Consider the following 56,122-nt stretch of genomic DNA (forward strand, 5'->3'; position numbering starts at 1 on the left):
TAAATGCACGCACGAGCACATCCCGCCCGCCTGTCTCAACGCGCGGAAACAAAATTTTCTTTCCTTCGACCGAGACTGGAAAATTGATCACCATCGAATCCGCCACAAAATCCGGCGGGATAAAATCTGGCTGCAATCCGCGTTGTCTCAATCGCTGAGCCGTTTTCTCGCCCACAACGGCAATCTTAATGCCCGACAGTCCCCGGACATCCTGAAGTTGAGAACCCAATCGCTCAAAGAAATAATCGACTGCATTCGTCGAAGTCAGAATTAGCCAATCGAATTCGTTTATTTTTGCGATCGCTTGATCTAATCCCGCCCAACTCGACGGAGGCACAATCTCGATCGTCGGCATTTCCAGCACACTTGCGCCATAGTTTTGCAGCGAGTAAGCGAACTGACTCGACTGTCCTGCGGCGCGGGTGACGATGATAGTTTTGTTAAAAAGAGGCAAATTCATAAAAACGATCGCAGTCGAACGACTTCCCCAATCACGATCACACAAGGCGATAATCGCTGGGGTGTCACCTGCGACAGGATTTCATCGAGTGTACTACTCCAGATTTCTTGTTCAGGATGTCCAGCCCACCGAATAATTGCGATCGGGGTCTGTTCTGATTTTCCCTGACGACGTAGCTCTTCGACAATTCGTGGTAAATGTTTACCTCCCATTAAGATCACGAGCGTGTCAATTTGAGCCAAGACTTGCCAGTTTAATCGCTCAGGTTCATGCGCTGTAATCACCGTAAATCCACGGCTTAAGACCGGATCAGTCAAGGGGATATGGGCGAACAGCGGAGCGGCTAAAGCTGAGGAAAGACCGGGAACAACTTCATAGTCACAATTTGCCGCTTTGAGCGTTTGAATTTCCGAAGTGGTTCGTCCAAAGATGAACGGATCGCCACTTTTGAGCCGAACGACTTTTTTGCCCTGTTGACAGTGCTCAACGAGTAAGCGATCGATATCTTCCTGCTTCATGCTAGGTTGTCCCCCTCGCTTCCCAACATTCAGCTTCAAACAGGTGTCCGCCACCAACTCTAAAAACTGCGAATCGACCAACGCATCGTAAACGAGAACTTCAGCCTGAGTGAGCAACTGATACGCTCGCATCGTCAAATTTCCAATATCTCCGGGTCCTGATCCCACTAAAAAAACTTTGCCTGACATCGCTTAACCCAGAAAACAAGCGGCTGGAAAAATCAAATATTCTAAGAAAAACAGCTTCCAAATGACTTGATAAAAGCGAGCGACTTCTACTTTGTCGTGTAGATCGATTTTGTAGCTGCGAAACCACAAGGTTGCTAATACTATCAGATGGCTCACCATCAAAAAAGGCGCATTGACACCCGGTAAAAAAGGCGCGATCGCCACAATCGATAGATAACACCCGGTCAAAACTGCCCGCGATAAATTGAACACCGGGCGCTGTCCCAGTCTCAAGGTCAATGTGCGAATGTTGTATCGTCGATCGCCTTCTGTATCTGGCATATCTTTGAAAATTGCGATCGCAAACGTAAACACCAAAATAAAGATGGTCAACGCCCAAACTTTCGCGGGAATGGGAAAGCCCTGATTGAAATGCAAGAACAATCCCAAATTCACGATCATGCCTCTAACCGTAAAGATGCACAGCGATGCCCAAAACGGAAATCGCTTCAATCGCACAGGCGGCAAAGAGTAGAGTGTGCCGATCGCTAAACTCAGCCCAACCATTCCGAACAAATAAGGACTCTGGGACGCGGCAACTGTGATCGCGATGATTCCTGTCAGTACCACCAGCAGTCGCCCTTGCTGAACTGAGAATTCGCCCGAAGCTAAGGGAAGATGCGGCTTATTAATGCGATCGATCTCGATATCTTCAAGTTGGTTCAACCCCACAATGTAGACATTGCCACACAGACAGGCAATCAGAGGCGCGATCAACAAGGTCGGATGCAGCAATAATTCGCGATTGCCAGCAAGCACGATCAGATATAGCCCCAACACACTTAATGACGTTCCAATCACTGTATGAGGGCGCGAGAATTTCCAGAAAGCATAGAGCCAAGGGGCATAGCGTTGAACGAGATTCGATGATTTATTCGATGACTTGTTGGATGATTTGTAAGAAGTTCGACTCATAACTTTCTGGAATCTTGACCCCTAAACCCTACCGTGGTTCTAAACTTTCTTGCCGCAAAGCAAGCCAAATTTAATTAATCCGCGTTTGTACCCTTGCTGCATTGATCCCAGCGAGAGCGCGGCTTGAATGGTTGTCCAGCCCGATGTAAGCAAGCCAAAAATTGCACCAGGTGTAAAAGCGGAATCGATCACAACATTCCAAAATGGAGCCACAGCCGTTGACCAGTCTGCGGTTTGGATGTCTTGCAGTCCAATCTCTTGCGCGATCGCGGTGTATTCCGGCAATGAGATCACATACGGCAAGCAATACACGCGATAAATCTCAGCTAACCGTTTGCGATCGTCGATCGTCAGCGGCACTTGATCCGTCGGACGATGACACCAAGTTGCCATAATAAACGTCCCACCCGGTTTAAGCACTCGATAGCATTCGGCTAAGAATTTCTGCTTATCCGGCATGTGTTCGCCGCTTTCCAGCGACCACACTAAATCAAAGGAATTATCCTCGAAGGGCATATTCAGCGCATCAGCGACTTGAAAATTGGCGGAAATCTGAGCCACTCTCGATCGTTCTTTTGCCCGATTTGCCTGCACTGGACTCAGGGTGATTCCCGTTGCTTCCGCTCCAAATTTTTCAGCCAAATAGAGCGAACTTCCTCCGATGCCGCATCCGACATCCAGGATTTTCTCTGCTTTTGTGATCCCCGCCCACTTCAGTAATTCTTCGATCAGATCAATCTGTGCCTGTCTGCGCTCCTTTTGGGTCTTGCCGTCTGCGCCGTAATAGCCGTGATGCATGTGCTCGCCCCAAACTTGCTCCCATAAGCCAGAGGACGCATCGTAAAACTGCTGGATTTGCTCAGATAAGGTTGAAGTCATAGACAGCCCTAGGAAATGTATTCAATCTATCAAATTGATTGATAAGAATTCGAGCATTTTAATCTTAAGAAAATCTATTGATTATGAGAATTGAAGATAGTAATAAAAAATACGAATTTGCACAGTTGATGCTGTAGCCCTATGTTTATGTCTAAGGATGAATACCAACAGGAGTACTTTTGCTTGGGGGTGAAGAAAAAACTACCCTGTTGGATGCTGTGCGCTGCTTTCGGGGATCGCTTTAATTAAGAATATCTTGAAAGAAAAGAGATAGAAAATCGGATCGAAATCTAATGCATAGGTTGAGAGATTCATACATAGATATGGGTATGTTGAAGCTGAAATAAGCAGAATTGATTCACTGAGTTAATTCATCAACACTTCAACTAACTCTCTTCTGAAGTTCACGGAAATCTAAGACTGCTTGTGTATCTTGTAAGTGAGAAAACACAAGTTCTTCTCTTCTTCTCTCTGTTGATGGCTACTCTCTCTCGTTTGTCTGGAAGGTCAATTATGTCTGAAACCCATTTCGACTCCAACTTGATCGCTCGCCCACCTCAAAAGTTCGATTTCCTACAACCACTCCGCAACTGGTTCGACTCGATTCAAATCCACGATCGTAGAGCTGCTCACTTCGTCTGCAAGCTGATTCCAGCACAATGCCCGTTTGAACGCGATATCAAGCTGTTTGGACGCACGATCGCGCATATCCCTCCCATGTGCAAATTGAATCCCCTGTATGACCAATTTGTCGGTCTAAGATTCCGAGCATTGTGCTATTTAGTCGATGAATGCGGCGAAATGGTCGTCTAACCAAGCTTCGAGATTAATTGAGTCGAATCGAGGTCTTTACCGATAAAGACTAATCGAGTTTGTCTCCGTTCATCAGATCGCCACGGTCGATCGTAGAAATGCTCAAACCTGGAACCCACCCCCTGCATGACGAGCCGCATCGGTTTATTTGGCACTGCCACGAACCCTTTGACTCGATAAATCTCCTGCTCCTGGACGAGTTTTTCTAAACGCGATCGCAACTGTTCCGGATCAAAGGCTTGATCCAAAATTAAATGAGTCGAGTTAATCTCATCGTCATGGTCGTGTTCTTCTTCTGTATCGTGATGACTCGGACGCGCTTCTAAATGATCTTCTACCGCCGCATTGAACCCTAGAAGCAAGTTTGGATCAAGCTCTCCTGCCCGCCCATTTTCCACAATTTTGACAGCTCTTGGAAGCTCCTGCTCGACGAGCGATCGCACATTCTCCTGAGCCTCACGGTCTACGAGATCCGTCTTATTTAAAATCACTAAATCAGCGCAAGCTAGCTGATCTTCAAACAATTCTTGCAGCGGCGTTTCGTGGTCAAGATTGGGATCGGCTTGTCGCTGTGCTTCGACCGCTTGCAAATCCGCCGCAAGCGTTCCGGTTGAAACCGCTTCGCAATCGACAACGGTGATCACACCATCGACTGTAGCTGCATTACGAATCTCATGCCAGCGAAATGCTTTGATCAACGGTTTTGGTAAAGCTAAGCCAGAGGTTTCAATCACGATCGAGTCTAAACTGTCTCTGCGCTTGAGCAATTCCAACATCGTGGGCAAAAACTCTTCTTGCACTGTGCAGCAGAGGCAGCCGTTCGTCAATTCGACAATATTACTCGTCTCATTAGTCGTCTCGTCTTCGGGGCAAACCTGGCAAGATTTCAGAAGTTCGCCATCGATTCCCATTTCCCCGAACTCATTCACCAACACAGCAATTCGCCGTCCCTGATTATTTTGTAACAGGTGACGAATCAGCGTAGTCTTTCCACTTCCTAAAAAGCCAGTAATGACAGTAACCGGAATCTTCGCAGCCATAAATTCAGTCCATTTAGTCTAAAGCTTAGATTCTCAGAAGTTGGATGTTTGCAAAATCCCGACTTCTCGCATCACGCGGAATCTTTCACGATCGCGCTAATCATATCAATTCCAACAACGAATCCTGAAAACTTGATGGGTTTCTTCACCAAGCCTCCAGGATTCAAAAAATGAGAATTTAATCTCAAGACTCGAATTATTCAGCCTATTCAGCCGTTGCCAACTCTGTGCTGCCGCGTGCGCGTCTGCGGGTCAACGCATTGAACAATGCTTGTCCAATTGCTTTGATCAGGTTGCCTTCTAGCTCTTTGAACATGTGCATGTTCATGCCAAACGCATCGTTTGCTTCTTCGACAATTCGATCAGCAGTTGCTTCATCAATATCCATCGAATCCAAACGTGCCCGATACTCTTTCTTGAAGGCTTTCTCATCAGAGATATGTTTGAACTCATAGAAGTTCGTGCCTTCGCCTTCTGTGAGATTCATGCCGTTCTGAGCAATTTTCTTGAGAATTTGACCACCCGACAAGTCGCCAATATAGCGCGTGTAAGAGTGAGCAATCAGCAACTCAGGATTGCTTTGTCCGACTTGATGAATTCGAGCGACATAGGACTGAGTGGCATCCGACGGAGCGACTTGATCGCGCCAGTTCTTACCGAAGTAGTAAGCAAGATCCTGTTCTAGCGTTTCTTTCCGTTCAAGCTCTGGGAAGTAGATTTTCGACAAGATCGGATGATCTTTGTGTCGGCGCATCTCTTCTTCCATTGCCGAATAGACAAAGTAAAAGTTTGCAACGAGCTTGCGATAAGATTCTTTCTCAACCGTTCCTTTCAAAAAGCACGCGATGAATCCGGTGTTTTCCGCCATCGTGTGAGCTTTCTTGGTTCCTTCGCGAAGTTTTGTTGCTAAATTACTGCTCATTCTAAACTTCCCAACACTGTAAATTTAAGTGATCTGCTGACGTGTCATTTTACAGATGATCCCAAGTTTTAGCTTAAGGGCTTGTATCCATTGCTGTGTAAGGCTTTGAATCAAGAACTTAATGGTGACCGTAGAAATCATCATGTTGCGCTATTTGTTAAGGTAATCCGTTTTGATGAGCGTTTTTATTACAAATTCTTACATCGGATGCAAGCTGCTCCTCGATACGAGATTCACGTTACTTTAATTTCAGCACTCTATTTTTTAGTAAATGCTACTTTTTAGTAAATGCTACAAGATGCCCTGACTTGGATTCAAAATCTTGGCGCGACAGGCGCGATCGTGTTTATCCTGCTCTACATGTGCGCTGCTGTTCTCTGGATTCCGGGAACGCTGCTCACGCTAGGGGCAGGGCTTGTCTATGGACTTTTTCTTGGTTCACTTTATGTAGCAATTGGGGCGACTTTAGGCGCGATCGCAGCTTTTCTAGTCGGACGATATGTTGCGAGAGATTGGGTATCTCAACGCATTGAAGCCAATGCGAAGTGGAAAGCGATCGACCAAGCAGTTGCAAAAGAAGGATTGAAAATTGTTATCCTTACCCGATTGTCTCCCGTATTTCCATTCACGTTATTAAATTATGCGTTTGGTGTGACCCAAGTTTCATTAAAAGATTATGCGCTCGGCTGTTTCGGCATGATTCCAGGAATCATCATGTATGTCTACATCGGCTCGCTTGCGGGCAATCTAGCAACTTTAGGCAAAGCACCCTTGAGTTCAGAAGCACAACTAGCGCAATGGGGACTTCGGATAGTTGGGCTAATCGCTACAGTAGTCGTAACAGTCTATGTGACACGAATTGCGCGAAAAGCGTTGCAAGATAGCGGGGTCGAAGATTCATGAGCCTGATTTCTCCTGATGATGTTCACAATCAACTCTTGGTTTCGCGGGTGCATCCGCCGGATTGGGTGAATCCGCAACCGAGCGATCGCTATGATTTGGTGGTTCTAGGCGCAGGAACGGCAGGTTTAGTCGTTGCAGCAGGAGCCGCCGGACTGGGGATCGGACTGAAAGTGGCGCTGATCGAAAAACATTTAATGGGCGGAGATTGCTTGAATGTCGGCTGTGTTCCGTCTAAATGCATGATTCGATCGTCGAGAGTCGTGGCTGAGATGCGAGATGCTCGATCGTTTGGTGTGATTCCTCCGGATACGATTGAAGTCGATTTTCCGGCTGTGATGGAACGAATGCGTCAATTGCGAGCAGGCATCAGTGAAAATGATTCAGCCGATCGATTTAAAAAATTAGGCGTGGATGTCTTTCTGGGTGAAGCGAGCTTTTTGGATCGCGATCGCATTCAAGTGAGCGATCGCATTCTCAACTTCAAAAAAGCCGTGATTGCGACTGGAGCACGGGCGCGTGACCCTGAAATTCCAGGATTAGCAGAAGCAGGATATTTGACGAATGAAACAGTTTTTTCATTAACCGATCGTCCTCGTCGCTTGGCTGTGATTGGCGGCGGTGCAATTGGCTGTGAATTGGCACAGACCTTTCAGCGCTTAGGCTGTGAAGTGATGCTATTTCATAAACATGCTCGGTTACTCGATCGAGAAGATCCTGACGCTGCCGAACTGCTTCAGCAAGTTTTTCTCAAAGAAGGCATTCGCGTGATCTTGAACTGCAACATTGATCAAGTTAGATCTTCTCCTGATGGGAAAGTGATCGATGCAAACGGCGAGAGCTTTGTCGTCGATGAAATTCTTGTGGGTGCAGGTCGCGCTCCGAATGTAGAAGGATTGAATCTGGAAGCGGTGGGGGTGAACTACGATCGCAAAGGTGTCAAAGTCAACGACTATCTGCAAACGACCAATCCGCGCATCTATGCAGCAGGTGACATCTGTATGGATTGGAAATACACACATGCGGCAGATGCTGCGGCGCGGATTGTGATTAAAAACGCTTTGTTTTCACCGTTTGGGTTTGGTCGATCGAAACTCAGCAGTTTGACCATGCCTTGGGTCACTTACACCGATCCCGAAATTGCGCATGTCGGGATCTACGAAAGCGATAACGCTGAACTGATTAAAATCACCTTAGATAAGGTCGATCGTGCGATTGCCGATGGAGAAACCAACGGCTTCATCAAATTACTGCATCGAACAGGATCAGACGAAATTCTTGGAGCCACGATCGTCGCGCGTCATGCCGGAGAAATGATCAGCGAAATCACAACCGCGATCGTCGGGAAACGCGGACTCAACACGTTATCTACGGTCATTCATCCTTATCCCACTCAAGCCGAAATGATCAAAAAAGCCGCAGATGCCTACCGCCGAAAACTGCTCACTCCCACTAGCCGAAAACTCTTAGGACTGCTCACCAAATTTTCTTAAAGCGTTCATGAAGGCTTCACCGCTGACATCGGTTCAGAATTGTTAAGCTAGGAGCGCGCTATAGCCAGATGATATGCAGCCCCTATTCACCCAGTCGCTTAAGGTCGAAACCCTAAATTTCACGATCGACAACCTTCCCCCTCACCTGCATGGGACAACACTCGTTCAACTCTCTGACCTGCACTTTGACGGAGAGCGATTATCTGAAAAAATTCTGAATCAAGCGATCGAGATTACCAATCAAGCCGCAGCCGATTTCATCGTCATCACAGGCGACTTTGTGACTGATGATCCGCAGCCGATTTATGAACTTGTCCATCATTTGAAACAGTTAAAAGCCAGATCAGGAATTTATGGCATTTTGGGCAATCACGACTTATATCGCCGCGATAGTCAGCAAATTATCATTGATGCTCTAGCCAACATTCATATCCAAATTCTCTGGAATGAAATCGTTTATCCGGTTGGATCAGAACTTGCCCTAGTTGGACTCGCAGACTTTTGGTCGCCTGCCTACAAACAATCTAGCGAAGTCATGGATCAACTTCCTGCCGACTTGCCGCGCATTGTGCTCGCTCACAATCCCGACTGCGCCGAATCCCTACAAAAATGGCGAGTCGATCTGCAACTTTCAGGACATAGCCACGGTGGGCAAATCATCATTCCAGGCATTGTCAATATTTCAGCCTTTTGCGCCTATCTCTATCGCATCCTTCCCAAGAAAATCAAGTACAGAATTCCAGTTCTCGCTGCCTGTTACCGAGTTATGAAACATTGGGAATGGGTCAAAGGACTGCATCACATTGGCAAGAATCGACTTTATGTCAATCGTGGATTAGGAACTTACTTTCCAGGTCGATTGTTCTGTCCTCCCGAAGTGACGATCATCACGCTGAATGCTAGCGATTGTGATTCTCCATCCCCACGCTGATCAATTTCCTCGGTTGCGTGACCATACTGGAAAAGGCAATTTAGTTTTGCCTCCTATTGTTCAGTGACTTAGGCGTTTCCCGTGTGAATGACCTAGACTTGGAGCGACCCACCATCTTGGTAGTAGACGATCATCCTTCGAGCCGGATGACCGCTGTAGCTTTGCTTTCTGTAGAAGGCTACGATGTCATTGAAGCAGAAAGCGGCGCGACTGCACTTGCACAACTTCAGCAAACGAATCCTGACCTGATTTTGCTCGATGTGATGATGCCAGGCATGGATGGGTATGAAGTGTGCCGTCGCCTCAAAGAAGATGAACTCACTCGTTTGACGCCAGTCGTCTTTATTACAGCATTAGACGATCGCCGATCGCGGCTCCGCGGCATCGAAGCCGGGGGCGACGACTTCTTGACCAAACCCTTTGATCAATTAGAACTCTCGGCACGAGTCAAATCGCTCGTGCATCAGAAACGCCTGAATGAAGATTTAGATCACGCGGAAAAAGTGTTGTTCTCAATTGCGAGAACCGTTGAAAGTCGCGATCCAAATACTGGAGATCACTGTGAAAGACTGGTGATGCTGGGAAAAGCATTCGGTGAATTTTTGGGATTAACGCGATCGCAAATTCGCGACTTGATGTGGGGTGGATATTTGCACGATATCGGCAAAGTAGGCATCCCCGATGCTGTGCTGCTGAAAACAGGACGACTCACTCCTGAAGAGTTTCAGATTATGAAACAGCATGTCCTGATCGGCGAAAAAATCTGTCAACCGCTGCGAACCATGCGCGGCGTTGTCCCGATCATCCGGCATCATCATGAACGTTGGGATGGGTCTGGCTATCCAGATGCCTTGAAAGGCGATGACATTCCTTTTTTGGCACAAGTGTTTCAAATCCTTGATATTTATGATGCACTGACCAGCGAACGCCCCTATAAAAAAGCATTTTCACCTGAAGAAGCGTTGAGAATCATTGCAGAAGAAACAAGAAAAGGCTGGCGTAATCCAGATTTGATTGCAGAATTCAGCGATTTTATTCAAGCGATCGAACTGCAATTCAAGAGTGAACCGATTTGGTTTGAAAAATATGTCAAAGCAGTGAATCGTATCTGACAGTTAAGCTGTATCAGAATTACCTTACTTTTCAAAAAGCTTGTTCTAAAATAGGCTCAAGGGTCAAGTGTAGAGCGCTTTGAATGCGATCTGAAGATTCATGAAGTGTGTGATTTAATCATTCTTTTGGAGGCGCGATGTTAGTCATCCTAGCGGGCGAACAACTCCTTTCACCCCAGCAAGTTTGCCAGAACTGCTTAATGGCAGATCAAAGTGGACAACCCAGATGGCGGCAGGGTCAACTGCGTTGCGGGCAGGCAATTTTGAAACTGGGGGAAAAGACCCCAGATCAGTTTGAGTGCCAGATGGGATTTCGGGTGGCAAATATTGAATAAGGTGGAAGTGCGCTATTCTGGGCGTATCCCAATTCATCTGAATACGAACGAGGAGAACTGAGTTATGACGTGGCGCGGCTCTACAACGGTGTCTGATCGCATTTTTGCTTGTCTAGTGTATCTCTTACCCTTATTAGATGTAGTGGGCTTCGTTGGGCGGATCTTGCTGGCGACGGACTCGTTTCTCAGTCCACTGGTTGCGATCGTTGCCTTGCCGCTGGCTCCACTCCTCTCGATTTACACCGGATTCATTCCGTTAATTGTGTTCTTTGCGCTGTTCCTATTGGTGGTGCGCAACGAAAATGTGCCGCACTTTATCCGATTCAATACCATGCAAGCGATTCTGTTTGGAATTTTATTGAGTTTGGTCAGCATTATCTGGCAATTTGCGCTATCCCCTATTTTTGGTATGGGCTTGTTGACGCAAACGCTATTCAACGCTGTCTTTTTAGGGATGATTGTGGCAGTCGGGTATTCGATCGTGCAATCTGCATTGGGACGTTATGCAGAAATTCCCACGATCTCAGATGCCGTCTATATGCAGGTGCGCTAATCCTGTAATTGGGCTTGGCGAACGGGTAAGCGTTCGCCAACCGTATTTTCTAAGAAGCCGATGCCTTCGATTTCAACCCGAACTCGATTGCCAATCTGCATGGCTCCCACACCTTCAGGAGTGCCCGTTAAAATCACATCTCCAGGGAGTAGGGTCATCACTTGGCTAATGTAGGAGACTAGGAAATCCGGTGAAAACACCATATTTCCGATCGAATCAGATTGAACGGGGGCTTCATTCAAAAAAGTTTGGATGCGCGCATCGGGATTAATTTCTCTGACAATCCAAGGACCTAAGGGGCAGAACGTATCGAAGCCTTTGGCTCGCGTCCACTGCCCATCTTTTTTTTGTAGATCTCGGGCAGTGACATCGTTTGCGATCGTATATCCCCAAATTTTGCTGTGGGCTTGTTGAGGGGTGCAGTCTTTTGTGCGATCGCCAATCACTAGCGCTAATTCTCCTTCATAATCGACTCGCTCAGATTGCGGTGGATACAAAATCTCAGCGTCCAACGGAATGATGGTGGTGGTGGGTTTGAGGAATAAAAGCGGCTCTTGGGGCACAGGGGTTCCCATTTCAGCGGCATGACTGGCGTAGTTTTTGCCGACTGCAATAATTTTCGAGGGCGCACAGGGGGCAAGCAGCCGATATTCAGCGGCATTTAGTCGATGCTCTGTCAGTTGTCCTCGATGCCAAGGGGGAGCGTCTAAAACTTGAACAGTGCGATCGATTTGCAGTAAGCCGTAATAGATTTTGTCGTCAGGGGTTTGAACGCGGACATAACGCTGTGCCATAAGAAATTAATCGTATTTTGCTAGACCGGGGAATAGAGCGCGACGAATCATTCAGAAACTGGTATAGAATTGTAATTCCTTGCCCTTTCATTATTGGGGTTTCCCAACCTAAATCAAGCGATTTTTGTCTGATTGTTGGGCGATGCTGATCACTCGAAAGAGCCATTTAGACCATAAGGAGTCGATTTCATGAGCCAGTTGTACGAAACGATGTATATTTTGCGTCCTGACATCGGGGATGAAGCAGTCGATCAAGCGATCGAGAAGTATCAATCGATCTTGAAGGAAAACGGTGCGGAGATCATCGAAACTCAGCATCGGGGTAAGCGTCGCTTGGCTTACGAAATTGAAAGACAGCGCGAAGGTGTTTATATCCAAATGAATTTTAAGTCAGATGGAAGCCCGATTGCTCAAATGGAACGAGCAATGCGCTTGAGTAACGAAGTGATTCGCTATTTGACCGTGAAACAAGAAGAACCGAAAGCGGAAGCTGTCGAAGCTTAGGGCTAACCGCTAATTCATCAACATCTGGTGCAGTTGATTCGGTGCCAGATGTTTTGTTTTGAGGGTCTAGACTTCATACAAATCAATGCACCTGATCAGAACCCAAAATCGCTCAACCTGATGGGGACTGATTTTAGTTTTCTCTGAGGAAATGTTAAGTTTTCCATCGATTATGAGCGTTGAGTTGGGAATGCTTGGAGGAGAAAGATTGCAGCCTAAAAGCCCTCTATGATATTCAGTTCCGAATCTTTTTCTCGGTGGAAGTTTGAGCCAATTTCAGCGAATCCTGGTTCGATCTTGCCTCCGATTCTGCCAAGAACGTTAACCTCGTTTGAAACTTTGGGATTCAGTTTAGGGGGAGTGCTGCTTTGGTTAGGAACTGCGCCAGCGATGCATGGAGCGCTTGGGATACAAGCTCTCTCAGTCTGGATCATCAGTACAATTGCAGGAGTGATGTTAAATCTGCAAGTGCGGCATCTGGGGCAAATCTATCCTGATGTTTCAGGTGGAACGCCGAACTATACGACTCGATTATTAAAGGCGTATCCAGCGATCGCTCAATATAGCGCGATCGGTTACTGGCTTGGATGGGTTTCCATTCCTCCGATGAATGCGATGATTTTGACGGATTTGATTCAGACAAATCTCGATCCCATCTCAATTCACATCCCAACGACTTTCTTCAGAGTTCTCTTTACGTTACTGCCCTACATCCTTGCGTTCAGCGGAACGAGAGCTTTGAGTATCCTGCACTCGTTTTTTGTGCTGCCTGCGATCGGACTGATCATTGCTTTTTGTGTGTTTGGATTCAGTTGGCTAACCTTCTTCGCGCACAACTCAACGATCGTGCCGATGCAAAGTGCAAGCTTTTCGCTGGAAGGTTGGATGAAATGGTATTTCATGGCAGTGTATGCCGTCTATGGGGCTGAAACGGGATCTTCATTTGTCGCAGATAGTCAGCGGCCTCGATCGACCTTGAATTTTATTGCAGGTGCTGCTGTTTTATTACCGCTTGTCTACATCGCTGGCTCTTGGATTATCAATCGTCTCAGTCCTACTGATGCCACCTCGACCTTTCTGGTTTTAGTGAATTCGGCGCAACCTTTTTGGGGAGATGCTGCTCCATTGCTGGTGACGATGTTAATTGCAAGTGGCGCTTTGCTGAGTTCTGCAACGGCTGTTTCTAATACGTCTCGAATTCTCTATCAGTTGGCACGCGATCGCTATATTGCTCCAGTTTTTGGGGTCGTTTCGCAGCGAGGAGTATTTGCACCTGCACTGTCTCTAACTCTGCTGTTTAGCTTGATATGCCTGGTCTGGGGAAATGTTGATCGAATCATCATGATCACAGGCACGGGCTATCTGATTGCGATGATCGCGTTCCATCTGGGAATGTGGCATCAGCGTAAGAGTCCAGAGTCTCTTTGGGCAAAAGCATCGCTCTTTTTCTTGTGCATTGAAGTCACGGCACTGATTGTCGGTGGAATGGCTTGGAGTTGGCAAGATTTACTTCTCGGGCTGTCGCTTCCTTTCATCGTTCGATTGCTCAGTTGGGGAATGCAGCAAGTTAAGTTTGCTCCATTTCAGTCTGAATGGTGGTTTCGGCTCTATCAACCCAAATTGCTTTCGGAACAAACAGATTTCCTCTCAACTCAGGTGATTTCGCTCCTGGTCATCATTGCTATGACGACGAGTATTAGCTGGTGGGTGAGATCAACATTAGATAATGTAGCAGCAAGCATTCAGTCTTCTCTGCTGATTTTGGTACTACTCGTGGTGGCATTCTTGGGAGTTGCGATCGCCTGTTGGAGTAGCTTACCGCAGGTTTTAGCCATTGATGAAGCAAGAGAAATGTCCGAGAAAACTCAGGCAGAACTTTCGATCAAAACTGAGAAGTTAGAATCGACTCTGCAAGATTTACAAAATGCTCAGTTACATATGGTGCAGAGCGAAAAGATGTCTGCACTGGGTCAAATGGTGGCAGGAGTAGCGCATGAGATCAACAATCCCGTGAATTTCATTCACGGTAATCTCTCCTATGTCAAAACTTCTACGCAAGACTTGCTCACTTTGGTTGAAACTTATCAGCAGACTTTTCCGAATCCCCCTGCTGTGATTCAGGATCAGCTAGATGAGATTGATCTGCCGTTTCTGACTGAAGATCTGACAAAGCTTTTGCAATCGATGCAAGTTGGGACGAACCGGATTCGGGAAATTGTTTTGTCGCTTCGCAACTTCTCCCGATTAGATGAAGCTGAATACAAAGCAGTCGATGTGCATGAAGGGATTGAGAATACGCTGCTGATTTTACGCCATCGGTTACAAGCTACGACAAAGCATCCAGCGATTCAAATTACTAGGGAATACGGTGATTTGCCACTGGTTGAATGCTACGCAGGGCAACTCAATCAGGTCGTCATGAATCTGTTGAGTAATGCGATCGATGCGTTAGAAGAGGTGAATCACGATCGAACCTATGAGGAGATTGAGAAGAATCCGAGTACGATTCGCATCCGGACGGAGGTGACTGAGAAAAACTTCGTCAAAATTATGATTGCGGACAATGGGCAAGGCGTTCCAGAAAGTGTACGGTCTTCTTTGTTTAATCCGTTTTTTACGACGAAACCTGTTGGAAAAGGAACCGGGTTAGGACTTTCAATTAGCTATCAAATCATTGCGGAGCGGCACAGAGGTAGGCTTTACTATGATTCAACGTTTGGAACGGGGACACAGTTTGTGATCGAAATTCCAGTGTTGCAACCTGATGTCTTGACATAACGCTCTGAAATTGAGAGTTCAAGCGCGGTTAGCGATCACGTAGTAGATCAGTTCTTCGTGCCAAATACCTTGATCGGTGGCGAGTGATGCGATCGCACGATCGTAACTTGCTTTAATTTGCTCAAGGATTGCTGGGTCTACTTGAGGTAGCGGATTATCAATGTGCAGCCAGAATTTTCCGCTCCATCGGCTTTGGGCTTGTTCGACTGTTAGATATTTTCCAAGCTGGTGTGGATGGATTTCGATGGAATGAAAGCCGATCGATCCGAGTAAGTTCTGAATTCGCTCAGGGGTTCCAAGCAAGTAATGCAGGTTTGGCAGGGTGACACCATGAGCGGCACAGGATTCTACGATCGTATCTACAAGGTAGGAGTTCTCAGAGGAGCAGCTAAAAGCAATGAAGCCATTAGGTTTGAGAAAGTAATACCAGTTTTGCACAATTTTGGAGATGTTGGGGAAAAGCACGATCGCAAACGAACAGTAGATGGCATCAAATTGCTCTGGTTCAGCTTGGTAAGCTTCGACATCAATTTCAAGCAATTGAATGTTCGTGAGTTGTTCTACGGCGATTTTTTGTTGAGCGATTTTGAGAAGCTCTGCGGCGATGTCGATACCGATGACGGATTTGACCTGTTTGGCAGCCGCGATCGCAATGCTACCTGTTCCAGTCGCAACATCTAAGACAGAATAATCTGGATGCAATTGAGTGTAGTTGAGTAAACGGACTGCGCGACTGTGAGTGAGGTCATTATCATAGTTAGCTCTCGAATTGTAGAAATCAGCAACTTGCTGTTTATAGTTCATTGTAGGGATGTAAGATTTATGCTCCTCTGTGCAGCGACTTTAATTCATTTGATGCCGCTGCTATTGACGCTTCCGAGGCTTGGTTCATTTCCGTTGAATGATTTCGTTGGGTCGCATTGAGTTCAGCATCATGATCTGGCAATACGTAAAGATCGACATCGATTTCTGCATTCAGTTGTAAAACAGCCTTGAGCAGTTCTCGATCGAAGTGAATTGCTGGACGCTCTCCAGATGTATAAATCACTCCACAAAATTCAGCTTCGTAAACTGAGCAAAGTTCAATCAGAGGTTGCCAGCCTTGTCGGAGTTGTTGCAGAATGACTCGGAAATGTTCGTCTAAATCGTCTGAAGCTTCTAAGTGCGATCGTAATTTCCAGCCGTTCTGCTTATACCGAATCTGCCCTTTTGGAGAAATCAACTCATCTTTAAGCCACGTTTTTGTTGGCTCAATTCCAACTTTCGACGTGATATCTTCAGGGTTCAAATCGATTCCTGTCAAGCTGAATTCCACATACACTTCAGAGTCCATTTTGATTCCTCCAAACGGTAGTGTTCTAGATATGTGGATATATGGCAGAATGAAAACGATGTGTTAGAGGGCTGAGTCGAGATGGTCCTAGAACCTGTTCAATGTCCCGATTGCCAGAGTGTGGATGTCGTTAAGCATGGTCGCAGTGCTGCTGGAAAACAACGGTATTGTTGCCGTAACTTAGAGTGTTCGAGACGATCATTTATCTTGAACTTTAGCTATCGAGGACGACTGCCTGAAGTCAAAGCGCAAATCAGCGACATGGCAATCAACGGCAGTGGTATTCGTGATACCGCCAGAGTGTTGAAGATTAGCCCAACGACTGTGATTGAAACGCTGAAAAAAAGTCAAGTCAACTTGAACAAGTAAACATAAGTCTGCTCGAACAGCACCAACCGGATAACACGGCAGTCATGGTCGTCAGAGTCGAGGCGGCGGAGATGGACGAGATGTGGAGTTTTGTCGAGTCAAAGCAGCATCAACGATGGTTGTGGCACGCGATTGACCATCAAACTGGAAAAGTCCTTGCCTATGTGCTAGCCACCCATGAAGACTCAGCTCTTAAGCAACTTCAGCAACTGTTAGCTCCTTTTTCGATTCAACGGTTTTACACCGATAGTTGGGGAGCTTACTTGCGATTGCTAGATGAGCAGCACCATACGGTTGGCAAAGCCAACACACAGCGCATTGAGCGGAAACATCTAACTTTGAGAACTCGGATCAAGCGGCTTGCCAGAAAGACGATCTGTTTTTCCAAGACTGAGAAGATGCATGATACTGTGATTGGATTATTCATCAATCGTCATGAGTTCGGGCGAGCAGTATAACGTTATGCCCACACATCTAGAACACTACCCTCCAAACAAAAGCAATCAGAAATCATTGATGTTCAATCCTGTTGGCTCGCCTATATCAAGTCCACCTTTGCGCTTGATATAGATGTTACCTACTTCATCTTTGTAGAGGTCAAGCTTACTTGCACCTCGCCCACCTTTGAGTTCGTGAACGTCAATTCCTGATTGCTTTAGTTTAGAGTTTAGCAATCTCGCCACGGCTCAACAGCTTATCCTGCTGCCAGTCGCGTTCATTTGCCACGCTACATCAACTCACGTACATCGGTCACTTTGCCTGTGACTGCTGCTGCAACGACCATTGCAGGACTCATGAGTAAAGTGCGACCGGATGCTGATCCCTGCCGACCTTTGAAGTTACGATTAGAAGAAGATGCGCTGAGTTGCCGACCTTCTAGCTTGTCGGGATTCATTGCTAGACACATTGAGCAACCGGGTTCACGCCACTCGAATCCAGCTTCGACGAAGATACGATCGAGTCCTTCTTTCTCAGCTTGGACTTTTACCCGCTCTGATCCCGGAACGACAAACGCTTTTACACCTGCTGCAACTTGTCGCCCTTGAGCGACTTTTGCCGCTTCTCGCAGGTCAGAAATACGCCCGTTTGTACAGCTTCCAATAAAGCAGACATCGACTTTGGTTCCTTGCAGCGGTTCACCCGGCTTCAAGTCCATATATTGATAAGCTTCAAGCGCGATCGCTCGTTCATCTTCGGGCATCGTATCTGGAGTAGGAACGGGATCGCTAATGCCAATTCCCTGCCCCGGTGTGATACCCCAAGTTACAGTTGGAGCAATGTCAGCCGCGTCGAAAACTACAACATCATCGAAAACAGCATCGGCATCGCTACGGAGACTATTCCACCATTCGATCGCTTGATCCCATGCTTCGCCTTTGGGTGCGAAATCTCGACCGTTGAGATAGTCATAGGTAACTTGATCCGGATTGACATATCCGCATCGTGCGCCTCCTTCGATCGACATATTGCAAACGGTCATGCGCTCCTCCATGCTCATTTGCTCGAACGTGGTTCCAGCGAATTCGTAAGCGTAGCCCACGCCGCCTTTCACCCCAAGTTTACGAATGATGTGCAAGATGACATCTTTGGCAAACACGCCAGGATTGAGCTTGCCGTTGACTTCGATTTTTCTGACTTTCAGTTTGGACAACGCCAAGGTTTGAGAAGCTAGCACGTCGCGGACTTGACTGGTTCCGATCCCAAATGCGATCGCGCCGAATGCTCCATGTGTCGAAGTATGGCTATCTCCACATGCGATCGTCATTCCAGGTTGCGTGAATCCCTGCTCCGGTGCAATCACATGTACAATTCCCTGCCTGCCAGAACCGACTGGATAGAAGCGAATATTGTTAGCAGAAGTATTTTTTTCAAGCTCCTGCAACATTTCTTCTGCCATCGAATCGGCGAAGGGGCGCGCTAAGTTGTCGGTTGGGATGATGTGATCAACGGTGGCAACGGTGCGATCGGGGAATAAAACGGATAAACCGCGTTCTCGCAGCATTGAAAATGCTTGAGGACTGGTCACTTCATGAATGAGATGGAGTCCGATAAAAAGCTGAGTTTGACCCGACGGTAAAATTCCGACCGTATGTAAGTCCCAAACTTTATCGAACAGTGTTCCAGTACTCATGATGGTTTTGTGGTGGCGTATACAAGCAGGAATTTATCTTATCGTACTGATGTGGAGACTGGGGAGGCGAAAGCTAAAAACAATCAAGTTTGTAGTACAAAAACTCGCATAGCGGTAAAATGCCTGTGAATGCTTGAGGAGTCGATCATGCGATTAGGAAAGATTGTTAAATCGAATTCACACTGCGATTATGTGGTGCAGGTGGACGATAGCCTGGATTTTATCGATGCGCCTTCTCCCGATGATTACGGCTTTGGCACATTTGTCAAATTGGAAGACGATCGCCATTGGGCAGTCGGGATCGTCTACAATTCTCAGCTCTTTAATCCGCTATTTCTCAATACGGGCATTCGCTTGACGAGCGAGCCTGATCCTATGTTTACGCCTGACCAAGTTCAGGAAGTCCGAACGTTGTTGTGGACGGTTTTAGTGGGGGAATTGAATACGCGTTCAGGTAAACCGTATGGGGTTCAGGGAATTCCGCGCGTTGTGGTTCCGGTGAATACGCCAGTGCGGAGGATGACCTGGGAGGAGATTTATCACTTTCATCTGAATGAAGAAGGTCGATCGCAGTTTTGTTACTACAGCCATTTGCTGAACTGTGGGGGCACGTTTTCGACTCAGTTGACGCATCAGGTTTTAGAGGAGCTGATTGAGAAGCAACTTTTTAAGGGAGCAGAAGAACGGGCGTTGATTGTGCTTTGTCGAGAGCTAGCTTGGAAAAATACAATGGGGGCGATGCGGTAGAAGTAGTGCTAGCCCTGTTGCTTCCAAATCGCTTTGGGATTGACTGAATTGAGGGAGATGCAGCGGCGATTCATTGGTTCGATGACAGTCATTTGGGTCTAATTCATCGGAGCTTGGCAAATCGCGATCGATAACAGTTCTGCTCAAAGTTGTACGGCTTCTCTCTGTTGCTAAAAATGGGCGAGGAAGTGAAGGGTAGATAGTAATCTTGACCAGTGCTGTTGATCTCATAAAGCAGAACGAACAATGCTACTAGAACATCCCTTGAACTGTCCCGAAACAGTCCTGAATTTAATCAATCAACTACTTTTCTCTGAAGCTTAGGCTTTCGCGTATATAGAACTCTCAAAGCTTTGCCTTCAGATGATTTCTGTATACCAAATCTTTTCTACCCTATTTGGCTGAACTGCTCTACTGGCAAATCTCTCGTCATCCAAACTCCAAAATGGATTGTCTCATACGAATTTCCCTGCAAAATCCCTTTATAGTCGAAACAGCAGATAATTCAGGAATTTGGCGATGACCACCACGACTCCGAATGCGATCGCATCGGTTCTCAGCGATTTAGTTGGACTTGATATCATTACCGACGCAACCCAAGTTGCAAAGCTCTCTCACGATTACTACCACTTTAGCCCTGTCTTACAACCGCAATTGCAGGACAAATTTGGCGATGCGGTTGTTCGTCCGGTAAATGAAGCGGAAGTACTCAAAATTGCTCAAGCCTGCGTGCGTCACAAAGTACCTTTGACCGTGCGGGGAGCCGGAACGGGTAACTATGGGCAATGCATTCCACTTGAAGGCGGGGTGATCCTCGATATTACGAAAATGACAGCAGTCAAGTGGATGAAACCTGGAGCGGTTCGTGTCGAAGCGGGTGCAAAACTTGCTGCATTAGATAAGCAAACCCGCGAAATCGGCTGGGAAATTCGCATGGCTCCCTCGACGTATCGAACTGCGACGATCGGTGGATTCATTGGCGGCGGCAGCGGGGGCATTGGCTCAGTTACGTATGGGCAATTACGCGATCGTGGCAATCTCCTTGCCGTTCGAGTAGTCACGATGGAAGACGAGCCGCGGATTCTTGAACTACGCGGCGATGACGTTTACAAAGTCGCTCATGCTTATGGAACGAATGGGATTATCACCGAATTAGAAATTCCCTTGGCTCCGGCTTATCCCTGGTCAGAAATTATCGTCAATTTTCCCGATTTTATGAGTGCGGCGCGGTTTGGGCAAGCGCTCAGTGATGCAGACGGCATGATCAAAAAGCTGGTCTGCATTTGTCCCGATCCGATTCCTCAATACTTTGCTGCACTGAAAAGTTATATTCCTGCCGGAAAACACGCTGCTTTGTTAATGATTTCTGAGACTTGTTTAGAGCCACTTGCCGAATTCGTCAAAGAATTTTCCGGCGAAATCACGTATCAAAAACCGGCTCAAGAAGCAGGAAAAGGGATTGCCCTGGCTGAATATACTTGGAACCATACAACCCTACATGCGCGCAGCGTCGATCCGACGATTACTTATCTACAAACCCTCTTCCCCGACGACAAGAACTTGTCTTTGCTTGAGGAAATGTATCACCACTACGGGGATGAAGTCATGTTTCATCTGGAATTTCTCAGATATGGAGGCAAAGCCCGCCCCGCTTCGTTGCAATTGGTTCGCTATACAACCGAGGAGCGCCTGAACGACATCATTCGAGATCACGAATCGAAAGGCGCATTTATTTTTAATCCGCACACCTATTTAATTGAAGATGGCGGGATGAAAATGGTGGATCTCGCACAACTGCAATTCAAAGAGCAAGTCGATCCATATGGCTTATTAAATCCAGGGAAAATGCGGGCATGGCTTGAACGATCGTAAGCGGCGTTGCGACTGCGCTGAATGATTGTAACCATTGCGCTGTCTGGTTTCAGCTGCAAAATGGGCTGACGCGCAGTCAGAATTAACTCTCGTAACGAATATTAAATCTTCCTGCTGAAGGTATAGAGCATTTACCATAACTTTGCTAAAGTTAACAAAACACTAAGGGGAAATTGACCCATGCGATATGTCAAAGAAGAGAGTGGATTGCTGAATAATTTTGCGATCGAGCCGAAAATGTACGAAGCCGAACCGCCGACCCAAAATCAGAAACGCAATTACATTTTTCTTGGAATCGCTGCCGTAGTCTTGATTGGTGGATTAGTTGCTGTCGCCGCTGCCGTTTCCTAAACAAAAATTCGCTCTACAGTAGATTTAAACGAACCAGGTCGCTTACCTTAGTAGGTAACCTGGTTTTTTCGTAGGATTTTTCTTGGGACAATCCATAAATTTACGTAAACCTCAGTTTCATCCTGAACATCGGTCAGATTCGACGAAGAGATTTAATATCATCTCGTCTATACTGCGCTTGACAAGCGATTCTTGAAATGCTGATGTCTGTCATTGATCGTCACCCCCTCGCTCAAGATATTCCTGTGAACGAGATCGTCTCTCAGGCTGTTCCCAGTCTGAACCAACAGATCTATCTGCGCCTACGGATGGCGTTAAGTCTAAATTTGCGCCGTCAAATTCTGATGGTCGTTTGTGATGATGCTGCCTTACGTAGTCAATTGGCTACACAGCTTCAGGCTGAGCTTGCTCAAGAGACTCCTGCCACTTCGCTCGTCAGTCTAGACCTCGATTTAGAAAATCCTGACATTCTGGCGCATGTCCAAGCGGGGATGCCCAATTATCAAATCACGGGCATCGATCGCTTAACGCGCCAGCCTGTTCATATTCAAAGAACATTTCTCGATTCGCTGTCTGCGATCGCGCTGCAACTGCCCAAACTCGACTTCAATCTGGTTCTTTGGCTGACGCGTCCTTGGTGTCGCTCGATTCAGCAAACTGTGCCCAACTTCTGGCAATGGCATACGGGTTTATTTGAGTTTGAAGGTGATCCGTTCGGAGATAATTCGGTACAAATTCCGCCGCCTGCAACTGCGCCAACTAACGGACATCGCAAAATTAAGCTGGATAATGAACTTTCAGATTTCGTGCTGGCTTCAGTCATGCAGACGATCCATCTTGAGGATCAAGCATCGATTGGCGATATCTTGCAGACGAATCATCCTAATGCGAAACCGCTACAATTCTTGCAGCAGATTGAAGATCTGCATCAACAACGGGCTTCAGCTGCGACGATCGCTCAGTTATATCGCGATCTCGGAGATTGGTATCGTGATCGCCTCGATCCGGTGCGTCCCAGTTCTGGGGATTTAACGATCGTGATTCGCGCCTATGAGCAAACCCTGAAACTGATCGACATGAAATCTGAGCAAGTGCCCGATTTGCTCAATGACATCGCCAATTTGTATTGGATCAAAGCTCGCTCTGGAGAGGGTGCTGTCGAAACGAATTTAGAGAAAGCCTTAAAAGCTTATCAATTCGCGATCGATCGCACTGATCCGGCGATTCAGCCGCAGACCTATGCGATGATTCAGAACAATCTCGGTTCGGTTTACAGCGACTTAGCAGGCCTGCGATCGCCCGAAGAAAATCTGCAACATGCGATCGCGGCATACAAAGCCTCGATTGAACATCGCCCCTTTGACACTGATCCGGCTCGCTACGCCGCGACTCAAAACAATTTAGGAACCGCGTATTGGAACTTGGCGCAGCATCGTATGCCCATGTTTAACCTGCAATCTGCTGTCTTGGCATATAACGAAGCCCTGCGCTATTACACTCCAGAGCGTGAGCCGATGCACTACGCGATGCTGCAAAACAATTTAGGGACTGCCTATTGGAATCTTTCCCGCTGCGATCAAGCGGTTCAAGAGTTAGCGATGGCAGAAGACTTTTTGCACTTAGCGATCGGGGCTTACCGAGTGGCGCTGATTTATCGCACCCTAGAGGCGGCTCCTAGCGCTTATGCCGCGACTCAAAATAATCTCGGCACTGCCTACTGGCACTTAGCAAATCAAGACACGACGCATTATGACGATCAGGCAACTTACATGCTTTGCGCGATCGATGCGTATCAAGAATCCCTGAGTGCAGTGCAATATTTAACTGCAAATCTCTCTTACGCGCCGACCCTCAGCTTCGATCTGTCGGCAACGCATCATCATATTGGGCTGGCTTACTATCAAATGGCGACTGATCAACGTGCCAGCCTTGAGACGAAAGAGCGATCGCAATTTCTGCATCATGCGCTCAAACATCAGGTGCGAGCGGCTCAAGGCTGGCAAGAGCAGCCGGACTTCCAACCGAGTGCGGTTGGGCAGTTGAGTCAAATCGTTAAAGGCATCTACGAGCGTGAAGGGATTCAGGGGCAGACGCAAGCCTTATCGCAAATTCCGCCCACATTTTTACCCCAAGTGATGCGAGAGCTTTAGGACAAATTCTTAAGTTGTCTAGAAGAGTAATTTAGATAACAATTTGTAGGTGTTATAGTGCGCGATCGTTAAATAACGCACGATTACCCCCACAGATCAGTTCTATGCTCCAAGACAGCGAACAGTTTGAAACCGCCGATACCCGAGTCCGCATTCTCAGCGAAGCTCTGCCCTATATTCAGCAATTTGCAGGACGGACGATCGTTGTGAAGTACGGCGGAGCCGCGATGAAAGAAGGCGCGCTCAAAGAGAAAGTCATCCGGGATGTTGTCTTTATGGCTTGTGTCGGATTACGTCCGATTCTCGTTCACGGGGGTGGCCCTGAAATCAATTCTTGGCTGAATAAATTAGGGATTGAAGCTCAGTTTAAGAATGGACTGCGTGTGACCGATGCGGCAACAATGGATGTGGTCGAAATGGTCTTGGTCGGTCGCGTCAATAAAGAGATTGTGTCTTTGATCAATCAGGCTGGCGGTTCTGCGGTTGGACTGTGTGGCAAAGATGCGGGGCTATTTGAAGCGCGTCCTGCTGACGAGGAAGGGATTGGATTTGTGGGAGAAGTAACCCGAGTCAATCCTCAAATTCTTAATTCGCTCGTGAACAATGGTCATATTCCGGTGGTGTCCAGTGTGGCAGCGGATGAGTTTGGGCAGGCATACAATATCAATGCGGATACTGTCGCCGGGGAGATTGCAGCAGCCCTCGGAGCTGAGAAACTGATTTTACTGACGGATACTGCTGGAATTCTGCGCGATTACAAAGACCCATCGACCTTGATTCCGCGATTGAATATTCAGACGGCGAGAAAGCTGATCGATGAAGGCATTGTTTCGGGCGGGATGATTCCGAAAGTCAATTGCTGTGTGCGATCGCTGGCTCAAGGTGTGAAAGCTGCTCATATCGTGGATGGACGGATGCCGCACTCGCTGCTATTGGAGATTTTTACCGATACGGGAACGGGTTCGATGATTGTGGGTTCAGAATTTGCGCCGTAAAGTCGGGCACTCTGGATTTATCTGCCTTTACTGGTCTGCACCATGCCTAGAAACTTTTTTACTCAAATCGGTTACTCGATCGCTGCAAATTCTCTGCCTCAGCGCACGAAGTTTCAGGAGGATCGACTACCGATAAAAAATGATGGCTGTCGATCGCAGTTTCTCTTACATCCCGCTCCGACGACGAAAGTCTGTCTGTTTTTTCACGGTTTTACGGCTGCGCCTTATCAGTTTTTACCAATGGCGCGGGTGTTTTACCAGGCGGGCTATAACGTGATCATTCCGCGATTGCCTGGGCATGGGCAGGCGGGCGACTGGAACGGCAAGAATCCACCCCCGTTGCCAACGAATGTAGAGACTTACAAGAATTTTGCGCTGGAGTGGTTCCGGCAGGCTCAGGGGCTAGGCGATAGAGTTGTGGTGGGCGGATTGTCGGGTGGGGGGACGCTTGCAGCGTGGCTGGCTCTGGAAAAAGCGAGTCAAATCGATCGTGCTTTACTTTTTGCTGCTTATCTTAGTAGCAGTAACAAAGTGATTGATCTATTTGTCAAAACGTTCAATACCTATTTTGAATGGCAGAGTGATGAGCCTGGAGAGCCGATCGGGTACAAAGGGTTTACTTTTCCAGATCTAAGAGTCTTTCTCGATTTAGGGAGTGAGGTGCTAAAACGGTCGAAGTCGGCAGCGGCTCCTCCAATGTTTGTCGTCTCAACTGATGCGGATCGGGCAGTGAGCAATACGGATCACACAGTCTTGTTTGAGAATCTATTAGTCCGTCAGCCGAAAACTTGGTATTACAGATTCGATCGTGAGTTGAATATCCCTCACACGATGATGACGAAGGCAGAGGGCAATCAGTGGGAAAATCTGCTGAATGTGATGGCAAAAGCGTTTGTGCAGAGTGATTTGGCTTGGGCAGAGATCGAAGAAATTGCTTATCGAATGACTGAAGGTAAAACTTGTAAGCAAGCCGTTGCAGAGTTGAATCTCACGAGTAAAGCTTCTCCTGATTTACCGGCGTTGATGACGATGATCGACAAGCGTGAAATTGTGATCAAACGCAATCCAACCTGGGGTAATGATTAATTTTTTGGAGGAAGCTGAATATCGATCGTATCTTCGCTTGTGCTAGAAGAATTTTATTACGGTCGATCGCTTAGTTGCTATTCATTGAAACGGACGGAGAAAATAAAAGCGATCTCTATCTTTGCGTCCGATGAATCCTGTTAACGGCGAAGAAAGCTCAATCAGAATGTCTCTTAATTGCTTCTCATCCAGTAGTCGAGGTGGATTCGAGGCTTCATAATGTCCTTGAATGAATCCAACACTTAACTCTTGTGGTGCTTTTGAAGAACTTGAATAATTGTGGCTCGCACTTCGATATCTTCTTGAATGCGATCGAGATATCTATTAATTTTTTCATTTGAGTCTTCGCCAAAAGGCGATTAAAGCAAGCTTCTAGCTCAAATAGATTGACTGCTCTAGGATATTGAGCCTTTAGTGTTACTAATCGTTCTAATGTTTCAGGGCGCATAACATCATTTCTCCTTCAACTGCTGCTTTCTCGGCTGCATTAGTTAATCGACCAGCAACAAATAAAACTTTAACTGAACGCTCAATTTGAGCGTTCCCCAAATGAGTGTGACCTAAATTAATGAGCTGGGCAGCAACACCATTTGGTAAATTTTTGTGTTTGCTAGCTTTACACTCACCTACTAGGGGATAAGGAGCTTCGCAATAGATATCAATTCCTCCTGCACCCCCAGCAGCATTTAGATCAAGGCTAGCTTTGAGATTGTTTAGAGAGTTTTGAAATCCAAGTTCTACAAAGCTTCTTCTCACTAGTTTCTCAAAGCGATCGCCATCACTTGAATTCCCAGACTTGCCAATGCACCTCGACGACAAAGCGAAACGCCTCTGCTGGGGAACGCTCAAGTAACTCAGCCACCAGTTTGTGGCTCATCTGTCGTCGGTCTTCTGGGGCAATCAAGCCAAATTGATGCGCTTTCATGCGAATTTGATTCTGCACCGCCGAGCGCTGCTGCACCAGTTGCGATCTCGTTCGACTCAGCAGGCGACGCTGTTCCTGTTCTGGCGTGGGCACTCGGATGCCGCGCAAGCGTCCCGCTTCCAACTGGCTCGCTAATTTCTGGGCATCGCGTTTGTCCGTCTTAACGCGACTGTGCGCTGAGACTTCGACCGCCGCTGCATGGACAACGATGTTGTCGATCCCGTGCAACTTCAACACACGGTGCAACACATACCCAGAAAATCCGGCTTCGTAGGCACTGTGGAGAGTGGCTTCAGGAAAAAATCGTAACAACTGTTGTGCTAGTTCCTCAGGCACGGCTGCCGTACTCCATTTCTTCACGACCGTTTGGTTGATCTGCACGACCACCACGTAGCGCCGCTTATGGACATCAATGCCGATATAAACCTGTTGCCCCTTGTATGATGAAATTGGTGTGGCGTTCAAGCTGGTTTTCATGCTGTCCTCCTGGCTTGTTTTTGTTACTTTCAGGCTATTTCGGAGTGGGGCATCTTGGCTAGTGCGCCATACTATCCACCATAGGGACACTGAACTAGACTAACAGCCAATCGCAGTCCCTTCTTCAGTGGGTTTCAACCCACTTCGCACAGTTAGCCCGAACTTCCAGTTCAGGGCGGGATGCAAACGAGAGCGACGATCTCCCAATTCATTTCACCTTACATGCAAGATTTCAGGAGGGGCAGCGCGATCGCACTGTCTCTTTACTCTTTGCAAAAGCGCGATCGAGTGCGACACCTGCTACACTCGATCGCTGAAATCTTGAGAAAATGCACCAATGCCGATCGAAACTTGGTTCCCGCTTGCTATCTACTATGACGACTTACCCGATGCTTCAGAACATCAACAAGCATTGCTGGATGCAGTTATGCAATTAGAGCACCAGGGAGCCGAACCTCGCAATTATCCTGAAATGGCGTGGACAGGCGATTTACATGGAGTCGAACAGATTCACACTCATCCCGCTTTTTCCTGGATTGTCAAACAAGTTGAGTTGCATGTCGCCACGTATTTACAAGAAGTGGGAGTCGATTTAAGCAAAGTTGATCTCTATATTCAGCGGGCTTGGCCGATCATTTCACGTCCTGATCAAGGTGTCGGTGCACATTGCCACAATACAGCGCATGTGAGTGCGGTTTACTACATTAAAGTTCCAACTGGGGAAATGTCTGATCCTGGCAGTTTAGTGTTTTTCAACGATGCGCGAGTGAATGAAGTTAGCCCAGGTCTGGGAAGCGAAAATACAGATATTGTTGATGCGGATAACTATCTGAATCAACTGGATACAGCTTATGCCCCTGTAGAAGGACGGTTAATAATTTTTCCTGCAAAACAACGCCATGCAGTCACGATGAACGAGACCGATGAAGTGCGCGTTTCATTGTCGTTTGACATTGTGCTAACTGCCACTGGCAAAGCTGCGGGTGCATATGAATTTCTCACGCCCCCTCCGAATCAGTGGAGAAAGTTTTTTGCATAAGTTGAGCGATCGAGTCGTAGGCAAGAATGAAGAGAGGAATTCTTGCCATGATGAGTACTGCTGACCAAACTACACTTGTTAGTCAAACCCAACCGTTTATTGAACTAAACAATTGTGGTGAAATTCTCCGGTTTCAACTTCAAGACGCAGAGTATCAACTTGGACGCGATCGCGCTTGGTCGGATTTAGAAATTCCCCAGATCGGTTGGGAAGTACTCTCGCGACAACAAGCGATTCTTCAGCGTGAAGGTGAAGACTATCGAATTTATGATGGCGATCGCGAAAAGGTGAGCCGCAATGGAATTTATATCAACCACACGCGCATCTCTGCCCAAACAGGTCATTTACTGAAGCATGGAACTCAGTTAACGATTGGGCAAGATCCAAACAATCAAGTTGTTTTAACTTATTTCAATCCTGCTAGTAGTCCAACGATCACACCCAGTAAGTTTCGGCTCAATCTCAAACAGCTTCGCGAGTTTCCCGTCGAACTCGGTCGCGATCCTGATCCGTTGCGCTATTCCTCGATGAAATTGGATGCTCCCGTTGTGTCCCGTCGTCATGCTTCAATTTCTCCGACCCGCGATGGTCGCTATACGTTGCAAGACCATAGTACGAACGGAACCTTTGTGAACGGGCAACGAATTGAGCGCTTTGCTGAACTGCGTGAGGGAGATCGCATTCGCATTGGGCCTTTTACGTTGCTATATGAGCGCGGCTGTTTAGAAATCGTCGATCGCGGCAATGAAATTCGCTTAGATGCAGTCCATCTCGTTCGCAAAGTTCAAGATAAAAAAGGTCAGGAACGAACCATTTTGAGCGATGTTTCTTTGTCGATCGAGCCTGGACAATTGGTGGCACTCGTCGGAGGAAGTGGAGCGGGAAAATCCACCCTGATGAAAACGCTTTTAGGCATTGAGCCGACAACATCAGGAACGGTTTATCTCAATGGAGAAGACCTGCGGCAGCAGTTTGAGCTATATCGATCGCACATTGGCTATGTTCCTCAAGATGATATTGTGCATGGCAATCTAACCGTTGAAGAAGTTTTGAGCTATGCCTGCAAGTTGCGATTGCCGCCGGATACGAATGTCAAAGCGGTTCTCGATCGCACGTTAGAACAAGTGAAATTAAGCCATGTAAAACATACGTTTGTGCGCGATTTGAGTGGAGGACAACGCAAGCGAGTCAGCATTGGGGTCGAATTACTCGCTGACCCAAGATTATTTTTCCTAGATGAGCCAACTTCTGGACTCGATCCAGGGCTGGACAAGGAAATGATGAACTTATTACGCGAGCTTGCCAATCAAGGAAGAACGGTCATTCTAGTGACTCATGCAACTGCAAATTTAGAAGTCTGCGATCGCGTTGCATTCATGGGGCGTGGAGGTAAGTTGTGCTACTTTGGCTCACCTCTGAACGCTTTAGAGTTTTTTGAAATGCCGTCTAATGATTTGAAGTATTTTGCTGATATTTATATCAAGCTTGACCAAGGCAGAACCAAACAAGAAGTACAAGCAACGGTTCAAATGTGGGCAACGAAGTTCGCCAACTTGATTGAGCAACGTCATTCTACTTTTTCTAAATCAAAATCTTCTGCCTCTCCAAAGCCAGCGCATTCTGCTCTCGTTCGTCAACTCGGTTTGTTAAGTCAACGCTATTTTCAATTGCTTTTGCGCGATCGTACAAGCTTACTTCTCACGCTACTGACTGGTCCAATCGGTATTACTTTAATTCGGCTCGCTCTAAAAGATAATACTTCTCTGACGCAAGTGGTTCCAGCGGAAGCAATGCAGGCTTCTCTTGCTTTAAGAACTTTATTCATCTTTAGCTGTATTGCAATTTGGGTGGGAATTTCCTGCGCGGCTCAAGAAATCGTCAAAGAAGCTGCGATCTATATGCGTGAGCGTTTGGTGAACCTGAATTTGATCGCTTATATCGGCTCAAAGCTCTTTGTGCGATCGGGAATTGCACTTTTGCAAACGATGTTGATTGTGATTGCGATCGCGCTAAATTTCCAATCTCCTGAATCAAAATTACTTCCCTGGATATTGAGTACAGGCGTGACAACTTTCCTAACGTTGCTGAGTAGTATTTGTTTGGGGCTATTACTATCAACCTTTGTCAAAAATGAAAATGAAGCCAACAATGCGTTACCGCTGATTATGATCCCGCAGATTATCTTCTCCGGCGTGTTATTTGAACTAGAAGGATTACCCGCGAAGTTTGCTTGGCTGTTACTAAGCCGTTGGTCAGTTGGAGCTTATGGCGCGATCGTCGATGTAAATGCAATGATTCCACCTGCGATTACGATCCCAGGACATGCGCCGATCCCACAGCCAATTCAAGCGAGTGCAGTTTACGATGCAACTTGGCAGAACTTAGGCTTGAACTGGGGAGTGCTTGGTGCCAGTAGTTTGGTTTACTTAGCGATCGCATTCATTCTGCAAAAACGCAAAGACATCAAAACGAATGGTCGCTGAGATCAACTCACACGCATTGCTCAAAACTCGTCTTTCACTGCGGCTTGTCCTTACCAAATCGCAAATCCGCCAATCGCTTCTGAGCATCTGGATCGAGCGAATGCATCAACAATCGTCCCGCTGATTTCTTCTTCGGCTTCAATTTGCTCTGAACTTTCCGCGCCGCAAATTCGACTTCATTGGCTAACTTTTCTGCCGACATCCACTCAGCTCCATATCCGACAACCGTTAACTGCTGAGCGCGATCGCTCGTTGCCACAATCAACCGCTGCTTAAATTTCCGCATGTCATATCGAAAATCTGCACAAGTTTTCTCGATATAAGTATCTGCGGTTTGCCCAAAATCGGTATAGCAGACATATAAATGCTTCGTGATGATTTCTCGATTTGTTCCGCCATCTCGAAACTGAGCATCGAACACCACATGCGTCTCAAAATCTTGATAAGCGCTATATCCCATCAGCGCTTCGACTAATTTCCGCCGCGACTCTTCTAATCCTTGGCGATCGCGAATTTCTTTCAGCTCATGCCAAGCTCCGACTATGTTATAGCCGTCCACCAATAGAAGTGCCTGTGGTGCAGAACGTGGCATCACTCAACGCAGAAAGGACAAGTTTGTAAAGATTGAATCGCTTCACATCTTAATAATATTGCATTTTTTTAATAAGGTCTGCATTCAGAGATGGGATTCGCAATTTCATGTCGATCGTGCAATTCTCGCAAAAAGCACAGTGATTCGATCGACATTTCGATCTCTAATGTTCAATTGATCGAGTTGACAGCCAATTTGCGATCGCTGCTTGAGATTCTTGCCCTGCTGCCAATCTCAACATGACTTCTACAACTTCCTCTTCTGGTGCATTCAAGAAGTAACCATTCAACTCAAGAAAAACTGCGGCTACTACGAAAGCGATTCTCTTATTGCCATCAATAAAGGGATGATTTCTCGCCAATCCGTAAGCGTATGCGGCGGCTAGATCGAAAATTGTTGCAGATTCACCGTAGGTAAAGAGCTGTTGTGGTCTTGCTAAACTAGCAGACAATAAATTTTCATCCCGAATGCCAGGGCGACCGCCATATTGTTTAAGTTGATCAGCCTGAACACGTCGCACAAAAGATTCTGATATCCAAATCGGTTCCTGAGTCACTTTGAAAGCTCGCGCAACGCATTCGTATACTTTTGATTCACTTTCTCGTATGCTTTTATCGCTGTGTCTAAGTTGGGATCAAAAGTTGTTATCTTAATTCCATCAGGCGTATCAAGAATATAGAGTGTATCTCCTTCCTTCACTTCAAGTTTTTTCAAAACCTCTTCAGGCAGGACGATTCCTAGCGCATCCCCAACTTTTTCAACTTTAAGATTGCTCATATTAGTAAGTGATAGTAAAGAATAGCTTGATCATAACTTCTAGCCCTGATCTCAAATTCTTAATTTATCTAGGCTTCCTTCTTGAAGAGGTGAATGGAAAGTGGACTTAATGAGCGAAAAAGGCTTCTAATTTAGAAAATGCTCGATAAGGAAATTCTCCTGAACGATGCTGTTCAAAACTTTTCTCCTTAAGTAATATAGCCAGCTTTTTCATTTGAAAGTAAATTAGCGTCGCAAAATGACTAATTTTGATTTCAAACTCAACCAAGAGCTTTTCGTCTTTGATCTGATCTCCATATCGAGATGAAAATTCTGTAATGATAATTTTCATCCAATGTTTCTGAGCAGTGTTTCTGAGCAGTGTCCATCGATTGCCTCCCGGCTCATCCCACCATGTAAATTCGGCAGTTACAACACCTTTGAGTAGGGAGGTTGTTGCTTCAATCAGATCCCGAATTGGATCTCCAAAAACATGAGTGATTCCCAACTCGTAGATCTGTTTGTCAATAGACAGAAAGCAGGTACTCCATCCATGCGGTGAAAGAACATACATAAGATCGATATCGTCGCCGTCATACATATGATGAAATTGCTGCTAAGTACTACACTGATTCAAATCGTTAATCTGCAACGGCGAGCTTCATCTGTAAAACTGAGAATTTTGTTCGCTTAGCTCTAATGGCTCTAATCTTCGACCTCTTCCGTCTGCATCAATCTTTGTTTCAACCGTTCGGGATCACCTCGATCGACAACTTTCCCCGCTTCCAGCAAAAATGCCCCGTCACAATATTCCAATTCTTCTAGCCGATGCGTCACCCAAAGCGCCGTAATTCCCCGCTTTTTCACTAAGGCTTGCACCTGCGCGACTAATTCCAACTGGCTATCGGGATCAAGCAGTGCTGTTGGCTCATCTAATAAAAGGACATCACAATGTCGCGCAATTGCACCCGCGATCGCGACTCTCTGCTTCTGTCCCCCACTCAGCGCATAAATCGGACGACGCTGAAACGCTCCCAAACTCACTGCCGACAGAGACTCTTCCACCCGTTGGCGAATCTCATCGATCTCTAATCCCTCATTCACCAACCCAAATGCCACATCTGCGCCAACCGTCGGCATCACCAACTGATGATCCGGATTTTGAAACACAAAACCGACCGGAGACGAAATCTGAATTTCTCCCCCAGTCGGCTGTAATAAACCTGCGAGAAGCCTTAACAATGTAGACTTCCCGCTTCCATTTGCGCCTAATAGCATCCAAAACTCTCCCTCTGGCACTTCCACAGCGCAAGAGTGCAGAATTTCTTTATCTTCCGACCAAGCGAAGCACAGATCAGTTGCTCGAATTGCCGCTTTCTGGAGCGTTTCTCCAGTCGGGTTAGGCGCGTCCAAAGTCATAACTACTCAGCCGCCACTGCAAAGAATCCAGCAGGTCTGCCCGAAGCCGCAGCGCTCGACTTCTCGTACATCTGAACGGCAGCGATCGAATCCGCAAACACCGCAATCTTCTTATCCGTCTGACGATCGCACGTGAATTCCAACAATTCACCTGGAGCCTTCATTGCCCCGATGATTTCTTGATAAGTCGCTTCTGCATCTTCAGCCGATTTGCGGTGAAATGACAGACCAATTGGAGTTCCCTTTAACGTTAATTCCAGAATAAACATAATGTCGATCGTACAAATTGCCAGTTCTCAGTATCGCAAATATCCGCAGAAACGGCTTGCTTCCCCATTCTGTCGGATCGAAGTCAAATTGCAAGAATTTCCGCAATTTTAAGATTTATTAAGAAAATACTGGAAATTTCTAGAGAAGTCTTCCTATAATCAAGAGCATAGGTAACGAAAAGTAAATTCTGCTCATAATTCTTGATGCAGCAGCGTTCAGTTTTTCATTCCATACTTATCTGGAGTTTTAATAATGACCATCGCAGTAGGTCGCGCGCCGCAGAGAGGAGTCTTTGACGCTCTTGATGACTGGCTCAAACGCGACAGATTCGTCTTCGTCGGTTGGTCGGGCATCCTGCTCTTCCCCTGTGCCTTCCTGGCACTCGGCGGATGGATGACCGGAACCACCTTCGTTTCCTCGTGGTACACCCACGGACTCGCGTCCTCGTACCTCGAAGGCTGTAACTTCCTCACCGTCGCAGTCTCCACCCCCGCTGACAGCTTAGGACACTCCTTGCTGTTGCTGTGGGGACCCGAAGCCCAAGGCGACTTCACCCGCTGGTGTCAACTCGGCGGTCTGTGGACATTTGTTGCCCTGCACGGCGCCTTCGGACTGATTGGCTTCTGCCTGCGCCAACTTGAGATTGCTCGGTTGGTCGGCATCCGTCCGTACAACGCGATCGCGTTTACTGGACCGATTGCCGTGTTCGTGTCGGTGTTCTTGATGTACCCCTTGGGACAATCGTCCTGGTTCTTTGCTCCCTCGTTTGGGGTAGCTGCCATCTTCCGCTTCATCTTGTTTGTGCAAGGGTTCCACAACTTCACCTTGAATCCGTTCCACATGATGGGCGTAGCGGGGATTCTCGGGGGTGCGCTGCTGTGTGCGATTCACGGGGCGACTGTAGAGAACACGCTGTTTGAAGACGGCGAAGGCTCTAGCACGTTCCGGGCGTTCAACCCGACCCAAGCAGAAGAAACGTATTCGATGGTGACGGCGAACCGCTTCTGGTCGCAGATTTTTGGGATTGCGTTCAGCAACAAGCGCTGGTTGCACTTCTTCATGCTGTTTGTGCCCGTGACCGGGTTGTGGATGGCGTCGGTGGGCATCATCGGCATTGCGCTGAACTTGCGGGCGTATGACTTCGTGTCGCAAGAGCTTCGGGCTGCTGAAGACCCAGAATTCGAGACGTTCTACACCAAGAACATTCTGCTGAATGAGGGCATCCGGGCATGGATGGCATCTCAGGATCAGCCTCATGAACACTTTGTATTCCCCGAAGAAGTATTGCCTCGCGGTAACGCTCTGTAAGGGACAAAATCTTCTGATTTTCCTGGCTTCTACCACTTTGGTAGGAGCTTTTTTAATTGCTTGACACGATCCCGAAAGGGTGTGCTACATTCAATTACAGATGAAGGGATTCGACGAATTCCAAGTCTGTAAACCCTTTGAAATTTACCCACTTAGGAAGTAGGAGGTGATGCCCATGCCAGATAGTAGTAAACGCTTGGGTCGTCAGGTTAGAGTAAGTCGGCTGTGCGCCGGAGCTGTCCTCTAACAGTTATTTCAGACCTTTTGAATGTATTGTCCGTACAATTTTCAATTACTGGACTAACTCGGAGTTCCTTCCGGCAGTCTGGTTTCTAAACTGAAGACCCGCTACACCGCTCTGGTTATGAAAGTTGGATGCGTCCACTTTCCCCAACCAGAGCGGATAGTTTTTTAAAGCTAATTGAGTTTGGTTTCATTAAAACTTTATCGATCGCTCTAAAGAAGTACCTCTTTAGGTAGAGGAGGGTAAATTTTGAGTAAGGCAATCTGTTAGCCGTGGGTACTCTACCTAAAGAGCCTAAATCGTTGTCTTGCCATCGAATCCTGTAATGAAATACTGACAGTTTTAGAATTGGCACAATTTCCGTATGTCACATTTCAGCTATTGCAGGTAAACTATGGAAGTGCAGAGAAAAATCGGGCGCTTTTTGCCGATTTAGTGCTTTTGGTATAGAAGGCTCATCCAGTCGCTCTATCAAAACGAAAAAGGTGTGAGGAAAAAACACAATGCGTAAGATTCTATTGAACTCTTTGTTCACAAGTCCCGCTGTCTTAGGTGCAGCACTTGTGATGTCTTCGTCGGCATTTGCAGCTCAAAAAACTGAAGTTGCTGGATTGCCTGCTCTGGAAGTGGGAACTCAAACCACTCAAACAGCATCAGTTACGCCTTTGACAGAAGTTAAATCTCTCTCGACTGAGAAAACTGCTGAAGCTGTTAAGCCCCAACTACAAGCATCCGCTGAATTCAGCCCCGCTAAATCTGTAGTCGTTGCTGAGCCTGTAAAAGTTGCCCAAGCTGCACCTGAAGCTCAAGCGACTCCTAGTGTTGATTCTTTAGAGCAAATCAACCGCTACAGCCGCGAAGGCAGAACCGCAAATAGTGCTGGACAAGTCACCTCGGTGTCCCAATTGTCTGATGTTAGACCCACCGACTGGGCATTCCAAGCACTGCAATCCTTGGTTGAGCGCTATGGTTGTATCGCAGGTTATCCTGACCGGACTTATCGTGGAAACCGCGCACTGACTCGTTATGAGTTTGCGGCTGGTTTGAACGCTTGTCTCGATCGCGTTAACGAGTTGATCGCAGCAGCAACCGCTGACTTGGTTAAGAAAGAAGACCTCGCAACCTTGCAAAAACTGCAAGAGGAATTCGCAGCTGAACTCGCAACTCTGCGTGGTCGCGTTGACTCCTTAGAAGCTCGGACTTCGACCTTAGAGAAACAACAATTCTCTACCACCACCAAACTGGCAGGGGAAGTGGTCTTCGCTCTGACTGATGAGTTTGGTGTGGATGGAACTAACGGAAACAATACCGTATTCCAGAACCGGGTTCGTTTAGCTCTGAACACCAGCTTTACCGGAAAAGACTTGCTCGTTACCCGGATTGCAGCTGGTAACGCAGGTCTCTTCAACCTTCCCGCAGGTAGCGGTGCTGAAGGTATTCAAACCTTCAATTTTGGTAACACTGGCGGTAACTCTGGTTTGATCGACTGGGTGGCTTACTACTTCCCGGTTGGCGAAAACCTGAAATTCTATATTCCAGCCGTTAGTGGTCTGCACTATGACTATGCTCCGACTGTCAGCCCTGCATTGGATGCGGCTGATGGTGGTACAGGTCCGCTCTCCATCTTCGCGCAGCGCAACCCGATCTACTTGATTGGTGGCGGTGCAGGGATTGGTGCAAACTACAACCTCAACAATCGCTTCCAGGTTAGCTTAGGCTACTTGGCTGATAACTCCACTGGCACTCAGTTGACTTTCGGTGCGAACAACCCTTCTGATAAAAATGGTTTGTTCAATGGTAGCTACAGTGCTTTGGGTCAATTGACCTTTAGCCCAAGCGAAGCGTTGCAAATTGGTCTGACCTATGTAAACGCTTATCGTCGTGGAGCAATCTTCGACGGTGGTTCGGCAGTTGCTTCTTCTGGTACTGCTTTGGCTAACCGCAACACTCTTGGGACAGGTTCTTCCCAAGTTAACGCTTATGGTGCGTCGGTTGCGTTCAAGCTCAGCCCTCAAGTTGTTATCAATGGCTTCTTCTCCTACATCAACGCAAACTTTGTAGATGATGGACAAGGTAAGAAAGACATTTGGACTTATGGTTTGGGTGTTGCATTCCCTGACTTTGGTAAGAAGGGCAACTTGTTAGGTTTCGTCGCAGGTGCTGAGCCTTACATGGGTAACCCTAGTGGTGGTGCATCGAACGATGTTCCGCTGCACTTTGAAGGTTTCTACAAGTACCAATTGACCGACAACATCTCGATCACTCCTGGTGTGATCTGGGTTGTGAATCCTGGTCAGAACGATGCAAACGATGATGTTGTTATCGGAACCTTGAGAACAACCTTCACGTTCTAGTTTTGTGAAGCGATCGCTGAAATATTTTGGCGATCAACCCTTTAAAGCGTTTCATCGCTTGATAAGCCTCATTATCTAAACCCTGTCAATTTGGCAGGGTTTTTGTCTTATCTCTATGCAACGGTAGAACTCATATCAAAGAATGAAGATTTAGTGATATGTTCAGCTCTCCTATTTTGATACTGAACTGGAGAAACTGTCACAGTAAAGACTAATTTGATTGGAGTTCAAAAAATATTTGAAAGGCATTGATTATCCTGCAGAAGCAAAGAATATATCATTAAGCATGCAGGAGGAAATGGGATTGATGAAGAACTGCGATCGCCTTTAGAAGAATGGCTAGAAGATGAATATGAGACACTCACTGATGTCAGTAAAGCAATCGTCAAATTAATAGCTAAGATCGCTGAAATTCTTATTAGGAATATTGCAGCGATTTGCTGCAAAAAATAGCGTGAAGAGAGACATAATTTCTCTTCACGCTAATAGTAATTATTAACTTTAGACAGACACTAACCGATTAAGTGTAGAACATCGCGAGCCACACTATAACCTGCTAAATCCCAAAGCAGATAAGCAAGAAATCCAATCATTGCAAAGCGACCATTCCATAGCTCAGCTTGGGGTGTCCAGCCGAATAGGAAGGCATTGCGGTCTTTGCCATTGTAAGCAGTAGAGAGAAGTAAATCAGTCTGTGCATCAGTCTGGGGGGTTTGCATAATTAGGTTCCAAACGCTTCATACCTGACATGGTATTGTGGTCTTGGTTTGTCGCTGTCTATCTGTAGAAACAAGCTGTTACTCCTTCTTTAGATAGAGGTTGTACTAATCTTTGAACTGCAAAAGATTTGTGCTGTCTTTTCCATAAATGAGTGCAATAACTGAGATTTGAAAAACGTATTCATCAATACGGCAGTGTTGCTTCAACTAACTTAAAGTAGAACTGTGATTCTGATCCTGAAATAGGCATGGTGCAAGGAATCTTTAGCTACATCCTGAGATAGAGGCTACAGTGGAAAGCAAACGCTACATTACAACAAGTTAATTAACAGAACTTTCGTAGCGGTTTCGCTTCTGCCTAGCATCTATTGAGCTAGAGTTTTCTACTTATTATCGTTTAGCATTTGGGTTGTGGGGCATGGAATTATTAACTCGAACTATTCAGTTCCCGGAAACGTTGGATGAAGCGGCGATCGCTCACTTTCATCAGCAAGCAGATGATGCGATTCAGTCAGATGCAACTGTTCTGCTCGTTGATTTTACCAACGTTAAATTCATGAGCAGTCCCGGTCTGATGGCGCTCGTCATTGTTTTCAAACAGGCGCGTGAGGAAGGCAAGACCATGTTCTTGCAGTCGATCAATGATCAGATTAAGATGCTGCTGGAACTGACAGGCATGGATAAAGTTTTTGAAATTATCGAACATTCTACGGAAGAAGCTGAATTTGCGATCGTTTAGATCGAAGCTGAAACTTTAAAAACTCAGGGGCTTACTAAGCCCCTGAGTTTTTATTTATAAGCCGATAAATTCTCGAATATATTGATTGACTAAATTCGGCTGTTCTTGCTGTACCCAGTGGCTGCAATTTGGAATATATCGAATCTGCAAATTACGAACATATTCCTCTGTTCCGTAAGTTAATTCTTTTCCTAAAGCGATATCTTTTTCTCCCCAGATCATCAAGGTCGGGACTTCTAAAATCCCCCATTTTTTCTCAAGGATACCCGCTTGAAAAATGTTGCGGTAATAGTTAATAGCCGCAGTCGCAGCACCCCGTTTTGCAAACGCATCTTTGTAGAAATTGATGTCTTCAGCAGAGAAAACCTCTTGATTAACTGCCATTCCTTTTAAGGCTGTTTCTAAGAGTTTGTAGTCATCAAATTGAATGAGAAATTCCGGCAAGTAGGGAATTTGAAAAAGGAAGACATACCAGCTTTTTAATAACTGCTGTGGTGTGCGTAGACCTTGAGAAAACTTAGCAGGATGAGGAAGATTGAGGATGATTAGGCGATCGAGCATCTCCGGATACTCATACGCGAAATTCCAAGCGATCGCGCCTCCCCAATCGTGTCCAACCAGCGTACAGCGCTGGTATCCCAATCCTTCAATCGCACCTTTTACATCTGCGACTAATTCAGGCATTTTGTAAGCGCTAGACTCGCTGGGTTTATCGCTCTCGTTATAGCCTCGAAGATCCAGGGCAACAGCGTGATGATCTTTAGCAAACTCTGGAAGTTGTTTGCGCCAGGAATACCAACATTCAGGAAATCCATGCAGAAACAGCATGAGATTGCCCTCGCCTTCAGAGACGTAATGGAGATTGATCCCGTTCGTATTGATGCGATCGTGTTTCATGATCCAGCAGGATATTGTTCTAGAACTTGTTTAAGATATTGACCTGTATAGGATTTAGGATGCTTGACGACATCCTCCGGAGTACCGACTGCAACAATTTCGCCGCCGCGATCGCCGCCTTCAGGGCCTAAGTCAATTAACCAATCCGAGCAGCGAATTACATCTAAATTGTGCTCGATGACTAACACAGAATTGCCTTTATCTACCAAGCGTTGAATCACATCTAAGAGTTTGTGAACGTCGTAGAAGGACAAGCCTGTTGTCGGTTCATCAATTAAATACAGCGTCTTTCCGGTTGCACGTCGAGATAGCTCAGTGGCTAATTTCACACGCTGGGCTTCTCCTCCAGAGAGAGTTGGAGCGGTTTGACCTAACCGCATGTATCCTAATCCAACATCAACTAACGTTTGCAGACGATTTGCCGCTTGGGGAATATTTTGAAAGAAGTCGGCGGCTTCTTCGACAGTCATGTTTAAGACATCTGCGATCGACTTGCCTTTAAATTTCACCTGCAACGTTTCACGGTTATACCGTGCGCCTTTACAGACATCGCATTGCACATACACGTCAGGTAAGAAGTTCATCTCGATGACATTTACACCCTGACCGCTACAAGCCTCGCATCGTCCACCTTTGACGTTGAAAGAAAATTGCCCCGCTTTGTAGCCTCTAGCTTTGGCTTCGATTGTTTCAGAGAAGACTTCGCGAATGCAGTCGAAAACGCCAGTATAAGTGGCTGGATTGGATCGAGGTGTGCGTCCGATTGGAGATTGATCAATGACGATCGCTTTATCAAGCGCATCTAAACCTTTGACAGGCTTCATTTCCTTCGGCTGCGGAACCTTATGCCCAAAATGATGCTGAATTGCAGGATAGAGCAATTCATTAATCAAGGTTGATTTTCCAGACCCGGATACACCCGTGACGCAAACTAGTTTACCTAGTGGAATTTCGACATCAATATTTTTGAGGTTGTTGCGTTGGGCAGCGCCAAGTGTAATCGCTCTCCCATTTCCCGATCGCCGTTCTGCTGGCGTTTGAATCGCCCGTCGTCGAGACAGATAGGCTCCAGTCAGCGATTCTTCGGCATTCAGCAGTGTATCGAGATCGCCTTGAGCAATCACCCGTCCTCCATGCACGCCTGCACCCGGTCCAATGTCTACCAAATGGTCTGCTGCCCGAATCGTTTCTTCATCGTGTTCGACCACGATTAAGGTATTGCCCAAATCGCGAAGTTTCGTCAGGGTGTTGAGCAAGCGAGTATTATCCCGTTGATGCAGCCCGATACTTGGCTCGTCTAGGACATATAGCACTCCGGTCAATCCTGCACCGATTTGAGTCGCCAGTCGAATCCGTTGAGCTTCTCCACCCGAAAGCGTCATGGCGGTGCGATCGAGTGTTAAATAATCGAGTCCAACATCGAGGAGAAACTGCAAGCGGGATCGAATTTCTCGCAGCACGAGATCCCCGATCTGAGCTTGTCGATCGCTCAGTTCTAAATTCTCGACGCGATCAAGACAATCTCGAATCGAAACCCCTGTGAAATCTTGAATGTGATACTGCCCTAAGCGAACAGCGAGCGCTTCTGGCTTTAATCGTTTGCCATGACAGACATCACAAGGTTGATCGACTAAATACTGCTCGAGTTTCTGCTTGTACAGATCAGAACTGGCTTCGCGATATTGTCGATCGAGCAGAGGAATCGCTCCTTCATATCGACGGTGATAGCCTTTATTCTCCTGGTATCGCGAATCGACTTCGATCCAAATCGGGTCTTTAGAACCGTAGAGCATGATGTGTTGCTGCTCGGCGCTCAGTTGATTCCAAGGGGTTTGAATATCGAATCCGTATGCCTCGGCAACACTGCAAATCAGCGAAAGATAGTAAGTGTTGTCCTTATCTGACCAAGGCGCGATCGAGGCATAAACCGGAAGATTTGGATTTGGAATGATCAAGTCAGGCGAAAAGGTGCGATGGCTGCCAATTCCATGACAATTCGGACATGCTCCATACGGCGAGTTGAACGAAAACAGGCGCGGAGAAAGCTCTTCCATCACTGCACCATGTTCTGGACAAGCGAAATTTTCTGAGAATACGAGTTCTGAAGGCTGATCTTCTGAGTCTGCTTCGCGCATCAAATCAATAATGGCGATTCCGTTCGATCGCTTTAAGCAAGTGGTCAAGGAATCGCTCAACCGTTCTTGCATGTCGTCTTTTTTGATTAATCGATCGACGACAATTTCGATCGTGTGCAATTGATTTTTATCCAATTCGATGGAATCACTCAACTCTCGCACTTCGCCATCGACGCGCACCCGCACAAATCCTTCTGCGGCAAGTCCTGAGATTAATTTGCGGTGAGTGCCTTTCTTCCCACGCACCACAGGGGCAAGAATTTGGAACCGAGTCCGGTCGGGCAATTCCATGACGCGATCGACCATTTGATCGATCGTCTGGGGAGTAATCGAGCGATCGCAAATTGGACAATGCGGCATCCCCGCGCGACCATAGAGAAGCCGCATATAGTCGTAGATTTCTGTGACCGTGCCGACGGTTGACCGAGGATTATGAGAGGTCGATTTTTGATCAATCGAAATCGCTGGACTTAATCCTTCGATCGCATCGACATCTGGCTTATCGACTTGTCCGAGAAATTGTCGTGCATAAGCGCTGAGCGATTCGACATAGCGGCGTTGACCTTCTGCGAAGATGGTGTCGAATGCCAGAGAAGACTTGCCTGAGCCTGAAACTCCGGTAAACACGATTAATCGATCGCGCGGCAGATCGAGATCGACATTTTTTAAATTGTGTTGTCTTGCGCCTCGAATCCGAATGGAATTCAGTGAAACAACTTTTTGAGCTTTCTGAGCAGGCTGTTTTTTCGAGCCGTTCGATTCGATTTCGGCTCCTAAATCAGGACTTAAGACCGGAGCATCGGAGCTTTTGGGTTTGCTGACACGCTTAGGCATTCGGAGGGCGAAGAAATAGTCCTTCATGATTCTATCGCTCTCACCCACCGATCAAGTTGATTTGTACTGAGGTTTAGTTGAATTCCTTCTGCAATTTCGCTCGATCGCGAATGGCAGGCCGAAAATTTGGATTGTACTTAATTGCCTGATTATAGGAATACAACGCATCCCGAAACCGTTTTAGCTCTGCCATGACTCGCCCCCGCCAGTACCAAGCCCCGTGATGCGAAGGTTGAAGTTGTAGAGCTTTGTCAAAACACGCGATCGCTTCTCGAAATCGGCGCAGTTTAATTAACGAACTTGCAGAACAGCACCATAAGTCGGCATTCTCTGGCTGAAGCTGGATCGCTTGGTCATAAGACGCGATCGCTTCTTCATATCGCGATAACGCATAAAGGACATTGCCTCGCCAGCGCAGAACTTCTGGGTCTTTTGGATTCAAGCGCACTGCCTTATTGAAAGCAACCGCTGCTTCTGCATGATGTTGAAGCTTTTCTAGAATCTGACCTTTCTGGAACCAAGTTCCGTAATCATTGGCGGGTTGAGCTGGTTGCTCAGGCTGATCTCCTGAATTCAATCGATCTAAAACTCTTTGACGACCTGCGATCGCAGCTTGCCAATCTCCCCGCAGCTGAATCGCTCGGATATAAGAAAATAAGGCTTCTTCATATTGAGCCGTGGCTTCTAGCGCTTTTGCGCGATCGTGCCATCCCCAATAATTCTCAGGCTGAAGTTCAACCACTTTGTTGTAGCTAACGATCGCTTCTTCAAACCGCTGTAAATGCTGTAAAACATTGCCTCGCTTAAACCAAGCGAGATGGTCGTTCGGTTGCAAAGCGACTGCTTGATCGTAAGCAGCAAGCGCTGCTTCAAATTGCCCTTGTGTTTCCAGCGCCATTCCTTGCGTGAGGCAATCCGAGGAATGTTCTGCAATCTCGGATGCGCTATTGGCCGCTGGCTCATCGAACGGCAGATCGTAGAGAGAATCAACGCGCTGAAGCTGCACCAAAATCCGCCGCCGACTCTCGACCGCCAATTGAAAATTGGGCTTCAATTGAACTGCTCGATCATAGGCTGCTACTGCTTCTTCAAAGCGTTTCAGAGTTTCTAGGACTTTTCCCTTATCGTGCCAAGCCCAATAGTTTTCTGGCTGCAGTTGAATCACTTTTTCATAGCAAGCTAATGCTTCTTTTGGCTGGTTGAGATTTTCACAAGCGGCACCCTGCTTAAACCATGCTAAATAATCATCTGGCTGCAGCTCAATCACTTTTTTGTAGCAAACGAGTGCTTCATCAAATCGCTGCAAATTTTCACAGGCAATTCCCCGCCTGAACCAAGCGGTGTAGCCTGCCTGAAACTCGATCGCTTTATCATAAGCAGCGATCGCTTCTCGGTAGCGCTGAAGTTGAAACAATTCATCTCCTCGCTCCAGCCAAGTTAAGACTGAAGCATCTAGAGAAGAGTGCGAGTCAGGAGACGGTAGCATAAACGCAGCCAGAATGGTAGTACGGCTATTATTCCCGATTCGATTTTTCTGCGTTCAAGAAAGAATCGATCACTCCTAACGATTTTTCATGGCTCGCTGCATATCTCGTTGATCATCCCGGCGTTTTGAATCTTCGCGTTTGTCGTACAACTTTTTGCCGCGCACTAACGCCAAATCTACCTTGACCCAGCCTCGCTTCAAATACATCTTCAACGGTACAAGGGTCAGCCCTTGCTGCTCAACTTTGCCCACAAGTTTGCGAATTTCATCGCGTCTGAGGAGGAGCTTCCGAGTTCGGGTTGGATCGTGATTAAAGACCTGACTTGCAGTTTTATGTGGCGAAATATGGACATTGTGGAGAAAAACTTCTTGATTGCGAACGAGCGCGAAACCGTCGCGTAAGTTCACTCGACCGGCGCGAATGGACTTCACCTCGGTTCCCGCAAGCTCGATTCCCGTCTCGTAGGTCTCCAGAATCTCGTACTGAAACCTCGCCTGACGATTATCGCTAACAATTTTGAATCCGTCGCTACTTTTCTCGCTCATAGCATCACTTTAGCTCAGTTAGGGGGCTTGTAGCGAAAAAAATCGCCCCCTTCCTCACGCAACGGTCAGGTAAAAAGGCGAATTACTCAAGGAGACGAAATTAATACACAAGTACTATATAAGATAGTCTCGAAAAAAGCAAATCTTAGTTTGAATGAGATCTTTTATTCATAGATAAAACTCGATGTTGAATTGAGAAATAATCAATCCCCCTATTTTTCTCTGGGAATCTCTCTCTAGAATTGAGCATTTGTAATCTGAGATACAGAATCACATGACTCAATCAACGAAATTTGACTTCATCTCATCTAAAGATTCTGTTTCTTTAGCTATGTGACATGCCCCCACTTCGTCGTATATTTCAGTACCTCAAACGACGTACCGACCTTGTGGCAGCTGAATCATAGAGACCTAACTCGTCCTCGATCGTGGCACTGATTGCCAAGTAGTGGAGGGTTTCGGGATTCAGGAATTGCATTGCCCGACTGCAAGACAACTCTTACTTGCTGGAATGGTGTAACGCTCTCATGCCAGCAGGTCAACTTCGCATTGGTTTATTTACATTAGGAATGTTCGTGTCATGGTGTTAAGAGCATCGTTGAAGCAAAAATCGCAAGTTCGCAAGCGGAAGCCTGCCTTGCTTAAATCCTGGGAAGCACTGCTCAGAACAGTGAGTAAGTTGTCTCTCGGTTGGCAAATGTCAATTCCGATCACAGTCGCGATCGTTGGACTTTGGAGCTATGCGGCTGTTGCCCAAACTCCGCCTACGCTTGAAAGCGTTTCGACTACAACCACAGATCTGAAAGTGGGTCTTGATACCATGTGGGTCATGGTTGCAGGATTCCTTGTGTTCTTTATGAACGCAGGCTTCGGCATGCTCGAAACTGGGATGTGCCGACAGAAAAATGCAGTCAACATCCTGGCGAAAAACTTGATCGTGTTTGCGCTCTCTACCGCTGCGTATTGGGCGATCGGGTTTGGCTTAATGTTCAGCAACGGCAATGGTTGGCTCGGCGCAAGCGGTGGATTCTTCCTCACAGGTGCAGACAACAGCCCTGCTACAGGCGATGCTTACCAAGGAATTTTCTCAGCAATCAGTTGGGCAGGTGTGCCGCTCGCAGCAAAGTTCTTCTTCCAGTTGGTGTTTGCTGGAACCGCAGCCACGATTGTTTCGGGTGCAGTTGCTGAGCGGATCAAATTTATCGACTTCTTGCTGTTTAGCTTACTGTTGGTTGGGATTGCTTACCCCATTACAGGTCACTGGATCTGGGGCGGTGGCTGGCTAGCAACGCTTGGATTCTATGATTTTGCAGGTTCGACGGTCGTACACTCGGTTGGGGGTTGGGCAGCTCTGATGGGAGCTGCTTTCCTCGGGGCAAGAATTGGCAAATACAATGCAGATGGTTCTGCAAATGCGATTCCGCCTCACAATCTCAGTATTGCAACCTTGGGTGCTTTGATTCTTTGGTTGGGCTGGTTCGGATTTAACCCTGGTTCGACTATGGGCATTGGCAATGGCTCTTTGATTGCTCATATTGCTTTGACGACGAACACAGGTGGCGCATTTGGTGCGATCGCGGCAACGGTAGTTGCATGGGCAATTTTAGGCAAGCCTGACTTGACCATGACCATCAATGGTCTGCTGGCTGGATTAGTCGCTGTTACAGCACCCTGTGCTTGGATTAGCGTTCCTTCTTCTGCGATCATCGGTGCGATTGGCGGTATCTTAGTTGTCTTCGCCGTCGGGTTCTTTGATAAGTTGAAAATTGATGACCCAGTAGGTGCGATCGCAGTTCACTTAGTGAACGGTGTCTGGGGAACGCTGGCGCTCGGATTATTCAGCCAAGCTGATGCTTTTGGTGCAACTCCTGCTCCCAAAGCTGGATTGCTGTTTGGTGGCGGTATTGAGCAGTTTTGGTATCAGCTGGTTGGAGTCTTATCAGTAGGTGGCTTCACAGTCTTGGTTTCCAGCATCTTCTGGATTTTGCTGAAGTCTACTTTGGGTATCCGTGTGACCTCTGAAGAAGAACTGGAAGGTTTGGATATCAGCGAGCACGGTATGGAAGCTTATGCAGGATTTGCTAAGGAAAGTGCTTTTGGCTCTTCTAGTAGCTACCCCAGCAGTTCGTCTGAACCGACCAAGTATTAATGACTTGAAAGGTCTAATCTAAGATTCTGCGAAGAGCGCTCTCCAATTTGGAGAGCGCTCTTTTTGCACTTTGTTAAGTCCGATGAATCTATTAGGAATTCACATAATCTTTTAAGAAACATCCTCCCTAGTGATGAAACTTAGGGTCTGCTGGGATTAAGGCTTTCTCGATCGCAAAAGTGTAATTTCAATTACAGAATGAGCCTTTCAATTTTGGTGCAATCCAATAGCAATCATTCGGATTTCCAATGGTTTCTGTATCTACAGCCTAACGGAAGTCTGAAGATGAGTTCTTTATTGGCGTTGAAGGTTTGAAGCCAGTGTTGAAAAAAATCATGTGGACAGCGCTCACCACGATCGCGCTGTTTAGTATTCCGTTGATGGGTACTGCTCTTGCTGAGCCTGTGACGGCTGAAGCTGCAAAAGCTGCCGCCGATCAGGCAGCTAGCCAAGCTGATACAGCCTTTATGTTGATTTCGGCTGCCCTCGTGTTGCTGATGACTCCGGGTTTAGCGTTTTTCTATGGCGGTTTTGTTCGGTCTCGGAATGTTCTCAATACCATGATGATGAGCTTTATTCTCATGGGTATTGTTGGAACCAGTTGGATTCTGTGGGGTTATAGTCTTTCGTTTGCACCTGGAACTCCGTTTATCGGCGGGCTACAGTGGTTGTTCTTGAACGGCGTGGGTCTAGAAACGACAGGATATCTAGCGGGCAGCCAGCCCGATGCGGTTGTTTCCTATGCCGGAACGATCCCGCACCAAACGTTCATGATTTATCAGGCGATGTTTGCCATTATCACGCCTGCTTTGATTTCGGGTGCGATCGTTGAACGGATTAGCTTCAAAGCTTATTTCTGGTTCATTGTGTTATGGTCTGGAATTTTGTATCCGATTTTCGCTCACATGGTTTGGGCGAAAGGCGGATTTTTGGGCTTATATGGTGGCTTGGGTGCTTTGGACTTTGCAGGCGGAACCGTTGTTCACATCAGTTCTGGTGTGTCAGCACTGGTTGCAGCTTGGGTCTTAGGTCCGCGCAAAACGTACCCCAATCAGCCTGCTGCACCGCATAACGTTCCTTACATTTTGTTAGGAGCTGGATTGCTGTGGTTTGGGTGGTTTGGCTTTAATGGCGGCAGTGCTTTAGCCTCTGGCTCATTAGCGACAGTTGCATTCGTGGCAACGACAACTTCTGCCTCAGCAGCAGGTTTAGTCTGGGTGATTTTGGAATGGATCTTACGTGGCAAGCCGACCGCCGTTGGGATTGCCACAGGCGCAGTTGCTGGATTAGTTGGAATTACTCCGGCTGCGGGATTTGTGACTCCCATTGCAGCTTTGCTGATTGGGGCAATCACTGCAACGGCTTGCTTCTTTGCTGTGAGTTTGAAAGCGAAGCTCCAGTTTGATGATTCGCTGGATACATTCCCAGTGCATGGTGTGGGTGGAACAATTGGTGCGATCTTAACTGGTATTTTTGCGACTAAAGCAGTCAACTCGGCTGGTGCAGATGGGTTGCTGGCAGGGAATGCAACCCAGGTGTTGACGCAGATTGAAGCGGTAGCCATCACTTATGTCTTGGCAGCGCTAGGAACGATCGTGATTCTGAAAGTCTTGAGCGCAGTCTTTGGTGGATTGCGAGTCCACCCAGATGCTGAGTTTCAGGGTGTAGATATTCATGAGCATGGTGAAGAAGGCTACGGTGAAGAGGTTACCGCAGGGTTCATGATGACTCGAGTTGAATAAGATGCGGTTACAGGGATGATTTACTTAAAAGGCTCTAGGAGTTGAAATCCTAGAGCCTTTTGATATGCGGTAGCAACTCGCTTTGCTAGTGTGCAGCTTTTGTCCTCTCTGTCCCCGATTTGGGAGCTTTGAAGTCAATTGAGGGTGTGTTAGCGTCGTTTGCTCGTTGGTTTTTGCTCTTGTTCGCGACGGCGACGATCGCGCCAATCTGCAATGGTGATATAGCCAACGCCACCAGTGATGGCTATGAGAAGACCAAACGCGACAAGCACCAGTGTGTTAAAAACTGTAAATTCCACGATCGGATCTCAAAGTTCTAGATTTTCAGTGCCCGCAGCGTGTTGACCACGGGCTGGAAACTAGGCATTAGAAGCCATTGCGTCCCCAAACGACCATTGCGATCGAGAAGGTAAAAACGGATAAAAGCGCGACCCAACCAAGTGACAAAATATCCATGATAAAAACGGGCGGTACAAAGGATGATAAATCTAATAATAAGGCAAAACGGGCTAGCGACTGGGGAACTGGGATCTAGAGATTGACATGCAACACTTAAAGCTGAGCTGGGAAGAACGAGTCGAGTCGTTGAAAGCAGGATTGCTTTCGGCAGGTTCGGTTGCGTTGATTTTTCCGTTGATTGCGTTATTGAATGATTTTTTGGTCAGCCGCTATCCCAGTGTTTCGATGAACTACTGGATTAGCGGCGCGATCGCGCTGTTTGCAGGGTTCTTATTTGGGGTGACTTACCGCTACATCATTCGTGAAGATGAGAATTCTCACCTCAAATCTGGGGCGGTGCTGGCGTTTGGATTAGTGCGAGGGTTGGCGCAGGTGGAAATGGGAATTGCAAATCAAAGTGCAGTCATCCCCATTGTCAGCTACGCAGTTGAAAGTGTTTTGTTGTTTGCGATCGCCAGACTGGTGCTTGATTGGGGGATGTCCCTTGGCTGGATTCAGCGATTTAAGGGATAAATTCTACAATTTCACTTGCACTAAACATCTGATTGCGATCGAGCGCCGAGAGAATTTTTTGATTGGCGCGATCGCTGATTAAGCATTTGCACACGAGATCTGCGACATCGGCACGGTGAATTGAGCCAGAGATTTTGGGATCTTCGGTGAGAAATCCGGTTCCGGTTGCGGGTTCGGACTTGAGACCGCCCGGACGCACGATCGTATAGGTCAGCCCGCTGTCGATCAGATGTTGTTCCGCTTTTTCTTTGTCTTCGAGAACCGCTCCTAGCGCTTCGAGAGCACGAGGCGGTAAGGCAACCACACTATCGCCGCACCCGATCGAGGTGACTAAGACGAATTTTTTCACGCCTGCTTTGCGTGCTGCATCAATTAAATTGCGATTGCCTTCATCATCAGCGCGTTTGATATCGCCGGGAAGACCGCCGATCGTGCTAATGACTGCATCGATTCCAGAGAGATCTAACTGTTCTGGAATCATTGCATCGCCCATGATCGGTTGAATGCCTAAAACTTCGAGTTCATTAACAGCAATATTCGATCGCAATAATGCTTTGACCGTAAAATTCGGCTGTAAGATTCGAGCAATTTCGCGTCCGACTCCTCGACTTGCACCTGCAACGAGAACGGTTTCAAAGGGCGTTAAGCTTTCCAGCATTTTAATTAGCCTTCTAGAGAGATCATTTATGCTTAAGAGTAAGCCTGCATAACCCAAAGTATACGGATACCAGACCTCACTGAAGTCGAGAAAGCCGTCCCTAAGATTATCAAGAATTCTGTTCCAATAGAGGAAGCATAGACAGAGGAAATCACCGTGAACCAGAATCAACTTTATAACTTACAACTCGGTCTAAATGGATTTGGTCGCATTTTAACGATCGTGGGATTTGCGTTACTGCTGAGTGCCGTCGGGTTGGGCTGGTTGGTGAAATCGTTTTTCTTTGTACTGGGGCTGTTGATTCTTGCGCCGATTGTCGGGATTTTTGTGTTCCAGTGGTGGGTGAGAAAGAATATTGTCCAGTCGGCTTGTCCGGTGTGTGGAACAGAGTTGACTGGATTTAATCAGGCTCAGATGCAATGTTCTAGCTGTGGAGAGCCGTTACTCGTTGAGCATGGGAAATTTAAGCGCATGACTCCTTCCGGCACGATCGATGTAGAAGCCGTTGAAGTTGCGGCTCAAGTTGTTGAAGATTAATCCAGAGAATCGGGTTCAGCTTCGCTCACCCTGCGAGAACTCTAGAATCGAGCATTCAGCGAAGCCGAGACACATTTTTTATCTTTCTACTGCACTTGTTTTTGAGCGTACTGAATGCGGTAGATTCTGTTATTGGCTTCGTCCGTGAAAATCAGACTGCCATCATTAAGTACGAGTAAGCCGACAGGTCTACCCCAAGTTGTTGGAATGCTGGGATCAAGGAGAAACCCTGTTACAAAATCTTCGTATTGCCCTTGCGATTGCCCTTCATTAAACGGCACGAAGACAATCTTATATCCGGTTCCCTGAGAGCGATTCCAAGACCCTCGGAAGGCGACAAATGCGCCGTTGCGATAGCGATCGGGAAATGTATTGCCCGTATAGAATCGCAATCCTAATGCTGCCGAATGCGCTTCAAATAAAACATCTGGCGTACGAGTTTTCGCAACGAGGTCGGGGCGGGTGCTTTTTCCGTCCTTGAGATGGCGCGGGTCGAGGCGATTGGGTGCGAGATAGGCATAGGGCCATCCATAAAATTCGCCTGCTTGTACTTGCGTCAGATAATCTGGCACTAAGCCATCTCCGATTTGATCCCGTTCGTTGACCGTTGCAAAGAGTGCTCCGGTTGCCGGATTGAAATCTAGACCGACGGGATTACGCAGCCCAGAGGCGAAGGTTTGACGATCGCTGCCATCTAAATTCATGACTTGAATTGAGGCACGCGGGAGCGGTTCTTCATCAGCGTTCGAGCGCGATCCGATGGAGACATAAAGCTTTTGTCCATCTGGAGAAGTGACCACGTTGCGCGTCCAATGTTGGTTATAGCCTTGTCCAGGTAATTCTGTGATCTTCGTGCCCCGACCTTGAACGCGATCGTTTGCCACAGAAAATCTCAGGACTGAATCAGTATTGCCGACAAAAAACGCATCTTCGGCAAATGCCATTCCAAACGGTAAATTTAGCCCGTTTTCTTCAGTTGCAAAGGTTTTGCGGACTTCTGCAACGCCATCCTTATTGGCATCTCGGAGCAGCAGAATTCGATTGCGACGGGTTTCGGTGACGAGAACATCGCCGTTTGGAGTCAGGGCGAGCCAACGCGGTCGATCAAGTCCTTCCGCAAACACATTGACAGTAAAGCCAACAGGAACCCGTAAGACTGGATTTTCAGGAATTGGAACAACTTCAGGTGGTTTTGAGGCGCTTTGTGTGGCGTTGGGTTGAGGAAGTTGATCGACATCAATTCGGATCGGTTGGGGGTTCAGAATTTCTGTCCGAATTGGAGCGCTAGAAGATGAAGCTTGGGCAACTTGGGGTTCTCGATCGCGCTCGACATTCGGATTCGATGAATGACAGGAACTCAAGGCAGCGATCGCAAAAAACAGCCAAGCGATCTGAGGAAAACGGTTAGACATGGAAGCGTCGGGACAGTGCAACTTGATTTCTAGAGTACAGATAGAAATCGAATTTAACACCTTCCGAGAGGCTCACTATCAGGAAGCGCTAACGCTGACCGGATCAATTTTATGAGTTCGGGAACTGAAGTCTGAATATTTTGAGGGCTAGGAGTTACAGCGATCGCCAGGTATCGCGCACGACTTGACGAATTACTTCAAACGGCTGGCTCTCCGGCAGATGCAACTGCTCGGTTGAGAACACGTAGTACACTTCACCCGCATCACTCACTTCAAAATTCGCGTCGTATTCGCGTGCCCAAAGATCGAGATGTCGGCGCGCAATTTCCGGTTCGAGGCGGGTGGCTCTGGAGAAATCGAGCAGTGAAATCCTGCCCTGCTTGATCCGCAACAGTTGGAAAAAGCGATCGCGAATGGCATGGCGATGCGCTTTAGAACTGGCATAGAGTAAAAGTCCTCCGATCGCACTGGGAGTCAGCCCAAAAAATACCAGCAGAATCAAGAGAATTGTAAATGCCCAGGTTGGAGGTTGGAATGCCAAAATCGACAGAGAAAGCGCGATCGAGATCACGCCACCTCCGCAGAGAAATAGGCTTCCAGCAACTTTGCTTGCAACACTCCAAAATCGATTCATGCGCGCCTCCGAAAAAGCTTAAAAAATTGAAGGGCGAGGCAACTTCAATCACAGTATTCATAGCCTAACTGTTTTTCTTGCAATCGGGGCTATCGGGTTGCCGATCATTCGATTGACGGATTTCGCTCCTCAGTTTTCCCCCGGAAGAGGATGGCTGAACGGTGGAGATCTACGTTAGTTTTAAGTCACTGTTCTGATGCCGTTTTGCATTAATTGTTGGAATTGCTTCTATGTTTTCCAGACTTGTCCAAACCAGTTCGCGCCAAGGTGAAATCTTAGAAGTAGTGCTTCGGAACGGATGGGATTTTATGCGGCGGCTCTTGACCGGGGGAAAAGTTGACGAGCCAAAATTGCCTCCCCCGGCTGTGTTGCGCAATATTTTGGTCGATTTGGGGCCCGTGTATGTGAAGCTCGGGCAACTGCTGAGCACTCGTCCTGATCTCTTGCCTGCGGAATATATTGATGCTCTGTCCACGCTGCAAGCAGAAGTTCCTCCGGTGGATTGGGCAGAAATTGAAGTCGTGCTGCGAAAACAATTTAGTCAGCCCCTAGAAGAAGTCTTTGCCTCGGTGAACTACACGCCCGTTGCAGCGGGTTCGATCGCTCAAACGCATTACGCTGTTCTCAAAGATGGACGAGCCGTTGCGCTCAAAGTTCAACGTCCAGGACTCTCAGCGGTTGTAGAACAAGATATTGCGCTGATTCGTTTGATGGCAAGACTGGTTGCTCAGACGGATTTTGGACAGTACTACGATATTGTGGCGATCGCTGAAGAATTCGCGGAAGCGCTACGAAACGAGCTCGATTTTACTCAAGAAGCTCGATATACCGATCAACTGAGACAGAATTTGAGCGGGACTCGCTGGTTTGATGCCTCTCAGCTTGTGGTTCCTCAGATTTATTGGGAATATACAACCGATAAACTCGTTGCGATGGAATGGCTAGATGGTGTGGCGGTACTCTCTGCATTTCCGCCCATCAGTGCTGCTGAAGGTGTCGTCGATCTCCAGCGACGAGAAGAAATTTCAACGTTACTCCTCAGAGCGTTCTTCCAGCAAATTTGCTTAGATGGCTTCTTCCACGCTGATCCGCATCCTGGGAATGTGTTCTATCTCAAGGATGGGCGGGTAGCATTGCTCGATTGCGGCATGGTGGGACGACTCGATCCAAGAACACAGCAGTTGATTTTGGAATTGGTACTCGCGATCGTCAATCTGGATGCCCAACGATGTACTCAACTCGTACTGCAACTTGCGCCCCCGATTCAACCGATCAATCGAGTCAAGCTCGAAACCGAGTTCGATCGGTTACTGCGTCGGTACTATAGTCTGAATATCTCGCAGGTCAACTTTAGTAAGCTCGTTTACGAAGTGCTGCAAATTGTTCGAGACAATAAGGTGCGAGTTCCCGGCAATTTGGGGCTATGTGCGAAAGCGATCGCGAACCTAGAAGGCATTGCTCGATCACTCGATCCGAATTTCAACATTCCCAATAAAATTCGCCCAATGATGACGGAAGTTTTTCAGCGTCAGATTGTTGGAGAAGCGCCGTTAATTGCTTTGTTGCGAACGGTGTTGGATGTGAAAAATCTCTCATTGCAATCTCCGCGGCAGGTTGAGTTATTGCTCGATCGCGTCACGTCTGAAACCTTGCAGTGGAATTTTTCGATTCGAGAAGCAGAACCAATACGACGCACGGTCGATTCTGCTGCGAATCGGGTGTCTTTTAGTATTGTTGTTGGCTCATTGATTATGGGTGCAGCGATTATTTCTGCGAATACGCAGTCGAGTCAAGTCTATTGGGTGAGTGATGTCTTGTTTGCAGCCGCGAGTTTCTTGGGGCTTTGGTTGATTATTAGTATTCTGCGATCGGGGCCTTTGCGATAAAAAGATCTGGATTATATTCAAAGCATGTCCAAAGTTGTTGGCAACGACATGATGGCTTCGCTGACGCTTCCTCTCAAAATTGACATGAGCCAGGTTCACTTTACAGATGATCAGTTTTATCTCCTTTGTATGAGCAATCCTGACTTAACGATCGAACGAGATGCGAAAGCAGCTTTGATTCTTACGTCTCCAGTTGGCGGTGATAGCGGAAGACGAGAAGCGAGCTATATTGCTGACTTGATCATTTGGAATCGTCAAACTGGACTCGGAGAAGTGTTCAGTTCTTCAACGATGTTTAAGCTGCCAGAAGGGGGCGCTCGCTCTCCTGATGCGGCGTGGGTTGAGTGATCGCGCTGGCAAACTCTGACTGCTGAACAGCGTCAGAAATTTCCTCCAATTGCACCTGATTTTGTCTTGGAACTGCGATCGCGAACTGACAGCTTGGAGACATTGCAGGAAAAGATGCAGGAGTATATGACGAGTGGTGTTCAGTTGGGTTTGATGGTGAATCCTCAGAATCAAGAAATTGAAATCTATCGTCAAGGACAACTGAGAGAAGTGCGATCGCTGCCGACGCAATTTCCTGGTGAAGCTGTTTTACCAGGGTTTATGTTGCAGATTGATCGATTTGTAGAGGATTGATGCCAAGTCCTTTAAGTCGTTTGCGATCGCTGAGCCAACAAGCAGTCCTCAAAACTAA

General features: G+C 47.1%; 56 protein-coding genes and 2 pseudogenes (2 of these 58 only partly in view). 28 read left to right on the forward strand and 30 right to left on the reverse strand.

Annotated elements, in window-relative coordinates; all coding sequences use genetic code 11:
• Positions 1 to 460 carry the 5' portion of a uroporphyrinogen-III synthase gene (locus LEPBO_RS44345; protein ID WP_051077779.1) on the reverse strand. Its footprint begins 341 nt before the window's first position, so 460 of the gene's 801 nt are visible here — the first part of the coding sequence; it begins with the start codon at positions 458 to 460; its stop codon lies beyond the left edge, outside the window.
• Positions 457 to 1,110 (reverse strand): uroporphyrinogen-III C-methyltransferase, encoded by a 654-nt coding sequence (gene cobA, locus LEPBO_RS44350; protein ID WP_394368077.1) that lies wholly within the window; start codon positions 1,108 to 1,110, stop codon positions 457 to 459. The genes LEPBO_RS44345 and cobA overlap by 4 nt, the downstream gene beginning before the upstream one ends.
• A gap of 29 nt (positions 1,111 to 1,139) precedes the next feature.
• Between cobA and LEPBO_RS45265 the strand changes: the two are divergent.
• Positions 1,140 to 1,184 (forward strand): annotated as a pseudogene (locus LEPBO_RS45265) (hypothetical protein); the annotation flags it as partial.
• On the opposite strand, the gene LEPBO_RS0108275 reads toward LEPBO_RS45265, so the two are convergent.
• Positions 1,171 to 2,121 (reverse strand): homogentisate phytyltransferase, encoded by a 951-nt coding sequence (locus LEPBO_RS0108275; protein ID WP_017287084.1) that lies wholly within the window; start codon positions 2,119 to 2,121, stop codon positions 1,171 to 1,173. The pseudogene LEPBO_RS45265 and the gene LEPBO_RS0108275 sit on opposite strands and share 14 nt — an antisense overlap.
• 39 nt (positions 2,122 to 2,160) lie before the next feature.
• Positions 2,161 to 3,000 (reverse strand): methyltransferase domain-containing protein, encoded by an 840-nt coding sequence (locus tag LEPBO_RS0108280; protein ID WP_017287085.1) that lies wholly within the window; start codon positions 2,998 to 3,000, stop codon positions 2,161 to 2,163.
• A 513-nt stretch (positions 3,001 to 3,513) separates the two neighbouring features.
• Between LEPBO_RS0108280 and LEPBO_RS0108290 the strand changes: the two genes are divergently transcribed.
• Positions 3,514 to 3,813: a Mo-dependent nitrogenase C-terminal domain-containing protein gene (locus LEPBO_RS0108290; protein WP_017287086.1), complete on the forward strand. Its 300-nt coding sequence runs from the start codon at positions 3,514 to 3,516 to the stop codon at positions 3,811 to 3,813.
• On the opposite strand, the gene cobW is transcribed toward LEPBO_RS0108290, so the two are convergent.
• Together cobW and LEPBO_RS0108305 are read right to left on the reverse strand one after the other, a co-directional pair.
• Positions 3,810 to 4,853 (reverse strand): cobalamin biosynthesis protein CobW, encoded by a 1,044-nt coding sequence (cobW, locus tag LEPBO_RS0108295; protein ID WP_017287087.1) that lies wholly within the window; start codon positions 4,851 to 4,853, stop codon positions 3,810 to 3,812. The genes LEPBO_RS0108290 and cobW overlap by 4 nt on opposite strands.
• A 205-nt stretch (positions 4,854 to 5,058) precedes the next feature.
• On the reverse strand, positions 5,059 to 5,775 hold the full coding sequence (locus LEPBO_RS0108305; protein WP_017287089.1) for a biliverdin-producing heme oxygenase: 717 nt from the start codon (positions 5,773 to 5,775) through the stop codon (positions 5,059 to 5,061).
• Between the two features lie 288 nt (positions 5,776 to 6,063).
• Here LEPBO_RS0108305 and LEPBO_RS0108310 point away from each other — a divergent pair, with 288 nt between their 5' ends.
• The 6 genes from LEPBO_RS0108310 to LEPBO_RS0108335 all read left to right on the forward strand — a co-directional run bounded on the left by LEPBO_RS0108310 (position 6,064) and on the right by LEPBO_RS0108335 (position 11,099).
• Positions 6,064 to 6,678: a TVP38/TMEM64 family protein gene (locus tag LEPBO_RS0108310; RefSeq protein ID WP_017287091.1), complete on the forward strand. Its 615-nt coding sequence runs from the start codon at positions 6,064 to 6,066 to the stop codon at positions 6,676 to 6,678.
• Positions 6,675 to 8,168 carry a mercuric reductase gene (locus LEPBO_RS0108315; protein WP_017287092.1) on the forward strand — a complete coding sequence of 498 codons (1,494 nt, stop codon included), beginning with the start codon at positions 6,675 to 6,677 and terminating at the stop codon, positions 8,166 to 8,168. The genes LEPBO_RS0108310 and LEPBO_RS0108315 overlap by 4 nt, the downstream gene beginning before the upstream one ends.
• A 73-nt stretch (positions 8,169 to 8,241) precedes the next feature.
• Positions 8,242 to 9,099, forward strand: coding sequence for a metallophosphoesterase (locus LEPBO_RS0108320; protein WP_017287093.1), 858 nt, complete (start codon positions 8,242 to 8,244; stop codon positions 9,097 to 9,099).
• Positions 9,100 to 9,182: 83 nt separating this feature from the next.
• Positions 9,183 to 10,211 (forward strand): response regulator, encoded by a 1,029-nt coding sequence (locus tag LEPBO_RS36480; protein ID WP_051077780.1) that lies wholly within the window; start codon positions 9,183 to 9,185, stop codon positions 10,209 to 10,211.
• A gap of 137 nt (positions 10,212 to 10,348) precedes the next feature.
• Entirely contained in the window at positions 10,349 to 10,546 is a 198-nt protein-coding gene (locus LEPBO_RS0108330) for a hypothetical protein (protein ID WP_017287095.1), read from the forward strand.
• 64 nt (positions 10,547 to 10,610) lie between these two features.
• Positions 10,611 to 11,099, forward strand: a complete 489-nt coding sequence (locus tag LEPBO_RS0108335) for a Tic20 family protein (RefSeq protein ID WP_017287096.1) — start codon at positions 10,611 to 10,613, stop codon at positions 11,097 to 11,099.
• Here the strand turns inward: LEPBO_RS0108335 and LEPBO_RS0108340 are convergent.
• Entirely contained in the window at positions 11,096 to 11,893 is a 798-nt protein-coding gene (locus LEPBO_RS0108340; RefSeq protein ID WP_017287097.1) for a fumarylacetoacetate hydrolase family protein, read from the reverse strand. The two genes, LEPBO_RS0108335 and LEPBO_RS0108340, sit on opposite strands and share 4 nt — an antisense overlap.
• A 189-nt stretch (positions 11,894 to 12,082) precedes the next feature.
• On the opposite strand from LEPBO_RS0108340, the gene rpsF reads away from it, so the two are divergent.
• Together rpsF and LEPBO_RS43950 are read left to right on the forward strand one after the other, a co-directional pair.
• On the forward strand, positions 12,083 to 12,397 hold the full coding sequence (rpsF, locus tag LEPBO_RS0108345) for a 30S ribosomal protein S6 (RefSeq protein WP_017287098.1): 315 nt from the start codon (positions 12,083 to 12,085) through the stop codon (positions 12,395 to 12,397).
• A gap of 228 nt (positions 12,398 to 12,625) precedes the next feature.
• On the forward strand, positions 12,626 to 15,175 hold the full coding sequence (locus LEPBO_RS43950; RefSeq protein ID WP_017287099.1) for an amino acid permease: 2,550 nt from the start codon (positions 12,626 to 12,628) through the stop codon (positions 15,173 to 15,175).
• Between the two features lie 18 nt (positions 15,176 to 15,193).
• Here LEPBO_RS43950 and LEPBO_RS0108355 read toward each other — a convergent pair whose 3' ends face one another.
• Together LEPBO_RS0108355 and LEPBO_RS0108360 are read right to left on the reverse strand one after the other, a co-directional pair.
• Positions 15,194 to 15,979, reverse strand: coding sequence for a class I SAM-dependent methyltransferase (locus LEPBO_RS0108355; RefSeq protein WP_017287100.1), 786 nt, complete (start codon positions 15,977 to 15,979; stop codon positions 15,194 to 15,196).
• 16 nt (positions 15,980 to 15,995) lie between these two features.
• A complete protein-coding gene (locus LEPBO_RS0108360) occupies positions 15,996 to 16,508 on the reverse strand; it encodes a DUF4279 domain-containing protein (protein ID WP_017287101.1) in 513 nt (170 codons plus the stop codon).
• A gap of 81 nt (positions 16,509 to 16,589) precedes the next feature.
• Here LEPBO_RS0108360 and LEPBO_RS45585 point away from each other — a divergent pair.
• Positions 16,590 to 17,335 (forward strand): IS1 family transposase gene (locus LEPBO_RS45585; protein WP_455565126.1). Its coding sequence is split into 2 segments (ribosomal slippage): positions 16,590 to 16,845 and positions 16,845 to 17,335, totalling 747 coding nucleotides; the frame shifts between segments, so codons are not numbered across the junction.
• 45 nt (positions 17,336 to 17,380) lie between these two features.
• Here LEPBO_RS45585 and LEPBO_RS45280 read toward each other — a convergent pair.
• The gene (locus tag LEPBO_RS45280; RefSeq protein ID WP_017287102.1) at positions 17,381 to 17,560 is read right to left on the reverse strand and encodes a polymorphic toxin type 33 domain-containing protein; all 180 of its coding nucleotides are present in this window, start codon (positions 17,558 to 17,560) and stop codon (positions 17,381 to 17,383) included.
• A gap of 44 nt (positions 17,561 to 17,604) precedes the next feature.
• Positions 17,605 to 19,008 carry a 3-isopropylmalate dehydratase large subunit gene (gene leuC, locus LEPBO_RS0108380; RefSeq protein ID WP_017287103.1) on the reverse strand — a complete coding sequence of 468 codons (1,404 nt, stop codon included), beginning with the start codon at positions 19,006 to 19,008 and terminating at the stop codon, positions 17,605 to 17,607.
• A 147-nt stretch (positions 19,009 to 19,155) separates the two neighbouring features.
• On the opposite strand from leuC, the gene LEPBO_RS0108385 reads away from it, so the two are divergent.
• From LEPBO_RS0108385 to LEPBO_RS0108415, 6 genes are all read left to right on the forward strand, one after another.
• Positions 19,156 to 19,755 carry a hypothetical protein gene (locus tag LEPBO_RS0108385; protein WP_026148500.1) on the forward strand — a complete coding sequence of 200 codons (600 nt, stop codon included), beginning with the start codon at positions 19,156 to 19,158 and terminating at the stop codon, positions 19,753 to 19,755.
• Between the two features lie 519 nt (positions 19,756 to 20,274).
• Positions 20,275 to 21,627, forward strand: coding sequence for an FAD-binding oxidoreductase (locus LEPBO_RS0108395; RefSeq protein WP_017287106.1), 1,353 nt, complete (start codon positions 20,275 to 20,277; stop codon positions 21,625 to 21,627).
• A 180-nt stretch (positions 21,628 to 21,807) separates the two neighbouring features.
• On the forward strand, positions 21,808 to 21,978 hold the full coding sequence (psb34, locus tag LEPBO_RS42240) for a photosystem II assembly protein Psb34 (RefSeq protein WP_017287107.1): 171 nt from the start codon (positions 21,808 to 21,810) through the stop codon (positions 21,976 to 21,978).
• Between the two features lie 203 nt (positions 21,979 to 22,181).
• On the forward strand, positions 22,182 to 24,128 hold the full coding sequence (locus LEPBO_RS0108405; protein ID WP_026148501.1) for a tetratricopeptide repeat protein: 1,947 nt from the start codon (positions 22,182 to 22,184) through the stop codon (positions 24,126 to 24,128).
• A 104-nt stretch (positions 24,129 to 24,232) separates the two neighbouring features.
• Complete coding sequence (gene argB / locus LEPBO_RS0108410; RefSeq protein WP_017287109.1) at positions 24,233 to 25,123, forward strand: acetylglutamate kinase; 891 nt, start codon at positions 24,233 to 24,235, stop codon at positions 25,121 to 25,123.
• 42 nt (positions 25,124 to 25,165) lie between these two features.
• Positions 25,166 to 26,209, forward strand: a complete 1,044-nt coding sequence (locus LEPBO_RS0108415) for an alpha/beta hydrolase (protein ID WP_017287110.1) — start codon at positions 25,166 to 25,168, stop codon at positions 26,207 to 26,209.
• A gap of 429 nt (positions 26,210 to 26,638) precedes the next feature.
• On the opposite strand, the gene LEPBO_RS39875 is transcribed toward LEPBO_RS0108415, so the two are convergent.
• On the reverse strand, positions 26,639 to 26,965 hold the full coding sequence (locus LEPBO_RS39875; RefSeq protein ID WP_017287111.1) for a hypothetical protein: 327 nt from the start codon (positions 26,963 to 26,965) through the stop codon (positions 26,639 to 26,641).
• Between the two features lie 22 nt (positions 26,966 to 26,987).
• Complete coding sequence (locus LEPBO_RS36495) at positions 26,988 to 27,611, reverse strand: IS110 family transposase (protein ID WP_017287112.1); 624 nt, start codon at positions 27,609 to 27,611, stop codon at positions 26,988 to 26,990.
• A 337-nt stretch (positions 27,612 to 27,948) separates the two neighbouring features.
• Between LEPBO_RS36495 and LEPBO_RS0108430 the strand changes: the two genes are divergently transcribed.
• Together LEPBO_RS0108430 and LEPBO_RS0108435 are read left to right on the forward strand one after the other, a co-directional pair.
• Positions 27,949 to 28,650, forward strand: coding sequence for a TIGR02466 family protein (locus LEPBO_RS0108430; protein ID WP_017287113.1), 702 nt, complete (start codon positions 27,949 to 27,951; stop codon positions 28,648 to 28,650).
• A gap of 47 nt (positions 28,651 to 28,697) precedes the next feature.
• Positions 28,698 to 31,133: an ATP-binding cassette domain-containing protein gene (locus LEPBO_RS0108435; RefSeq protein ID WP_017287114.1), complete on the forward strand. Its 2,436-nt coding sequence runs from the start codon at positions 28,698 to 28,700 to the stop codon at positions 31,131 to 31,133.
• 34 nt (positions 31,134 to 31,167) lie between these two features.
• On the opposite strand, the gene LEPBO_RS0108440 is transcribed toward LEPBO_RS0108435, so the two are convergent.
• The 6 genes from LEPBO_RS0108440 to LEPBO_RS0108465 all read right to left on the reverse strand — a co-directional run bounded on the left by LEPBO_RS0108440 (position 31,168) and on the right by LEPBO_RS0108465 (position 34,169).
• Positions 31,168 to 31,725: an NYN domain-containing protein gene (locus LEPBO_RS0108440; RefSeq protein ID WP_017287115.1), complete on the reverse strand. Its 558-nt coding sequence runs from the start codon at positions 31,723 to 31,725 to the stop codon at positions 31,168 to 31,170.
• A gap of 163 nt (positions 31,726 to 31,888) precedes the next feature.
• Entirely contained in the window at positions 31,889 to 32,281 is a 393-nt protein-coding gene (locus tag LEPBO_RS0108445) for a type II toxin-antitoxin system death-on-curing family toxin (RefSeq protein ID WP_017287116.1), read from the reverse strand.
• Complete coding sequence (locus LEPBO_RS0108450) at positions 32,278 to 32,502, reverse strand: AbrB/MazE/SpoVT family DNA-binding domain-containing protein (RefSeq protein WP_017287117.1); 225 nt, start codon at positions 32,500 to 32,502, stop codon at positions 32,278 to 32,280. Before LEPBO_RS0108450 ends, LEPBO_RS0108445 begins: the two co-directional genes overlap by 4 nt.
• Before the next feature lie 106 nt (positions 32,503 to 32,608).
• A complete protein-coding gene (locus LEPBO_RS0108455; RefSeq protein WP_017287118.1) occupies positions 32,609 to 33,082 on the reverse strand; it encodes a hypothetical protein in 474 nt (157 codons plus the stop codon).
• A gap of 104 nt (positions 33,083 to 33,186) precedes the next feature.
• Positions 33,187 to 33,900: an energy-coupling factor ABC transporter ATP-binding protein gene (locus LEPBO_RS0108460; protein WP_017287119.1), complete on the reverse strand. Its 714-nt coding sequence runs from the start codon at positions 33,898 to 33,900 to the stop codon at positions 33,187 to 33,189.
• A gap of 2 nt (positions 33,901 to 33,902) precedes the next feature.
• Positions 33,903 to 34,169, reverse strand: a complete 267-nt coding sequence (locus tag LEPBO_RS0108465) for a hypothetical protein (RefSeq protein WP_017287120.1) — start codon at positions 34,167 to 34,169, stop codon at positions 33,903 to 33,905.
• A gap of 253 nt (positions 34,170 to 34,422) precedes the next feature.
• Here LEPBO_RS0108465 and psbD point away from each other — a divergent pair, with 253 nt between their 5' ends.
• Together psbD and LEPBO_RS0108480 are read left to right on the forward strand one after the other, a co-directional pair.
• Positions 34,423 to 35,478 carry a photosystem II D2 protein (photosystem q(a) protein) gene (psbD, locus tag LEPBO_RS0108475; protein ID WP_017287122.1) on the forward strand — a complete coding sequence of 352 codons (1,056 nt, stop codon included), beginning with the start codon at positions 34,423 to 34,425 and terminating at the stop codon, positions 35,476 to 35,478.
• A gap of 747 nt (positions 35,479 to 36,225) precedes the next feature.
• Positions 36,226 to 38,076: an iron uptake porin gene (locus LEPBO_RS0108480; RefSeq protein WP_017287123.1), complete on the forward strand. Its 1,851-nt coding sequence runs from the start codon at positions 36,226 to 36,228 to the stop codon at positions 38,074 to 38,076.
• 512 nt (positions 38,077 to 38,588) lie between these two features.
• Here LEPBO_RS0108480 and LEPBO_RS0108485 read toward each other — a convergent pair.
• Entirely contained in the window at positions 38,589 to 38,795 is a 207-nt protein-coding gene (locus tag LEPBO_RS0108485; RefSeq protein WP_017287124.1) for a chlorophyll a/b-binding protein, read from the reverse strand.
• A gap of 418 nt (positions 38,796 to 39,213) precedes the next feature.
• Between LEPBO_RS0108485 and LEPBO_RS36500 the strand changes: the two genes are divergently transcribed.
• Positions 39,214 to 39,534, forward strand: coding sequence for an STAS domain-containing protein (locus LEPBO_RS36500; RefSeq protein WP_017287125.1), 321 nt, complete (start codon positions 39,214 to 39,216; stop codon positions 39,532 to 39,534).
• A 54-nt stretch (positions 39,535 to 39,588) separates the two neighbouring features.
• On the opposite strand, the gene LEPBO_RS0108495 is transcribed toward LEPBO_RS36500, so the two are convergent.
• The 4 genes from LEPBO_RS0108495 to smpB form a co-directional block, all read right to left on the reverse strand.
• On the reverse strand, positions 39,589 to 40,431 hold the full coding sequence (locus LEPBO_RS0108495; protein ID WP_017287126.1) for an alpha/beta fold hydrolase: 843 nt from the start codon (positions 40,429 to 40,431) through the stop codon (positions 39,589 to 39,591).
• A complete protein-coding gene (gene uvrA / locus LEPBO_RS0108500) occupies positions 40,428 to 43,400 on the reverse strand; it encodes an excinuclease ABC subunit UvrA (protein ID WP_017287127.1) in 2,973 nt (990 codons plus the stop codon). Before uvrA ends, LEPBO_RS0108495 begins: the two co-directional genes overlap by 4 nt.
• 73 nt (positions 43,401 to 43,473) lie before the next feature.
• Positions 43,474 to 44,886 carry a tetratricopeptide repeat protein gene (locus LEPBO_RS0108505; protein WP_017287128.1) on the reverse strand — a complete coding sequence of 471 codons (1,413 nt, stop codon included), beginning with the start codon at positions 44,884 to 44,886 and terminating at the stop codon, positions 43,474 to 43,476.
• A 75-nt stretch (positions 44,887 to 44,961) separates the two neighbouring features.
• Entirely contained in the window at positions 44,962 to 45,432 is a 471-nt protein-coding gene (smpB, locus tag LEPBO_RS0108510; RefSeq protein ID WP_017287129.1) for an SsrA-binding protein SmpB, read from the reverse strand.
• A 580-nt stretch (positions 45,433 to 46,012) separates the two neighbouring features.
• On the opposite strand from smpB, the gene LEPBO_RS0108515 reads away from it, so the two are divergent.
• Both LEPBO_RS0108515 and LEPBO_RS0108520 read left to right on the forward strand, forming a co-directional pair.
• Positions 46,013 to 47,581: an ammonium transporter gene (locus LEPBO_RS0108515; protein WP_017287130.1), complete on the forward strand. Its 1,569-nt coding sequence runs from the start codon at positions 46,013 to 46,015 to the stop codon at positions 47,579 to 47,581.
• A gap of 320 nt (positions 47,582 to 47,901) precedes the next feature.
• Positions 47,902 to 49,323 carry an ammonium transporter gene (locus LEPBO_RS0108520; RefSeq protein WP_026148505.1) on the forward strand — a complete coding sequence of 474 codons (1,422 nt, stop codon included), beginning with the start codon at positions 47,902 to 47,904 and terminating at the stop codon, positions 49,321 to 49,323.
• A 149-nt stretch (positions 49,324 to 49,472) separates the two neighbouring features.
• Here the strand turns inward: LEPBO_RS0108520 and LEPBO_RS43295 are convergent, their stop codons facing one another.
• Both LEPBO_RS43295 and petN read right to left on the reverse strand, forming a co-directional pair.
• Positions 49,473 to 49,622, reverse strand: coding sequence for a hypothetical protein (locus LEPBO_RS43295; RefSeq protein WP_017287132.1), 150 nt, complete (start codon positions 49,620 to 49,622; stop codon positions 49,473 to 49,475).
• Between the two features lie 67 nt (positions 49,623 to 49,689).
• Positions 49,690 to 49,779 carry a cytochrome b6-f complex subunit PetN gene (gene petN / locus LEPBO_RS40880; RefSeq protein WP_071596148.1) on the reverse strand — a complete coding sequence of 30 codons (90 nt, stop codon included), beginning with the start codon at positions 49,777 to 49,779 and terminating at the stop codon, positions 49,690 to 49,692.
• 87 nt (positions 49,780 to 49,866) lie between these two features.
• On the opposite strand from petN, the gene LEPBO_RS0108530 reads away from it, so the two are divergent.
• A complete protein-coding gene (locus tag LEPBO_RS0108530) occupies positions 49,867 to 50,295 on the forward strand; it encodes a hypothetical protein (protein ID WP_017287133.1) in 429 nt (142 codons plus the stop codon).
• On the opposite strand, the gene LEPBO_RS0108535 is transcribed toward LEPBO_RS0108530, so the two are convergent.
• A complete protein-coding gene (locus LEPBO_RS0108535; protein WP_017287134.1) occupies positions 50,285 to 50,953 on the reverse strand; it encodes an SDR family oxidoreductase in 669 nt (222 codons plus the stop codon). The genes LEPBO_RS0108530 and LEPBO_RS0108535 overlap by 11 nt on opposite strands.
• Before the next feature lie 156 nt (positions 50,954 to 51,109).
• Here LEPBO_RS0108535 and LEPBO_RS0108540 point away from each other — a divergent pair, with 156 nt between their 5' ends.
• A complete protein-coding gene (locus LEPBO_RS0108540; protein ID WP_017287135.1) occupies positions 51,110 to 51,490 on the forward strand; it encodes a hypothetical protein in 381 nt (126 codons plus the stop codon).
• A gap of 86 nt (positions 51,491 to 51,576) precedes the next feature.
• Here the strand turns inward: LEPBO_RS0108540 and LEPBO_RS0108545 are convergent, their stop codons facing one another.
• Together LEPBO_RS0108545 and LEPBO_RS0108550 are read right to left on the reverse strand one after the other, a co-directional pair.
• Positions 51,577 to 52,902: a PQQ-dependent sugar dehydrogenase gene (locus tag LEPBO_RS0108545; RefSeq protein ID WP_017287136.1), complete on the reverse strand. Its 1,326-nt coding sequence runs from the start codon at positions 52,900 to 52,902 to the stop codon at positions 51,577 to 51,579.
• 154 nt (positions 52,903 to 53,056) lie between these two features.
• Positions 53,057 to 53,536, reverse strand: coding sequence for a hypothetical protein (locus LEPBO_RS0108550; RefSeq protein WP_017287137.1), 480 nt, complete (start codon positions 53,534 to 53,536; stop codon positions 53,057 to 53,059).
• A 230-nt stretch (positions 53,537 to 53,766) separates the two neighbouring features.
• Here LEPBO_RS0108550 and LEPBO_RS0108555 point away from each other — a divergent pair, with 230 nt between their 5' ends.
• Both LEPBO_RS0108555 and LEPBO_RS36505 read left to right on the forward strand, forming a co-directional pair.
• A complete protein-coding gene (locus LEPBO_RS0108555; RefSeq protein ID WP_017287138.1) occupies positions 53,767 to 55,422 on the forward strand; it encodes an ABC1 kinase family protein in 1,656 nt (551 codons plus the stop codon).
• An 84-nt stretch (positions 55,423 to 55,506) separates the two neighbouring features.
• A pseudogene (locus tag LEPBO_RS36505) lies at positions 55,507 to 56,064 on the forward strand (Uma2 family endonuclease).
• An 11-nt stretch (positions 56,065 to 56,075) separates the two neighbouring features.
• On the opposite strand, the gene LEPBO_RS0108565 reads toward LEPBO_RS36505, so the two are convergent.
• Positions 56,076 to 56,122 carry the end of a hypothetical protein gene (locus tag LEPBO_RS0108565; RefSeq protein ID WP_017287141.1) on the reverse strand. Its footprint extends 172 nt past the window's final position, so 47 of the gene's 219 nt are visible here — the last part of the coding sequence; the start codon falls outside the window, past its right edge; its stop codon occupies positions 56,076 to 56,078.

The organism is Leptolyngbya boryana PCC 6306 (genome assembly GCF_000353285.1).
In the GTDB taxonomy this organism is placed as follows: domain Bacteria; phylum Cyanobacteriota; class Cyanobacteriia; order Leptolyngbyales; family Leptolyngbyaceae; genus Leptolyngbya; species Leptolyngbya boryana.

Excerpts from the sequence above, each read along its gene's own strand:
- LEPBO_RS0108330 (WP_017287095.1), top strand. The coding sequence starts at position 10,349 with ATGTTAGTCATCCTAGCGGGCGAACAACTCCTTTCACCCCAGCAAGTT.
- LEPBO_RS0108305 (WP_017287089.1), bottom strand. The coding sequence starts at position 5,775 with ATGAGCAGTAATTTAGCAACAAAACTTCGCGAAGGAACCAAGAAAGCT.
- LEPBO_RS0108355 (WP_017287100.1), bottom strand. The coding sequence starts at position 15,979 with ATGAACTATAAACAGCAAGTTGCTGATTTCTACAATTCGAGAGCTAAC.
- LEPBO_RS0108505 (WP_017287128.1), bottom strand. The coding sequence starts at position 44,886 with ATGCTACCGTCTCCTGACTCGCACTCTTCTCTAGATGCTTCAGTCTTA.
- LEPBO_RS0108310 (WP_017287091.1), top strand. The coding sequence starts at position 6,064 with ATGCTACAAGATGCCCTGACTTGGATTCAAAATCTTGGCGCGACAGGC.
- cobA (WP_394368077.1), bottom strand. The coding sequence starts at position 1,110 with ATGCGAGCGTATCAGTTGCTCACTCAGGCTGAAGTTCTCGTTTACGAT.
- uvrA (WP_017287127.1), bottom strand. The coding sequence starts at position 43,400 with ATGCCTAAGCGTGTCAGCAAACCCAAAAGCTCCGATGCTCCGGTCTTA.
- LEPBO_RS0108485 (WP_017287124.1), bottom strand. The coding sequence starts at position 38,795 with ATGCAAACCCCCCAGACTGATGCACAGACTGATTTACTTCTCTCTACT.
- LEPBO_RS0108515 (WP_017287130.1), top strand. The coding sequence starts at position 46,013 with ATGGTGTTAAGAGCATCGTTGAAGCAAAAATCGCAAGTTCGCAAGCGG.
- LEPBO_RS0108550 (WP_017287137.1), bottom strand. The coding sequence starts at position 53,536 with ATGAATCGATTTTGGAGTGTTGCAAGCAAAGTTGCTGGAAGCCTATTT.
- LEPBO_RS36495 (WP_017287112.1), bottom strand. The coding sequence starts at position 27,611 with ATGAAAACCAGCTTGAACGCCACACCAATTTCATCATACAAGGGGCAA.
- psb34 (WP_017287107.1), top strand. The coding sequence starts at position 21,808 with ATGCGATATGTCAAAGAAGAGAGTGGATTGCTGAATAATTTTGCGATC.
- cobW (WP_017287087.1), bottom strand. The coding sequence starts at position 4,853 with ATGGCTGCGAAGATTCCGGTTACTGTCATTACTGGCTTTTTAGGAAGT.
- LEPBO_RS36500 (WP_017287125.1), top strand. The coding sequence starts at position 39,214 with ATGGAATTATTAACTCGAACTATTCAGTTCCCGGAAACGTTGGATGAA.
- leuC (WP_017287103.1), bottom strand. The coding sequence starts at position 19,008 with ATGAGTACTGGAACACTGTTCGATAAAGTTTGGGACTTACATACGGTC.
- LEPBO_RS0108385 (WP_026148500.1), top strand. The coding sequence starts at position 19,156 with ATGCGATTAGGAAAGATTGTTAAATCGAATTCACACTGCGATTATGTG.
- LEPBO_RS0108360 (WP_017287101.1), bottom strand. The coding sequence starts at position 16,508 with ATGGACTCTGAAGTGTATGTGGAATTCAGCTTGACAGGAATCGATTTG.
- LEPBO_RS0108430 (WP_017287113.1), top strand. The coding sequence starts at position 27,949 with ATGCCGATCGAAACTTGGTTCCCGCTTGCTATCTACTATGACGACTTA.
- LEPBO_RS0108495 (WP_017287126.1), bottom strand. The coding sequence starts at position 40,431 with ATGAAACACGATCGCATCAATACGAACGGGATCAATCTCCATTACGTC.
- LEPBO_RS0108555 (WP_017287138.1), top strand. The coding sequence starts at position 53,767 with ATGTTTTCCAGACTTGTCCAAACCAGTTCGCGCCAAGGTGAAATCTTA.
- argB (WP_017287109.1), top strand. The coding sequence starts at position 24,233 with ATGCTCCAAGACAGCGAACAGTTTGAAACCGCCGATACCCGAGTCCGC.
- rpsF (WP_017287098.1), top strand. The coding sequence starts at position 12,083 with ATGAGCCAGTTGTACGAAACGATGTATATTTTGCGTCCTGACATCGGG.
- LEPBO_RS0108440 (WP_017287115.1), bottom strand. The coding sequence starts at position 31,725 with ATGCCACGTTCTGCACCACAGGCACTTCTATTGGTGGACGGCTATAAC.
- psbD (WP_017287122.1), top strand. The coding sequence starts at position 34,423 with ATGACCATCGCAGTAGGTCGCGCGCCGCAGAGAGGAGTCTTTGACGCT.
- LEPBO_RS0108315 (WP_017287092.1), top strand. The coding sequence starts at position 6,675 with ATGAGCCTGATTTCTCCTGATGATGTTCACAATCAACTCTTGGTTTCG.
- LEPBO_RS0108460 (WP_017287119.1), bottom strand. The coding sequence starts at position 33,900 with ATGACTTTGGACGCGCCTAACCCGACTGGAGAAACGCTCCAGAAAGCG.
- LEPBO_RS0108335 (WP_017287096.1), top strand. The coding sequence starts at position 10,611 with ATGACGTGGCGCGGCTCTACAACGGTGTCTGATCGCATTTTTGCTTGT.
- LEPBO_RS0108415 (WP_017287110.1), top strand. The coding sequence starts at position 25,166 with ATGCCTAGAAACTTTTTTACTCAAATCGGTTACTCGATCGCTGCAAAT.
- LEPBO_RS0108465 (WP_017287120.1), bottom strand. The coding sequence starts at position 34,169 with ATGTTTATTCTGGAATTAACGTTAAAGGGAACTCCAATTGGTCTGTCA.
- LEPBO_RS0108545 (WP_017287136.1), bottom strand. The coding sequence starts at position 52,902 with ATGTCTAACCGTTTTCCTCAGATCGCTTGGCTGTTTTTTGCGATCGCT.
- petN (WP_071596148.1), bottom strand. The coding sequence starts at position 49,779 with ATGGATATTTTGTCACTTGGTTGGGTCGCGCTTTTATCCGTTTTTACC.
- LEPBO_RS0108530 (WP_017287133.1), top strand. The coding sequence starts at position 49,867 with ATGCAACACTTAAAGCTGAGCTGGGAAGAACGAGTCGAGTCGTTGAAA.
- LEPBO_RS0108280 (WP_017287085.1), bottom strand. The coding sequence starts at position 3,000 with ATGACTTCAACCTTATCTGAGCAAATCCAGCAGTTTTACGATGCGTCC.
- LEPBO_RS0108275 (WP_017287084.1), bottom strand. The coding sequence starts at position 2,121 with ATGAGTCGAACTTCTTACAAATCATCCAACAAGTCATCGAATAAATCA.
- LEPBO_RS0108455 (WP_017287118.1), bottom strand. The coding sequence starts at position 33,082 with ATGTATGACGGCGACGATATCGATCTTATGTATGTTCTTTCACCGCAT.
- smpB (WP_017287129.1), bottom strand. The coding sequence starts at position 45,432 with ATGAGCGAGAAAAGTAGCGACGGATTCAAAATTGTTAGCGATAATCGT.
- LEPBO_RS0108435 (WP_017287114.1), top strand. The coding sequence starts at position 28,698 with ATGATGAGTACTGCTGACCAAACTACACTTGTTAGTCAAACCCAACCG.
- LEPBO_RS0108395 (WP_017287106.1), top strand. The coding sequence starts at position 20,275 with ATGACCACCACGACTCCGAATGCGATCGCATCGGTTCTCAGCGATTTA.
- LEPBO_RS0108405 (WP_026148501.1), top strand. The coding sequence starts at position 22,182 with ATGTCTGTCATTGATCGTCACCCCCTCGCTCAAGATATTCCTGTGAAC.
- LEPBO_RS0108340 (WP_017287097.1), bottom strand. The coding sequence starts at position 11,893 with ATGGCACAGCGTTATGTCCGCGTTCAAACCCCTGACGACAAAATCTAT.
- LEPBO_RS0108535 (WP_017287134.1), bottom strand. The coding sequence starts at position 50,953 with ATGCTGGAAAGCTTAACGCCCTTTGAAACCGTTCTCGTTGCAGGTGCA.
- LEPBO_RS0108320 (WP_017287093.1), top strand. The coding sequence starts at position 8,242 with ATGCAGCCCCTATTCACCCAGTCGCTTAAGGTCGAAACCCTAAATTTC.
- LEPBO_RS43950 (WP_017287099.1), top strand. The coding sequence starts at position 12,626 with ATGATATTCAGTTCCGAATCTTTTTCTCGGTGGAAGTTTGAGCCAATT.
- LEPBO_RS0108480 (WP_017287123.1), top strand. The coding sequence starts at position 36,226 with ATGCGTAAGATTCTATTGAACTCTTTGTTCACAAGTCCCGCTGTCTTA.
- LEPBO_RS0108290 (WP_017287086.1), top strand. The coding sequence starts at position 3,514 with ATGTCTGAAACCCATTTCGACTCCAACTTGATCGCTCGCCCACCTCAA.
- LEPBO_RS0108450 (WP_017287117.1), bottom strand. The coding sequence starts at position 32,502 with ATGAGCAATCTTAAAGTTGAAAAAGTTGGGGATGCGCTAGGAATCGTC.